The organism is Pseudomonas sp. ES4 (assembly GCF_050586665.1).
In the GTDB taxonomy this organism is placed as follows: domain Bacteria; phylum Pseudomonadota; class Gammaproteobacteria; order Pseudomonadales; family Pseudomonadaceae; genus Aquipseudomonas; species Aquipseudomonas frederiksbergensis.
In genome coordinates, this window is sequence record NZ_JBOBDO010000012.1 from 1 (window position 1) to 57671 (window position 57671).

General features: G+C 59.5%; 49 protein-coding genes. 21 read left to right on the forward strand and 28 right to left on the reverse strand.

Annotated elements, in window-relative coordinates; genetic code table 11:
- Nucleotides 1-71 precede the first annotated feature (71 nt).
- A complete protein-coding gene (metK, locus tag ACQ4OB_RS15040; protein ID WP_076029463.1) occupies nucleotides 72-1262 on the reverse strand; it encodes a methionine adenosyltransferase in 1191 nt (396 codons plus the stop codon).
- Between the two features lie 18 nt (nucleotides 1263-1280).
- Nucleotides 1281-2276 carry an ArsR/SmtB family transcription factor gene (locus tag ACQ4OB_RS15045; protein WP_102614915.1) on the reverse strand — a complete coding sequence of 332 codons (996 nt, stop codon included), beginning with the start codon at nucleotides 2274-2276 and terminating at the stop codon, nucleotides 1281-1283.
- 273 nt (nucleotides 2277-2549) lie between these two features.
- Between ACQ4OB_RS15045 and tkt the strand changes: the two genes are divergently transcribed.
- The 6 genes from tkt (at nucleotide 2550) to fba (ending at nucleotide 8766) form a co-directional block, all read left to right on the forward strand.
- Nucleotides 2550-4547 carry a transketolase gene (gene tkt, locus ACQ4OB_RS15050; RefSeq protein ID WP_076029465.1) on the forward strand — a complete coding sequence of 666 codons (1998 nt, stop codon included), beginning with the start codon at nucleotides 2550-2552 and terminating at the stop codon, nucleotides 4545-4547.
- Nucleotides 4548-4698: 151 nt separating this feature from the next.
- A complete protein-coding gene (gene epd / locus ACQ4OB_RS15055) occupies nucleotides 4699-5751 on the forward strand; it encodes an erythrose-4-phosphate dehydrogenase (protein WP_076029466.1) in 1053 nt (350 codons plus the stop codon).
- A 12-nt stretch (nucleotides 5752-5763) separates the two neighbouring features.
- Entirely contained in the window at nucleotides 5764-6927 is a 1164-nt protein-coding gene (locus ACQ4OB_RS15060; RefSeq protein WP_430955962.1) for a phosphoglycerate kinase, read from the forward strand.
- Nucleotides 6928-6961: 34 nt separating this feature from the next.
- The gene (locus ACQ4OB_RS15065; RefSeq protein WP_430955963.1) at nucleotides 6962-7183 is read left to right on the forward strand and encodes a hypothetical protein; all 222 of its coding nucleotides are present in this window, start codon (nucleotides 6962-6964) and stop codon (nucleotides 7181-7183) included.
- Between the two features lie 56 nt (nucleotides 7184-7239).
- Complete coding sequence (locus ACQ4OB_RS15070; RefSeq protein WP_074871566.1) at nucleotides 7240-7572, forward strand: MliC family protein; 333 nt, start codon at nucleotides 7240-7242, stop codon at nucleotides 7570-7572.
- A 129-nt stretch (nucleotides 7573-7701) separates the two neighbouring features.
- Nucleotides 7702-8766 (forward strand): class II fructose-bisphosphate aldolase, encoded by a 1065-nt coding sequence (gene fba, locus ACQ4OB_RS15075; RefSeq protein ID WP_007975467.1) that lies wholly within the window; start codon nucleotides 7702-7704, stop codon nucleotides 8764-8766.
- A gap of 208 nt (nucleotides 8767-8974) precedes the next feature.
- Here the strand turns inward: fba and ACQ4OB_RS15080 are convergent, their stop codons facing one another.
- The 3 genes from ACQ4OB_RS15080 to ACQ4OB_RS15090 all read right to left on the reverse strand — a co-directional run bounded on the left by ACQ4OB_RS15080 (nucleotide 8975) and on the right by ACQ4OB_RS15090 (nucleotide 11080).
- Complete coding sequence (locus ACQ4OB_RS15080) at nucleotides 8975-9289, reverse strand: hypothetical protein (protein ID WP_430955964.1); 315 nt, start codon at nucleotides 9287-9289, stop codon at nucleotides 8975-8977.
- Nucleotides 9290-9528: 239 nt separating this feature from the next.
- Nucleotides 9529-9786 (reverse strand): fructose-bisphosphate aldolase, encoded by a 258-nt coding sequence (locus ACQ4OB_RS15085; RefSeq protein ID WP_139273351.1) that lies wholly within the window; start codon nucleotides 9784-9786, stop codon nucleotides 9529-9531.
- A gap of 625 nt (nucleotides 9787-10411) precedes the next feature.
- The gene (locus tag ACQ4OB_RS15090) at nucleotides 10412-11080 is read right to left on the reverse strand and encodes a polysaccharide lyase family 7 protein (RefSeq protein WP_074871564.1); all 669 of its coding nucleotides are present in this window, start codon (nucleotides 11078-11080) and stop codon (nucleotides 10412-10414) included.
- 323 nt (nucleotides 11081-11403) lie between these two features.
- On the opposite strand from ACQ4OB_RS15090, the gene ACQ4OB_RS15095 reads away from it, so the two are divergent.
- Genes ACQ4OB_RS15095 through ACQ4OB_RS15105 form a run of 3 tightly spaced genes read left to right on the forward strand, consistent with a single transcriptional unit; the run spans nucleotide 11404 to nucleotide 14392 of the window.
- A complete protein-coding gene (locus ACQ4OB_RS15095; RefSeq protein WP_430955965.1) occupies nucleotides 11404-13527 on the forward strand; it encodes a putative bifunctional diguanylate cyclase/phosphodiesterase in 2124 nt (707 codons plus the stop codon).
- Between the two features lie 45 nt (nucleotides 13528-13572).
- Nucleotides 13573-14064, forward strand: coding sequence for a M48 metallopeptidase family protein (locus ACQ4OB_RS15100; protein WP_430955966.1), 492 nt, complete (start codon nucleotides 13573-13575; stop codon nucleotides 14062-14064).
- 31 nt (nucleotides 14065-14095) lie between these two features.
- Nucleotides 14096-14392, forward strand: coding sequence for a winged helix-turn-helix domain-containing protein (locus ACQ4OB_RS15105; RefSeq protein ID WP_008151963.1), 297 nt, complete (start codon nucleotides 14096-14098; stop codon nucleotides 14390-14392).
- Nucleotides 14393-14515: 123 nt separating this feature from the next.
- Here the strand turns inward: ACQ4OB_RS15105 and ACQ4OB_RS15110 are convergent, their stop codons facing one another.
- The gene (locus ACQ4OB_RS15110) at nucleotides 14516-14968 is read right to left on the reverse strand and encodes a GNAT family N-acetyltransferase (protein ID WP_074871556.1); all 453 of its coding nucleotides are present in this window, start codon (nucleotides 14966-14968) and stop codon (nucleotides 14516-14518) included.
- Nucleotides 14969-15139: 171 nt separating this feature from the next.
- Between ACQ4OB_RS15110 and ACQ4OB_RS15115 the strand changes: the two genes are divergently transcribed.
- Nucleotides 15140-15877 carry a substrate-binding periplasmic protein gene (locus ACQ4OB_RS15115; protein ID WP_074871553.1) on the forward strand — a complete coding sequence of 246 codons (738 nt, stop codon included), beginning with the start codon at nucleotides 15140-15142 and terminating at the stop codon, nucleotides 15875-15877.
- A 143-nt stretch (nucleotides 15878-16020) separates the two neighbouring features.
- On the opposite strand, the gene yccS is transcribed toward ACQ4OB_RS15115, so the two are convergent.
- From yccS to betI, 9 genes are all read right to left on the reverse strand, one after another.
- Nucleotides 16021-18204 (reverse strand): YccS family putative transporter, encoded by a 2184-nt coding sequence (gene yccS, locus ACQ4OB_RS15120; protein ID WP_430955967.1) that lies wholly within the window; start codon nucleotides 18202-18204, stop codon nucleotides 16021-16023.
- 287 nt (nucleotides 18205-18491) lie between these two features.
- Nucleotides 18492-19670, reverse strand: coding sequence for an NAD(P)/FAD-dependent oxidoreductase (locus ACQ4OB_RS15125; RefSeq protein WP_074871549.1), 1179 nt, complete (start codon nucleotides 19668-19670; stop codon nucleotides 18492-18494).
- 132 nt (nucleotides 19671-19802) lie between these two features.
- Complete coding sequence (gene dbpA, locus ACQ4OB_RS15130; RefSeq protein ID WP_232252256.1) at nucleotides 19803-21140, reverse strand: ATP-dependent RNA helicase DbpA; 1338 nt, start codon at nucleotides 21138-21140, stop codon at nucleotides 19803-19805.
- A 230-nt stretch (nucleotides 21141-21370) separates the two neighbouring features.
- Nucleotides 21371-22798, reverse strand: a complete 1428-nt coding sequence (mdtD, locus tag ACQ4OB_RS15135) for a multidrug transporter subunit MdtD (protein ID WP_102614910.1) — start codon at nucleotides 22796-22798, stop codon at nucleotides 21371-21373.
- Nucleotides 22799-22863: 65 nt separating this feature from the next.
- The gene (locus ACQ4OB_RS15140) at nucleotides 22864-24213 is read right to left on the reverse strand and encodes a TldD/PmbA family protein (protein ID WP_430955968.1); all 1350 of its coding nucleotides are present in this window, start codon (nucleotides 24211-24213) and stop codon (nucleotides 22864-22866) included.
- A complete protein-coding gene (locus tag ACQ4OB_RS15145) occupies nucleotides 24213-25655 on the reverse strand; it encodes a TldD/PmbA family protein (protein ID WP_430955969.1) in 1443 nt (480 codons plus the stop codon). Before ACQ4OB_RS15145 ends, ACQ4OB_RS15140 begins: the two co-directional genes overlap by 1 nt.
- A gap of 266 nt (nucleotides 25656-25921) precedes the next feature.
- Nucleotides 25922-27625: a choline dehydrogenase gene (gene betA / locus ACQ4OB_RS15150; RefSeq protein WP_430955970.1), complete on the reverse strand. Its 1704-nt coding sequence runs from the start codon at nucleotides 27623-27625 to the stop codon at nucleotides 25922-25924.
- 170 nt (nucleotides 27626-27795) lie between these two features.
- Complete coding sequence (gene betB, locus ACQ4OB_RS15155; protein WP_430955971.1) at nucleotides 27796-29268, reverse strand: betaine-aldehyde dehydrogenase; 1473 nt, start codon at nucleotides 29266-29268, stop codon at nucleotides 27796-27798.
- Nucleotides 29269-29375: 107 nt separating this feature from the next.
- Nucleotides 29376-29969 carry a transcriptional regulator BetI gene (betI, locus tag ACQ4OB_RS15160; protein ID WP_033060362.1) on the reverse strand — a complete coding sequence of 198 codons (594 nt, stop codon included), beginning with the start codon at nucleotides 29967-29969 and terminating at the stop codon, nucleotides 29376-29378.
- Nucleotides 29970-30348: 379 nt separating this feature from the next.
- On the opposite strand from betI, the gene ACQ4OB_RS15165 reads away from it, so the two are divergent.
- Nucleotides 30349-32298, forward strand: a complete 1950-nt coding sequence (locus ACQ4OB_RS15165; protein ID WP_229768770.1) for a BCCT family transporter — start codon at nucleotides 30349-30351, stop codon at nucleotides 32296-32298.
- 187 nt (nucleotides 32299-32485) lie between these two features.
- Here ACQ4OB_RS15165 and choV read toward each other — a convergent pair whose 3' ends face one another.
- From choV to ACQ4OB_RS15180, 3 genes are all read right to left on the reverse strand, one after another.
- Nucleotides 32486-33664 carry a choline ABC transporter ATP-binding protein gene (choV, locus tag ACQ4OB_RS15170; protein WP_074871534.1) on the reverse strand — a complete coding sequence of 393 codons (1179 nt, stop codon included), beginning with the start codon at nucleotides 33662-33664 and terminating at the stop codon, nucleotides 32486-32488.
- On the reverse strand, nucleotides 33661-34506 hold the full coding sequence (gene choW, locus ACQ4OB_RS15175) for a choline ABC transporter permease subunit (protein WP_074871533.1): 846 nt from the start codon (nucleotides 34504-34506) through the stop codon (nucleotides 33661-33663). The genes choV and choW overlap by 4 nt, the downstream gene beginning before the upstream one ends.
- Before the next feature lie 77 nt (nucleotides 34507-34583).
- Entirely contained in the window at nucleotides 34584-35534 is a 951-nt protein-coding gene (locus tag ACQ4OB_RS15180) for a choline ABC transporter substrate-binding protein (RefSeq protein WP_076029477.1), read from the reverse strand.
- Between the two features lie 438 nt (nucleotides 35535-35972).
- Between ACQ4OB_RS15180 and ACQ4OB_RS15185 the strand changes: the two genes are divergently transcribed.
- A complete protein-coding gene (locus tag ACQ4OB_RS15185; RefSeq protein WP_076029478.1) occupies nucleotides 35973-37349 on the forward strand; it encodes an L-serine ammonia-lyase in 1377 nt (458 codons plus the stop codon).
- A 571-nt stretch (nucleotides 37350-37920) separates the two neighbouring features.
- On the forward strand, nucleotides 37921-39024 hold the full coding sequence (locus tag ACQ4OB_RS15190; protein WP_074871528.1) for a GlxA family transcriptional regulator: 1104 nt from the start codon (nucleotides 37921-37923) through the stop codon (nucleotides 39022-39024).
- Nucleotides 39025-39153: 129 nt separating this feature from the next.
- Here ACQ4OB_RS15190 and ACQ4OB_RS15195 read toward each other — a convergent pair whose 3' ends face one another.
- From ACQ4OB_RS15195 to ACQ4OB_RS15220, 6 genes are all read right to left on the reverse strand, one after another.
- Nucleotides 39154-39417 (reverse strand): hypothetical protein, encoded by a 264-nt coding sequence (locus tag ACQ4OB_RS15195; protein ID WP_074871527.1) that lies wholly within the window; start codon nucleotides 39415-39417, stop codon nucleotides 39154-39156.
- 372 nt (nucleotides 39418-39789) lie between these two features.
- Nucleotides 39790-40953: a gamma-butyrobetaine dioxygenase gene (locus tag ACQ4OB_RS15200; RefSeq protein ID WP_430955972.1), complete on the reverse strand. Its 1164-nt coding sequence runs from the start codon at nucleotides 40951-40953 to the stop codon at nucleotides 39790-39792.
- Nucleotides 40954-40967: 14 nt separating this feature from the next.
- Entirely contained in the window at nucleotides 40968-41444 is a 477-nt protein-coding gene (locus ACQ4OB_RS15205; RefSeq protein WP_076029480.1) for a thioesterase family protein, read from the reverse strand.
- Between the two features lie 144 nt (nucleotides 41445-41588).
- Nucleotides 41589-42554 (reverse strand): L-carnitine dehydrogenase, encoded by a 966-nt coding sequence (locus tag ACQ4OB_RS15210; protein ID WP_076029481.1) that lies wholly within the window; start codon nucleotides 42552-42554, stop codon nucleotides 41589-41591.
- 142 nt (nucleotides 42555-42696) lie between these two features.
- The gene (locus ACQ4OB_RS15215) at nucleotides 42697-43584 is read right to left on the reverse strand and encodes a 3-keto-5-aminohexanoate cleavage protein (RefSeq protein ID WP_008151915.1); all 888 of its coding nucleotides are present in this window, start codon (nucleotides 43582-43584) and stop codon (nucleotides 42697-42699) included.
- A gap of 74 nt (nucleotides 43585-43658) precedes the next feature.
- Nucleotides 43659-44603, reverse strand: a complete 945-nt coding sequence (locus ACQ4OB_RS15220) for a choline ABC transporter substrate-binding protein (RefSeq protein ID WP_007907536.1) — start codon at nucleotides 44601-44603, stop codon at nucleotides 43659-43661.
- A gap of 222 nt (nucleotides 44604-44825) precedes the next feature.
- Here ACQ4OB_RS15220 and ACQ4OB_RS15225 point away from each other — a divergent pair, with 222 nt between their 5' ends.
- On the forward strand, nucleotides 44826-45785 hold the full coding sequence (locus ACQ4OB_RS15225) for a GlxA family transcriptional regulator (RefSeq protein WP_430955973.1): 960 nt from the start codon (nucleotides 44826-44828) through the stop codon (nucleotides 45783-45785).
- Nucleotides 45786-45862: 77 nt separating this feature from the next.
- Here the strand turns inward: ACQ4OB_RS15225 and ACQ4OB_RS15230 are convergent, their stop codons facing one another.
- The 4 genes from ACQ4OB_RS15230 to ACQ4OB_RS15245 form a co-directional block, all read right to left on the reverse strand.
- Nucleotides 45863-46819, reverse strand: a complete 957-nt coding sequence (locus ACQ4OB_RS15230; RefSeq protein ID WP_430955974.1) for an FRG domain-containing protein — start codon at nucleotides 46817-46819, stop codon at nucleotides 45863-45865.
- Between the two features lie 44 nt (nucleotides 46820-46863).
- Nucleotides 46864-47283, reverse strand: coding sequence for a DUF3010 family protein (locus ACQ4OB_RS15235; protein WP_430955975.1), 420 nt, complete (start codon nucleotides 47281-47283; stop codon nucleotides 46864-46866).
- A gap of 62 nt (nucleotides 47284-47345) precedes the next feature.
- Complete coding sequence (locus ACQ4OB_RS15240; RefSeq protein WP_430955976.1) at nucleotides 47346-48239, reverse strand: hypothetical protein; 894 nt, start codon at nucleotides 48237-48239, stop codon at nucleotides 47346-47348.
- A 66-nt stretch (nucleotides 48240-48305) separates the two neighbouring features.
- Complete coding sequence (locus tag ACQ4OB_RS15245; protein WP_430955977.1) at nucleotides 48306-48707, reverse strand: lysozyme inhibitor LprI family protein; 402 nt, start codon at nucleotides 48705-48707, stop codon at nucleotides 48306-48308.
- A 236-nt stretch (nucleotides 48708-48943) separates the two neighbouring features.
- On the opposite strand from ACQ4OB_RS15245, the gene ACQ4OB_RS15250 reads away from it, so the two are divergent.
- The 7 genes from ACQ4OB_RS15250 (at nucleotide 48944) to ACQ4OB_RS15280 (ending at nucleotide 57517) form a co-directional block, all read left to right on the forward strand.
- On the forward strand, nucleotides 48944-49921 hold the full coding sequence (locus ACQ4OB_RS15250) for a dipeptidase (protein WP_007907542.1): 978 nt from the start codon (nucleotides 48944-48946) through the stop codon (nucleotides 49919-49921).
- A gap of 162 nt (nucleotides 49922-50083) precedes the next feature.
- The gene (locus tag ACQ4OB_RS15255; protein WP_008033249.1) at nucleotides 50084-50614 is read left to right on the forward strand and encodes a DUF5943 domain-containing protein; all 531 of its coding nucleotides are present in this window, start codon (nucleotides 50084-50086) and stop codon (nucleotides 50612-50614) included.
- Nucleotides 50615-50629: 15 nt separating this feature from the next.
- Nucleotides 50630-52690 carry a dimethylglycine demethylation protein DgcA gene (gene dgcA / locus ACQ4OB_RS15260; protein ID WP_007907545.1) on the forward strand — a complete coding sequence of 687 codons (2061 nt, stop codon included), beginning with the start codon at nucleotides 50630-50632 and terminating at the stop codon, nucleotides 52688-52690.
- A gap of 161 nt (nucleotides 52691-52851) precedes the next feature.
- Nucleotides 52852-54801, forward strand: coding sequence for a dimethylglycine demethylation protein DgcB (gene dgcB / locus ACQ4OB_RS15265; protein WP_430955978.1), 1950 nt, complete (start codon nucleotides 52852-52854; stop codon nucleotides 54799-54801).
- Nucleotides 54801-56021: an electron transfer flavoprotein subunit alpha/FixB family protein gene (locus ACQ4OB_RS15270; RefSeq protein ID WP_430955979.1), complete on the forward strand. Its 1221-nt coding sequence runs from the start codon at nucleotides 54801-54803 to the stop codon at nucleotides 56019-56021. The genes dgcB and ACQ4OB_RS15270 overlap by 1 nt, the downstream gene beginning before the upstream one ends.
- Nucleotides 56022-56036: 15 nt before the next feature.
- Nucleotides 56037-56807, forward strand: coding sequence for an electron transfer flavoprotein subunit beta (locus ACQ4OB_RS15275; protein ID WP_030128552.1), 771 nt, complete (start codon nucleotides 56037-56039; stop codon nucleotides 56805-56807).
- Between the two features lie 143 nt (nucleotides 56808-56950).
- Nucleotides 56951-57517 carry a GNAT family N-acetyltransferase gene (locus ACQ4OB_RS15280; RefSeq protein WP_074871508.1) on the forward strand — a complete coding sequence of 189 codons (567 nt, stop codon included), beginning with the start codon at nucleotides 56951-56953 and terminating at the stop codon, nucleotides 57515-57517.
- Nucleotides 57518-57671 lie beyond the last annotated feature (154 nt).

Genomic DNA, 57671 nt, shown 5'->3' on the forward strand with positions numbered 1-57671 from the left:
TTCGATTTTCACGCAATAAAAAGCCCCGCACGGCGAACCGTGCAGGGCTTTTGGTACCGCCGGGGGAAGTCTTACAGGCCGGCAGCAGCGCGCAAGGATTCGGCGCGGTCGGTCTTTTCCCAGGTGAAGGTGGTGAAAGTGTCATCGCCCACAGTCTTGGTAGTCGGCGTGCGACCGAAGTGGCCGTACGCAGCGGTTTCCTGGTACATCGGGTGCAGCAGGTCGAGCATGGTGGTGATTGCGTATGGACGCAGGTCGAACACTTCGCGAACCAGCTTGACGATTTTTTCGTCGCTGATTTTGCCGGTGCCGAAGGTGTTCAGCGAGATCGACGTAGGCTGAGCAACACCGATGGCGTAGGAAACCTGAATCTCGCAGCGCTCGGCCAGGCCGGCCGCCACGATGTTCTTGGCCACGTAACGACCGGCGTAGGCGGCCGAACGGTCAACCTTTGATGGATCTTTACCGGAGAACGCGCCACCGCCGTGACGGGCCATGCCGCCGTAGCTGTCAACGATGATCTTGCGACCGGTCAGGCCGCAGTCGCCTACCGGGCCACCGATGATGAACTGGCCGGTCGGGTTGATGTGGAATTGGGTGTCCTTGGACAGCAGCTCGGCAGGCAGTACGTGCTTGACGATCAGCTCCATCACGCCTTCGCGCAGGTCTTTGTACGATACGTCAGGGTTGTGCTGGGTCGACAATACAACGGCGTCGATACCGACAACCTTGCCGCCTTCGTAACGGCAAGTCACTTGCGACTTGGCGTCCGGGCGCAGCCAAGGCAGCAGGCCGGATTTACGGGCTTCGGCCTGACGCTGAACCAGCTGGTGCGAGAAGGTGATCGGTGCTGGCATCAGCACGTCGGTTTCGTTGCTGGCGTAGCCGAACATCAGGCCCTGGTCGCCGGCGCCCTGATCTTCAGGCTTGGCGCGGTCGACACCCTGGTTGATGTCAGGAGACTGCTTGCCAATGATGTTCATCACGCCGCAAGTGGCGCCGTCGAAGCCGACATCGGAGCTGTTGTAGCCGATGTCCAGAATCACGTTGCGCACGATTTCTTCCAGGTCGACCCAGGCCGACGTGGTGACTTCACCTGCGATGATTGCCACGCCGGTTTTTACCAGAGTCTCGACCGCTACACGGGCGAACTTGTCTTCAGCAATGATGGCGTCCAGCACAGCATCGGAAATCTGGTCGGCGATTTTGTCCGGGTGCCCTTCGGACACGGACTCGGAGGTGAAGAGGGAGTATTCGCTCATCTCGATTTTTTCCTGAATTTACCGATGGTGAGTGTCGCCAGCCGGTCGCTGAAAATGGCGGACCTGGATCTGGAAACCATTACGTAAGCCGATATAGAGGCTTTCCCCGGGAGCGAGTCCCGCAGCGGTGGCCCAACGGGCCAAATCGTCCTGTTCAAACCCCAACCATAGATCACCGCAGGCCTCCCTGGCCCAACTCTGGTTGTGGCTACATAACTCTGTCACGAGCAGACTGCCGCCCGGTTGCAGCAAGTTGGCCATGTGCTTGAGTGCTTCGGCCGGCGCGGCGAAATGGTGCAGCACCATGTTCAGTACAACGCAATCGGCCTGAAGGCTTACGCCATTCAATGCATCGGCCAGTTGCAGGCTGACGTTAGCCAGCGTTTCACGTTCGCAAACCTGGCGCGCCAGTTCGAGCATCGCCGGGCTGTTGTCCAGCGCTGTGACCTGGGTGAAGCGGCGCGCCAGTTCCGGCAGAAACGCACCGTCGCCGGGGCCGACTTCGATGGCTGTGGCGCCATCGCCGAAACTCAGCTTGTCGAGCAATGCCACCACGCTTTCGCGGTATTGCGGCAGGCCGGCGATCAAGTCTTGCTGGGCGCGAAACTTCTCCGCGACCCGTGAGAAAAAGTCCTGGCTGGCCGCCGCGCGTTGCCCATGGACCTGACCGATCCGCGACTGCACTTCGGCAGGCAGGGTCAGGTTGTCCACTTCTTCCAGTAGCGCGGCATGCAGCTTGCCGCCCAACAGGTCGGTGTGGGGCAGGGCGCGGCGGTAGAAAATCGCGTTGCCTTCACGGCGCGTCGCCACCAGATCGGCCTGGGCCAATACCTTGAGGTGGTGACTCATGCCGGACTGGCCGATGCCGAAGATCTGCGCCAGCTCCAGTACGCCAAACGAATCGTTGGCCAGCGCGCGCAATACATTCAGCCGCAGAGGATCGCCGCCGGCCTTGCACAGGGCCGCCAGCTCATCGCAATCGTCATGTCGAATGGAAGGCGCAGGTAAATTCATAAGGCCAGCAGTCTAGTGACGGTCAGAAAACACCGCAAGAGCAATATCAAAAAGTTTTGATATTGCTCGATAGATGGCACTTCTCAGGGAAAGGGTCACTCTACAAATCGTCAGCGGAAAGGTTTCATCAGGCGAATGCGACTTTATCCACCGGAAAAACGCCTTCAGATGACTATCTGTCATTGCCCCGAGGCGGGTGGGTGAGGGAAAATGCTCGCCTTTTTTCCGTTTCGTTTTATTCACTCTCGATTCAATATCCGCAGGAGAACAGCGATGCCCAGCCGTCGTGAGCGTGCCAACGCCATTCGTGCCCTCAGCATGGATGCCGTGCAAAAAGCCAACAGCGGCCATCCCGGTGCCCCTATGGGTATGGCGGATATCGCCGAAGTACTTTGGCGTGACTACCTGAAGCACAATCCGAGCAATCCATCGTTCGCCGACCGTGACCGCTTCGTGCTGTCCAACGGTCACGGCTCGATGTTGATCTACTCGCTGCTGCACCTGACCGGCTACGATCTGTCGATCGAAGACCTGAAGAACTTCCGCCAACTGCACAGCCGTACCCCGGGTCACCCGGAATTCGGCTACACCCCAGGCGTTGAAACCACCACCGGTCCACTGGGCCAAGGCCTGGCCAACGCCGTGGGTTTTGCCCTGGCAGAAAAAGTCCTGGCGGCGCAGTTCAACCGTCCGGGCCACAACATTGTCGATCACCACACCTACGTGTTCCTGGGTGATGGCTGCATGATGGAAGGCATTTCCCACGAAGTCGGCTCCCTGGCCGGTACTTTGGGCTTGAACAAGCTGATCGCCTTCTACGACGACAACGGCATTTCCATCGACGGCGAAGTCGAAGGCTGGTTCACCGACGACACGCCCAAGCGTTTCGAAGCCTATAACTGGCTGGTGATCCGCAACGTCGACGGTCACGACCCTGAAGAGATCAAGATCGCGATCGAAACGGCGCGCAAAAGCGATCAGCCAACCCTGATCTGCTGCAAGACCACCATCGGTTTCGGTTCGCCGAACAAGCAAGGCAAGGAAGACTGCCACGGCGCCCCGTTGGGTGACGCGGAAATCGCTCTGACCCGTGCTGCGCTGAAATGGAATCACGGTCCGTTCGAAATCCCGGCCGACATCTACGCCGAGTGGGACGCCAAGGAAACCGGTCGCGCGGCCGAAGCCGAATGGGATCAGCGTTTCGCTGCCTACTCCGCAGCCTTCCCTGAATTGGCCAACGAGCTGATTCGTCGCCTGAGCGGCGAACTGCCGGAAGACTTCGCTGAAAAAGCCGATGCTTATATTGCTGAAGTCGCTGCCAAGGGCGAAACCATCGCCAGCCGTAAAGCCAGCCAGAACGCATTGAATGCCTACGGCCCGCTGTTGCCTGAACTGCTGGGCGGCTCCGCTGACCTGGCCGGTTCCAACCTGACCCTGTGGAAAGGTTGCAAAGGTGTTACGGCTGAAGACGCCAGCGGCAACTACATGTACTACGGCGTTCGCGAGTTCGGCATGAGCGCGATCATGAACGGCGTGACCCTGCACGGCGGCCTGGTGCCTTACGGCGCGACCTTCCTGATGTTCATGGAATACGCCCGCAACGCCGTGCGCATGGCCTCGCTGATGAAGCAGCGTGTCGTGTTCGTCTACACCCACGACTCCATCGGTCTGGGCGAAGACGGCCCGACTCACCAGCCGATCGAGCAACTGACCAGCTTGCGCAGCACGCCGAACCTCGACACCTGGCGTCCAGCCGATGCCGTTGAATCGGCGGTGTGCTGGAAAATGGCTCTGGAACGCAAGGACGGCCCTTCGGCGCTGATCTTCTCGCGTCAGAACCTGCAGCACCAAACCCGCAATGCATTCCAGATCGCTGACATCGCCCGTGGCGGTTACGTGTTGAAGGATTGCGAGGGCGAGCCTGAGCTGATCCTGATCTCCACCGGTTCGGAAGTCGGTCTGGCCGTTCAGGCCTACGACAAGCTGACCGAACAAGGTCGCAAAGTGCGGGTTGTTTCGATGCCTTGCACCAGCGTGTTCGATGCTCAGGACGCCGGTTACAAGCAAGCAGTCCTGCCGTTGCAAGTCAGCGCCCGTATCGCCATCGAAGCCGCCCACGCGGACTACTGGTACAAGTACGTGGGCCTGGAAGGTCGCGTGATCGGCATGACTACCTACGGCGAGTCGGCGCCTGCGCCAGCCTTGTTCGAAGAGTTCGGCTTCACCCTGGAAAACATCCTGGGTCAGGCTGAAGAGCTGCTGGAAGACTGATCCAGAAAATGTATCGTCTGATCTGACGCTATCGCGAGCAGGCTCGCTCCCACAGGGATCTACACCGTCCATGTGGGAGCGAGCCTGCTCGCGATGACGATGGAACATTCAACGCTGCAATGACGGATTCACCACGGTAATCGAGAACCCCATGCCTCAACCGCGTCCTTACAAAGTTGCACTCAACGGCTACGGCCGGATTGGTCGTTGCGTCTTGCGTGCGTTGTTTGAGCGAGGCGATAAGGCCGGGTTTGAAATTGTTGCGATCAACGATCTGGCGGACATGGCCAGCATCGAATACCTGACACGTTTCGACTCCACTCACGGGCGGTTTCCCGGGGAAGTGAGGGTCGAGGGCGATTGTCTGCATATTAATGGCGACTGCGTGAAGGTCCTGCGCAGTGCCACCCCTGAAGGCATCGATTGGGCGTCGCTGGGCGTCGATCTGGTGCTGGAATGCTCCGGCGCTTACCACACTCGCGAAGATGGCCAGCGTTTCCTCGACGCCGGTGCGCCGCGGGTGCTGTTTTCCCAGCCGATGGCCAGCGAAGCGGATGTCGACGCCACCATCGTCTACGGCGTGAACCAGGATTGCCTGACCGGCGACGAGTTGCTGGTGTCCAACGCGTCCTGCACCACCAACTGCGGTGTGCCGCTGTTGCGCCTGCTGGATCAGGCCATTGGTCTGGAATACGTGTCGATCACCACCATTCACTCGGCGATGAACGATCAGCCGGTGATCGATGCCTATCACCACGAAGACTTGCGCCGCACCCGTTCGGCGTTTCAGTCAGTGATTCCGGTGTCCACTGGTCTGGCGCGTGGCATCGAGCGCCTGTTGCCGGAACTTGCCGGCAGAATTCAGGCCAAAGCCGTGCGGGTGCCGACGGTTAACGTGTCCTGCCTCGACATTACGATGCAGACCGTGAGCGACACCGACGCCACCGAGGTCAACCGGATTCTGCGCGAGGCCGCCACCCATGGCCCGCTCAAAGGCCTTCTGGCCTATACCGAGTTGCCTCACGCCAGTTGTGATTTCAACCATGACCCACATTCGGCCATCGTCGATGCCAGTCAGACTCGAGTTTCCGGCCCACGGCTGGTGAACATCCTGGCCTGGTTCGACAACGAATGGGGTTTTGCCAACCGAATGCTGGATGTTGCGGAACACTATCTGCATATATCTGCCTCTCCAAAACAGTAGGAAATGCGACCCATGACCGTGTTGAAGATGACCGACCTCGATCTGCAAGGTAAGCGCGTACTGATCCGCGAAGACCTCAACGTCCCAGTCAAGGACGGTGTAGTCACCAGCGATGCGCGAATCCTGGCTTCGCTGCCGACCATCAAGCTGGCCTTGGAAAAAGGCGCGGCCGTGATGGTCTGCTCGCACCTTGGCCGTCCGACCGAAGGCGAGTTCTCGGCCGAGAACAGCCTCAAGCCAGTCGCTGACTACCTGAGCAAGGCTCTGGGGCGTGAAGTGCCGCTGGTGGCCGATTACCTGGGCGGCGTTGACGTGAAGGCCGGCGACATCGTGCTGTTCGAAAACGTGCGCTTCAACAAAGGCGAGAAAAAGAACGCTGACGAACTGGCCCAGCAATACGCCGCCCTGTGCGACGTGTTCGTGATGGATGCCTTCGGCACCGCTCACCGCGCCGAGGGTTCGACCCATGGCGTGGCCAAGTTCGCCAAAGTCGCCGCTGCTGGCCCATTGCTGGCTGCCGAACTGGACGCACTGGGCAAAGCCCTCGGCGCTCCGGCCCAACCAATGGCGGCGATTGTTGCCGGCTCCAAGGTCTCGACCAAACTCGACGTGCTGAACAGCCTGAGCCAGATCTGCAACCAGCTGATCGTCGGCGGCGGCATTGCCAACACCTTCCTGGCCGCTGCCGGTCACCCGGTCGGCAAATCCCTGTACGAGCCGGACCTGCTGGACACCGCTCGCGCCATCGCCGCCAAGGTCAGCGTGCCGCTGCCGGTCGATGTCGTGGTTGCCAAGGAATTTGCTGAAACCGCCACCGCGACCGTCAAGCTGATTGCCGACGTGGCCGCAGACGACATGATCCTGGACATCGGCCCGCAGACCGCGGCGAATTTCGCCGAGTTGCTGAAGTCGTCCAAGACCATCCTGTGGAACGGCCCGGTGGGCGTGTTCGAATTCGACCAGTTCGGTAACGGCACCAAAGTCCTGGCCCAGGCCATCGCAGAAAGCTCGGCGTTCTCCATCGCTGGCGGCGGCGACACCCTGGCCGCCATCGATAAATATGGCGTTGCCGATCAGATCTCCTACATTTCTACCGGTGGCGGCGCGTTCCTCGAGTTCGTCGAAGGCAAGGTGCTGCCGGCCGTTGAAGTCCTGGAAAGCCGGGCCAAGGCCTGAGGCCGCCCATTTGACCAGGCAAAGGAGTGTTCAGATGGTCAAAACATTAGCGCTGTTGATGATCGTCGGGGCGCTGGCGGCTTGCGGGAGTAACCCGAAAGCCCCGAAGGTGCCCGAGACGCCTGAACAGGACAAAGGCTGCTACCAGGCCGACTGGCAGGCCGAAACCAATCCGGTGATCAACAAGCGTTCCGGGCCTGATGGCCTGGACAAATACGAGACACAGACCCCGGCCAAGGAACATGGCTGCCCTTGACGGGTCTGACACTTTACTCAGGGCTGGCGGCGTGCGCCGTCAGTCGAGGAACATGGATGAAAGGTTTTATCGCCGTTACGGCGCTGGCGCTGCTGGCAGGTTGCTCGAATTTCAATCTGTTCAAGCCTGCCGAATCGACGGACAGCTGGACCACCTGGACCTGCGACAGTCAGGCCAAAGTGCTCTGGCGCTACACCGACGAAAGCCGCAAGGAAGTCGACGTTCGCCTGGGCGGTGCCGATCAGGTCTACCGCTTGAAGCATGAGCCGGGCGCCGACGGTTCGCTGTACAGCAACGACATGCTGGCGTTTCACATAAAAGGTGAGGAAGGCCTGGTGTACTGGGTCGCCACCAATGATTTGATCGGCCGCGGTTGTAAAGCGCAGTAACGCCGCAAGATTGAGGCAACACCGAATTGGCAGACCGGGGCAACCCCCGATCTGCAATAACTTGAATAGCCGCCGCCGCTACGGCAGGCTGGCACGATTAACGACCCTCAACCGGGAGATACACACACAATGGCACTTATCAGCATGCGCCAGATGCTGGACCACGCAGCCGAGTTCGGCTACGGCGTTCCAGCCTTCAACGTCAACAACCTTGAGCAGATGCGCGCCATCATGGAAGCCGCTGACAAGACTGACTCCCCGGTGATCGTCCAGGCTTCGGCCGGTGCTCGCAAATACGCCGGCGCACCGTTCCTGCGTCACCTGATCCTCGCGGCAATCGAAGAATTCCCGCACATCCCGGTGTGCATGCACCAGGACCACGGCACCAGCCCTGACGTCTGCCAGCGCTCCATTCAACTGGGCTTCAGCTCGGTGATGATGGACGGTTCCCTGGGCGAAGACGGCAAGACCCCGACCGACTACGACTACAACGTGCGTGTTACCCAACAAACCGTCGCCATGGCTCACGCCTGCGGCGTTTCGGTAGAAGGCGAGCTGGGCTGCCTGGGTTCGCTGGAAACCGGCATGGCCGGTGAAGAAGACGGCATTGGCGCCGAAGGCGTTCTGGATCACAGCCAAATGCTGACCGACCCGGAAGAAGCCGCTGACTTCGTCAAGCGCACCCAGGTCGACGCCTTGGCCATCGCCATCGGCACCAGCCACGGCGCGTACAAGTTCACCAAGCCGCCTACCGGCGACGTACTGGCCATCGACCGCATCAAAGAAATCCACAAACGCATCCCGAACACCCACCTGGTGATGCACGGTTCGTCTTCGGTTCCGCAAGAGTGGCTGGCGATCATCAACCAGTACGGCGGCGACATCAAAGAAACCTACGGCGTACCGGTTGAAGAAATCGTCGAAGGCATCAAGCACGGCGTACGCAAGGTCAACATCGACACCGACCTGCGCCTGGCATCCACCGGTGCGATGCGTCGCCTGATGGCCACCAACCCGAGCGAGTTTGATCCGCGTAAATTCTTCGGCGCGACTGTGACTGCCATGCGTGATGTGTGTATCGCACGTTATGAAGCGTTTGGTACGGCGGGTAATGCTTCGAAGATCAAGCCGATCTCGTTGGAAGGGATGTATCAGCGTTATTTGAAGGGTGAGTTGAACGCTAAGGTTAACTAAGCCGTAAGCGTTTGAGTTGCATTAAAAACCCGCCGTGAGGCGGGTTTTTTGTGGGTGGGACGTTTTGCATGAAATGCGCCGACATAAGGCGGATGGAATGTAACCTATAGCGGACATGTTTCTACTCAATCTGGAAAAAGTCCGTAATAGGTGACATCTTTATCCTGAGTGTTTATGGCTGATATTCCCTGTTTTATATGTTTTGCGCTCACCCAATCCGACCAAGCCCTACTTGTTGAGAGTGCGAAATGCCGGTAGCTTCAGTGAAACTTCGGGTCCCATTCAGAGTGTTAAAGTCGGAAGTTGTAAGTGTCCAGTTTTCTGTGTTTCCACCCACCATCCCGCTGAGCGTAATAGTTGTGTAGTTTGCCCAGATGCTCTGCGTCCCGTTGATTGTTCCGGTTTGTCCATTAACATTCGCGGTCGCGTTAACCGGGCCTGCATAGTCATCACTGCTATGGACTGTCAGATAGACGTGATTTTCCGCAAGCGCACCATAAAAAGTTCCTACTAAAGCGCCCATACTTTATATCCTTATGATGTTGAAGATAAAAAATTAAAAAAGAACAGGGGGTATTTGTTTATGTGTCCTGTTCTTGTTTTTTTGTGTTTCGTCGATAAGGCTAGTTCTGTGAGGGTGCGCGGTCACCTGTAATAAGTGACAGTTTTTAATATCTTTTTGCTATAGGAAGACAGGTTTATTGCGGGGGACGTGAGGGGAAGGGGCAGATTTATTTAATCGTCCCCTTTTTCTCAAAGAACTTAGCTATTTGTTGGTTTATCAAACCCGCGCTGCTCAATCACCCGAAACACATCGCTTACATCCTGGGCCATGATCCGGGCGATGTTGGTGACGGTGTTGATGTCGTTCTCGGCATAGTCCGGCAGGCTGGTGCAGGCCATGAGGTGCAGGTATTTGAGGACGGCGCTGAGGCGTTCGCTGACGCAGTTGTGGAGTTCTTGGAGTGGGGCGTCGCTGTCGATGAGCAGGACGGGGTAGTCGGTGGCGAATTGGGACATGGGGGTGAAGCGGCGAGGCGGTTGTTAATTGCTCATGGAAATCCTTAACTCAAGAAAGGATTCGCCACCGTTTGCTGCGAAACAAATGGGGTGGCAGCTGTGCGCGGGTTCGCAGACCGAGGAGTTAAGACCCGGCAGACCCGAAGGTCTCCCACGCACAGCCGCCATAAAGAACGAGTACGGGCATGCGCTGCCCGTGTCGTATTTTGACGGTTGTGGTTCTAACTCGGTAGGGCTGCGAAACCCTATCGCCGACTGCTGTCAGCGACGGGGCGAACTATAAGCGGCGACTTTGGTGGCTGCAACCGGGGTGTAGGATCGCGCTCGGTCATTGTGGCGAGGGGGCTTGCCCCCGTTCTGCGGCGCAGCCGTCGTAAAACCGGGCGCTATGGTGTGTCTGAGGAAATTGCGTAGCAGGGTTTGGGGCTGCTTCGCATCCCAACGGGGGCAAGCCCCCTCGCCACAGAGGGAGTGGTCCTACGAATTTTGCGGACGCTGGGATTTGTAGCCGCTGCCGGGCTTGCGAGGACGTTGTCCTCGGACGCAGCCTCGCAGGCTCGGCAGCTGCTACAGAGGTCAAGTTGTTCTTGGTGAGCGTCCCCGGCTGTATTCCCGGGTGAGAAAGTTACCTTTCGTGATCAATATCCAGCTTGCTGAACGTCACTTTTCCGCCTTCGGTGGTGTACCCGGTGTTGTCCTGTACATACGCCCCGGCCTTGAAGTACAGCGGCTTGACGCTCCAGGTCCTGCTGATGTCGGTGTCCCACTGGTAGCCTGCCGCACTGATGCCCAACGCTCCGCCCGGGCTCAGGTGGATGAGGTAGGAAAACTCCCGATCCAGTTTCACCCCGGTAGCGATGGTGATTATCCGGGCGGTATCGTCATCAGGGCGCATACGGACCTTGGCGACGAGGTTGCCCGACTGTGTGCTGGTCGAGTACTGATACTCGAGCTTCACCATCGGTTTCTGGCTTTCATAGGCGTGGATCTGGCCAATGACGATCTTGCCCGAGGTCGGTACCTGATTTACCGCCAGGGTGGCGCGCAGGAAGTTGTCGGCGTCCGGGTAGAACCAGTTTTTCAGTGTGCCGTTGCTGTAGGTTTCGCGAAGCTCGGTGCGCGGATACTTGGCGTTTTCAGTGGTAGAACCGGTGACCGGCGTCCAGAAAAACAAAGTGCCGGTGTCGGAGTGGAAGTATTGGTCCTTGAAGCCATCCACCAGTTTTGACGTTTCAACGGTGTACGGCGGACTGCCGACGGGAACGCTGAGGTTCCAGGTTGCGAGATCGATCATAGACAAAAGCTTCCACGGTTTTTTTACTGCACGTACGTTCCAGAAGCTCTGGCGCGCGCCTTGGGGGCAGTCCTTATAATCGTAGAAGTTCAATTTGTTAATGCGTAAATGACAAACGGGTGGCGTCAAAATCCTGTTAAAAGGCCATCTTTCCCGGTTTTAGCGGGCTGTGGCGCCGACCGTTAGTCGGTAAATGGACGCATTGGTTAAATGATGGCGTACTGATAGCTTCTGCTTTTGCGGAACCCGGTCTAGAGTGAAGGCTTAGTATTTGTCCGGTTTTCACGAGAAACCGGCCTGACGTCCCGCATAAGAGAAGCAGCATGGAATGCGCGCAACCCACGCCAGCTGAAGGCAATTCAATTCTTTTAATCGTTGATGATTACCCTGAAAACCTGATCAGCATGCGCGCGTTGTTGCAGCGCCAGGACTGGCAGGTCATGACCGCCGCCTCGGGCTTCGAGGCGCTCAGCCTGTTACTCGAACACGATATCGACCTGGTGCTGCTGGATGTGCAGATGCCGGGCATGGACGGTTTTGAAGTGGCACGCCTGATGCGCGGCAGCCAACGAACCCGCCTCACGCCAATCATTTTCCTTACCGCCAACGAACAGTCCCAGGACGCCGTGATCAAGGGCTATGCCAGCGGTGCGGTGGATTACCTGTTCAAACCGTTCGACCCACAAATTCTCAAGCCCAAAGTCCAGGCGCTGCTCGAGCACCAACGCAATCGCCGTGCGTTGCAGCGCCTGAGTCGCGATCTGGAGGTCGCACGCGCGTTTAATGCCTCGGTGCTCGACAATGCCGCCGAAGGCATCCTGGTGGTCGGTGAGGAGGGTCTGATCCGCTATGCCAATCCGGCGATGTCGCGGTTGCTCAATGCCACGGTGCAAGACCTGCAAGGCAAAGAGTTCCTGGATTTCCTGCAAAAACCGCACATCCCGGTCTGGACCGACTCCGAATTTTTCACGGGTTACAAACGTGGTGAAACCTTGCGCCTGCACGATGCCTTGCTGCGTACGGCGCCCGGCCAGCAGGTGCCCGTGGCGCTGTCCTGCGCACCGTTGCCCAGCGAACAAAACGCGATGGTGGTGACGGTGCTGGACATGTCGGTGGTGCGCCATCTGCATCAGCAACTGGAGTTTCAGGCCGTCACCGATCCATTGACCGGGCTGCTCAATCGTCGTGGCTTTTACCAGACGGCGGAAAACCTGCTGTTGCGTGGCGACCGTTCCGACAGTGCCTGGGTGCTGCTGTATCTGGACCTCGACGGCTTCAAGCGGGTCAACGATTCCCTCGGTCACGATGCCGGCGACCGGGTGCTGCGGTGGGTGTCCGAGCAGTTGAAGGCCTGCCTGCGGCCCTTCGACATTCTGGCGCGCATGGGCGGTGATGAGTTCACCGCGTTGCTGGATCTGGAGTTCCCCGAGCAAGCGGCAAAGATTGCCGAGAAGCTGATCGAGCGGGTGTCGGTCTGTCAGCAGATCGATGGTCTGGATATCGCCTTGGGCGCCAGCATCGGCATTGCGACGTACCCGGATTGCGGTTCCAATCTTGACGGTTTGTTGCGTGCATCGGACATCGCGATGTACGAAGCCAAGCGCGCCGGTCGTCAGCAATATCGTTTCTACGATCATGAAATGAACGGCCGGGCACGCTCGCGGTTGATGCTCGAAGAAAGTGTGCACGCGGCGATCGAGAACCGTGATTTCAATTTGGTGTATCAACCCCAGGTGGCCATTGCCAGCGGGCAGATTCGTGGGTTCGAAGCGCTGATCCGCTGGCAGCACCCGAGCGTCGGCGATGTACCGCCGGGGCTGTTTTTGCCATTGCTGGAAGAAGCACGGTTGATCAGTCGCCTGGGCAGCTGGATCTATCAACAAGGGGCGAGCCAGCGAAAAGCCTGGGAAACCCTGTTCGCCGACAACCTCGTGCTGGGCGTGAGTTTGAGCAGTACGCAATTCGGCATGCCCAATCTGGTCACCGAGTTGCGCCAGGTGCTCGAGCGCCATGGCTTGCAGGCGCACCATCTGGAAGTCGAGGTCACCGAAGAGGCCTTGATGCAAAACCCTGAGGAAACCCGTAAACAGCTGCGCCTGCTGCGAAACCTGGGTGTGCGGGTGGCCCTGGATGACTTTGGTTGCGGGCCGTGTTCGCTGTCTCATCTGCGGGATCTGGAGTTGGACACGCTCAAGTTCGACCGGCATTTGATTGCCCGGCTTCTGGAGTCCTCACGCGATGCGGCGCTGGTGCGCAATGTGATCGAGTTGTGCAAGGAGTACGGGATGCTGGTGATTGCCGAGGGGGTGGAAACCGTTGCGCAATATCGGTGGCTGCAAGCCAATGGTTGCGAGTACGTGCAAGGATTTCTGGTGGCACGGCCGATGATGGCCGAGGACGTCGGCGACTTTGTGCGGCCGTTCGACTGGAACACGCTGACCGGCTGAATTCGCTACACTGGCGACCTTTTGGTGAATCGTGTTGCCGCCCCAATGACCGCGTTGAAATACCTCCAGGCCTATCCTGCTGCTCTGCAGGACCAAGTGCGCCAGCTGATCGCCGACGGTCGGCTGGGCGATTACCTGAGCCAGCGTTACCCGGAAAAACACCGGATCCAGAGCGACAAGGCGTTGTACACCTATACGCTGGACCTTAAGCAGGAATACCTGCGTAACGCCCCGGCCATCGATAAGGTGTTGTTCGACAACCGCCTGGACCTGACCCACCGCGCCCTCGGATTGCACACCGCGATCTCCCGGGTACAGGGCGGCAAGCTCAAGGCCAAGAAAGAAATTCGTGTGGCTTCATTGTTCAAGGAAGCACCGGCCGAGTTTTTGAAGATGATCGTGGTGCATGAACTGGCGCACTTCAAAGAGTCGGATCACAACAAGGCGTTCTACAAGCTTTGCGGTCACATGTTGCCGGGGTATCACCAGGTTGAGTTCGATGTGCGGGTGTACCTGACGTGGCGGGACATGCAATAAAAATCAAGATATCGCAGCCGGGAGTGTTTCGATGGATGTAAGCAAGACCAAAAGCAGCTTCTATCGTCGGTTGTACGTGGCGTACCTGATCGATAGCGGGTTGGCCAGTAGCGTCCCGGCGCTGACCGAAGTGACCGGCATGCCCCGGCGCACGGCTCAGGACACCATCGCGGCATTGGCGGATCTGGACATTGTTTGCGAGTTCCAGCAGGAAGAAGGCGCGCGCAATCATGCCGGGCGTTATCGGATTCGCGAGTGGGGGGCGATAGATCGGGGGTGGATCGAGCGCAATCTTCGGCAGATCAAAGCGGTGCTGGAATATCCCTGAACGCTCGACTCTGATCGTTCCCACGCTCTGCGTGGGAATGCCTCAATGGACGCTCTGCGTCCGCTTCGGCAGGGACGCGGAGCGTCCCGGGCTGCGTTCCCATGCAGAGCGTGGGAGCGCTCATTACGGGCGGCGCATCCCGATATGCGGAATGCCATCCTCAAGAAATTCCTCGCCCGCCACCACAAATCCGTATTTAGCGTAGTACCCCTGCAAATGCGCCTGGGCCGAGAGATAGATCGGTACTTCAGGCCAGCGCTTTTCAGCCTGCTTCAACGCCTGTGCCATCAACTCATGCCCAAGCCCGGTACCGCGCGCTTGAGGGGCAATGATCACTCGCCCGATGACCACGTCACCCCCCTGTAACTCTGGGTCGAGCAGCCGCAGGTACGCCACCAGCCGATCCCCGTCCCAGGCCATCAGATGGCAAGTGTCACCTTCCAGATCCTGGCCGTCGATGTCCTGATAGACGCATTTCTGCTCAACGACAAACACTTCTGCACGTAGCTGCAGAATGGCGTACAGCTGCTCTTTGCCCAGATCGCTGTGGTGTTTGCAGACCCAATCGATTGTCATCTTCACACTCCCTTTGAACATCGTCGCTCCGATACTAAGCGTCCAGGCGAAAGATGTCTGTATGGCAAAGAAATCTGTGACATAGGCCAAAATGCCATCATTCATTTCGCGCGGCGTTGTCTTGTTTGTGTAATCTGGGCTGGAGTGCCCCGCCCGCTAAGGATTTCTAGCATGCCGCAATTGCATCGAGCCTTTGCTTTGATTGGATTGCTGTTGCTGACTCAAGGCGCAGCAGCGGAAAAGCTGCGATTGGTCGCCGATGCCTGGCCACCCTTTACCGACGCCACGCTGGTCAACGGTGGGTTGGCCACGGACATCGTCAGCACAGCCCTGGCCCGGGCCGGTTATGCCAGCGACTTTGAACAAGTGCCTTGGGCGCGTGCCTTGATGGGGGTTGGCGAGGGGCGGTACGACGTGTTGGTCAACGCCTGGTACACCGACGATCGTACGAAGCTTGGCCAGTTTTCCGGCGAATACCTGCTCAATCGAGTGCGCTTTCTCAAGCGCAAAGACACGCCGATCGAATACAACAACCTGCATCAACTGCATACCTACCCAATAGCGGTGGTGCGCGGTTACGCCTATTCGTCGGCATTCGATGACGACGTATCACTGCAGAAAGTCCCGGTGCACAGCTTTTCCATGGCTGTGCGCATGGTCGCCGCCGACCGGGTCAAGTTGACGCTGGAAGACGAGTACGTTGCGCGTTATTACCTGGCCAGGGAATCAGCCAAGGTGCGCAATGCGGTGGAGTTTTTGCCCAAGCCATTGAGCGAGAACAGCCTGCACATCCTGGTCAGCCTGAAGAACCCCAGGCATGAACAGATCGTCGCCGGTTTCGACCGCGAGATCGCGGCGATGAAAGTGGATGGGAGTTATCAGCGGTTGATGAAGCAGCATGGGATGTGAGGTTTGTGGTGGGGCTGATGGCCTCATCGCGAGCAGGCTCGCTCCCACATTAGATCTCTGCCGTACACAAAATCTGCACCCACAGCAGATCCACTGTGGGAGCGAGCCTGCTCGCGAAGAGGCCGGCCCAGCCGCCACACCTCTCAATCCTTACTCGTTTCCTTGATAAGGTGCGCCGCCAACGTGCGCAATGGCCCAAGCTGACGGCAGATCAAGGCCAACTGCGTCTGCACCAGTCGCTGCCCTTCATCGATTTCGTCCGGCATCTGTTCAAGCTCATTGGCCAGCGCCTCTTCCTCATCGCTCTGAATCGCAATCGGCAGTTTGCTTGCCAGCCCTTGGGCAATTTCATCGATGCTGGCGGCCAGTCTCACGCCCGCACCGTCGATCAAATGCTCGCGTACATCGGGTGGTAGCTGGGTTTCCCGGTGTGCGCCCAGTCCGGACAAATAACTGAGCAAGGTGTGCGAGAGCACCAGAAAGCGGAACCCGACATCCGCTTCCTTACGGAAATGCCCCGGTTCCATCAGCATGTTGGCGAGCGTCGTCGACAGTGCCGCGTCGGCGTTGTGCGCATTGCGTCGGGCCAGGCGATACGCCAGGTCGTCGCTTTTGCCGGCGGCGTATTGCTGCATGATCTGTCGCAGGTAAATGCTGTTGCACGTGAGGGTGTTGGCCAGCACTTTGTTCAGGCGTCGACCCTGCCAGTCCGGCAGGAAGAGGAACACGGCGAGCCCGGCGATCAGGCTGCCGAGCAAGGTATCGAACAGCCGTGGCAGGAACAGCCCGTAACCATCTCCGACCTGGTTGAAGCAGAACAGCACCATCAAGGTGATCGCGGCCGTCGCCAGGGTGTAGCGGGTGGTGCGGTTGATAAAGAACACCACCCCGGCGGCGATCGCGAAGCACGATTGGACCAAGGGATTCGGAAACAGATCGAACAGCGCCCAGGCCACGGTCAGGCCGATGGCCGTGCCGATGATCCGCTGGCCGAGTTTGCGGCGGGTGGCGCCGTAGTTCGGTTGGCAGACAAACAGCGTGGTGAGGATGATCCAGTAACCTTGAGACGGGTGGATCAAATGCACCATCCCGTAGCCGATGCTCAAGGCCAGGGGCAAACGCAGTGCGTGACGGAACAGCAATGACGTGGGTGTCAGCTGCGTGCGCAAGCGAATCCACACATCCTTGAGATTGCGTGGCGAACGGTCGAGCAGGCTGCTGTCGGTGGCGTCCGCCAGGGCATCGGGGTTGCTGGCGTCGCTGAGCAAACGGTCGAGCGTGCCGAGGTTGGCCGCCAGTGCCCGCAACGACCGCAACAGTCCGCGCCAGGCCGGGTTGCTCTGGATGCGCAGGTGTTCGAGGGAGGCGTGCAGGTCGCTCAGGGCTTCGGCGAAGTTGGCGTCATAGACGAACGGCTGGCGCATCTGGATCGACTCGGCCAGCGCCCGGCAGGCTTTGCCTTGCTGGCGCAGCAAGCGTTGGCAGCGGAACATCACGTCGCTATGAAAGAAGGCATCGGCGAGGGCGTTGTAAGGGTAGTGCGAGGAACTGGCGCGTTCGTGGATGTCCTGGGCGAGGAAGTACAGCTTCAGGTAACGGCTGAGTTTCGAGCCCGGCCGGCTGTTGCCGACCCGGTGCAGGATGATTTCCTTGGCAGCGTTCAGTGCGGCCACGACACGGCCGTTTTGCTGCGCCAGTTCCAGTCGGCGCGCTTCCACGTCCAATTGCCGGATCGGCTCGAACAGCGACGATTTCAGCTTCAGGTAGAAACCCAGTTCGCGGAACAATCGCGCCAGGCTTTGCTGCACCGGCTGATTGGAAAACATCGCCTGCCACAGCACCGAGAGCAAACCGTACCAGGCGGCGCCGGCCACCAGCAGCACCGGTTCGTGCCAGAAATCGATGACTTCGCCGCCGCGCTGGTCCACGCCGATCATGGTGTAGACCGACAGGATCAACGTCGCCGAGGCAATCGCGCCATAGCGTTCGCCCAAGGCGCCGAGCATGGTCAGGCCGAAACTGGCCAGGGCCAGGGCGATGACAAAAACGACGGGGTAGGGGAAGAGCAGTTCAACGGAGAGGGCGGCGACGCTGAAGCACACCAGCGTCACGGCCAGTGCGTTCAGGCGGCCTTGCCAACTGTCGTCGGTCTCGGCCAGGGCGCTGGCGATGATCCCGAGGAACAGCGGGATCAGCAGCCCCATTTCATCCTTGTACCAACACAGCGCCATGCTGCCGGTCAGGGCGATGAACACCCGCACGCTGTAGCTGAATTTATCCAGCGCCCAGAGGCGACGCAGAGACTGATTGAAGGGGGTCGATGACATGAAGTGCGAGGGCCTTCCGAGGCAATGACGCTAAATTGAGCCAGTAATGACGTCGACGCAATGGCGCCGATCACATCTGACAGCAAAATCTGTTCCTTACTGCTGGAGGTGTCAGGTCTGCATTGAATCCTGTGGCGAGGGAGCTTGCTCCCGCTCGGCGGCGCAGCCGTCGTAAATCCAGTGCATGGGTGTGTCAGACAAACGGTGATGGCAGGTTTTTGGCCTGCTGCGCAGGCCCGCGGGAGCAAGCTCCCTCGCCACAAAAGCTAGTCCCACATCGAGAAATGTCAGACGTACTGCGCAGCCGCGTAACCGGAGGCCCACGCCCACTGGAAGTTGAAACCGCCCAGATGCCCGGTGACGTCGAGCACTTCGCCAATGAAATACAGGCCGGGGCTTTTCAGCGATTCCATAGTCTTGGATGACACCTCGTTGGTATCGACGCCGCCCAATGTCACTTCAGCGGTGCGATAACCTTCAGTGCCGGCCGGCACCACTTTCCAACTCGCCAGTTTTTCGGCGATGTCGGCAATTTCCGCGTGAGTGTATTGCTTCATCGGTTTGGAGACGAACCAGTTGTCCGCCAGCAGGTTGGCCATCTTCTTGGTGAAGATTTCCCCCAGAAGGGTTTTCAGCTCGCTGTTCGGCCGTTCGGCTTGCTGCTGTTGCAGCCAGGTCGGCACGTCGTGGTCCGGCATCAGGTTGATCTCAACCGTGTCGCCGGATTCCCAGAACGATGAAATCTGCAAAATCGCCGGACCACTGAGGCCGCGGTGAGTGAACAGGATGTTCTCGCGAAAACTCTGGTCGTTGCAGCTCACCAGGCAATCCACCGACGTACCGGAGAGCTCGGTGCAAAGCTCCTTGAGCTGATCGGTGATGGTGAACGGCACCAGCCCGGCGCGGGTCGGCAGCAAGTCGTGGCCGAATTGTTTGGCCACCTGATAGCCGAAACCAGTGGCGCCCAGCGTCGGGATCGACAAGCCTCCCGTGGCGATCACCAGCGATTCGCAGGTGATCTGATCGAGGGTGGTTTGCAGCAGGTAGCCGCTTTCCATTTTCTCGATGTGCTGGATCGAGGTGTCCAGGTGCAGGCTGACGCCGACCTGATCGCACTCGTTGAGGAGCATGTCGAGGATGTCGCTGGATTTGTTATCGCAGAACAGTTGGCCGAGTTTCTTCTCGTGGTACGGCACGCCGTGCTTGGCGACCATGCCGATGAAATCCCACTGGGTATAGCGCGCCAGGGCGGATTTGCAGAAGTGTTCGTTTTGCGAGAGGAAATTGCCCGGTTCGGTGTACATGTTGGTGAAATTGCAGCGGCCACCGCCCGACATCAGGATTTTCTTGCCGGCCTTGTTGGCATGGTCGAGCAACATCACCTTGCGCCCGCGCCCGGCGGCGGTCAGCGCACACATCAAACCTGCGGCGCCAGCGCCAATGATCACGACTTCGGTAGAGCGCAAAACGGTGTCCTCACACAATGATCGTTCCCACGCTCTGCGTGGGAATGCCGCCATGGACGCTCTGCGTCCGCCGTTATGTGACGCGGAGCGTCACGGGATGCATTCCCACGCAGAGCGTGGGAACGATCATGATCAGAGGATACGAACGCGCAGCGAACGGCCTTTGATCTTGCCGTCATTCAGGCGCTGCAAGGCTTGCTTGGCGATCCCGCGTTCCACCGCCACATAGGCCTGGAAGTCGAAAATCGCGATCTTGCCAACCTGAGCGCCCGGAATACCGGCATCACCGGTCAGTGCGCCCAGAATGTCGCCCGGACGCACCTTGTCTTTACGGCCAGCGCCGATGACCAGCGTGCTCATCACCGGCAGCAGCGGTGCGCCGCCCTGGGATTTGAGGTTGTCCAGTTGATCCCAGCTCAACGGCGACTTCTGCAGTAGCTCGATGGCTTGGGCGCGGTGCGCTTCGGACGGTGCGACCAGGCTGATCGCAATCCCTTTCTCACCGGCACGACCGGTACGGCCAACACGGTGGATGTGGATTTCCGAATCACGGGCCAGTTCGACGTTGATCACCATGTCCAGCGCATCGATGTCCAGGCCGCGAGCGGCGACGTCGGTAGCGACCAGCACCGAGGTGCTGCGGTTGGCGAACATGGCCAGTACCTGGTCGCGGTCACGCTGTTCCAGATCGCCATGCAGGCCGACGGCAGAGATGCCTTTGGAGGTCAGGTGATCGACGGTTTCCTGAACCTGCTGCTTGGTGAAGCAGAAGGCGACACACGATGCCGGACGATGATGCGCGAGGACTTTGACCACGGCGTCCATGCGCTCTTCCGGGGAAATCTCGTAGAAACGCTGTTCGATCTGCGTGTCGTCGTGGAACGCCTCGGCCTTCACGATCTGAGGGGTGCGCATGAATTTCGCCGCCAACTGCTTGATACCCGTCGGGTACGTGGCGGAGAACAGCAGGGTCTGGCGACGCGCCGGGGTCTGGGCAATGATTTCTTCGATGGAGTCGTAGAAACCCATGTCGAGCATGCGGTCGGCTTCGTCGAGGATCAGCGTGTTCAGGCCATGGAGCACCAGCGAACCTTTGCGCAAATGCTGCTGAAGGCGACCCGGGGTGCCGACGATGATGTGCGCGCCATGCTCCAGGGAGCCGATCTGCGGGCCGAAGGACACGCCGCCACACAGGGTCAGGACCTTGATGTTGTCTTCGGCACGGGCCAGGCGACGGATTTCCTTGGCGACCTGGTCAGCCAACTCGCGAGTCGGGCAGATGACCAGCGCCTGGCAACCGAAGAAGCGCGGATTGATCGGGTTCAACAGGCCGATACCGAAGGCGGCAGTCTTGCCGCTGCCGGTCTTGGCCTGGGCGATCAGGTCCATCCCCTTGAGGATCACCGGCAAGCTTTGCGCCTGGATCGGCGTCATCTCGGCATAACCCAAAGAGTCGAGGTTAGCCAGCATGGCGGCGGACAGCGGCAAAGTATTAAAAGCGGTGGCGATGGTGGTCACGGGACTGGCCTGCAAAACAAAATGTCGCGCAGTGTATCAGTCTCCGGCTCTGCACCTGCAATTTCTGGACGAGTAGCCGTAGCAGCTGCCGAGGCACGAGGCTGCGTTGCGTGTCCGCAGGACCGCCCCAAGGGGTCGCTGCGCAGCCCAACGCAGCCTCGTGCCTCGGCAGCTGCTACAAGTCAGTGCTCTATATCGTGCTCGCGACTGACCGTCCGTCGGCCATCCTTGGGTGAAAGCTGGGAGAAGATGGTTGCCGCCAGCATCGCCATGATCCCGACCGTCACAAAGGTCAGCTGGAAGGCGACCAATACCGTGTCCGCGCCATCGTTGCCGACTTCTGCGGTGAAGCCGCCGAGCAAGGCGCCGGCACAGGCAACACCAAGGCTCAGGGACAATTGCGCGACCACCGACAGCAGGCTGTTGCCGCTACTGGCGCTGGCGTCGTCGAGGTCGATCAGGGTGACGGTGTTCATTGCGGTGAACTGCAAGGAGTTGATCGCCCCCAGAATCGACAGCATCACCAACAGCAGCCAGTACGGCGTTTGTTCGCTGACCAGCCCCATGCTCGCCAGCATCAGCCCCAGCGCCAATGTGTTGCCGGTCAGCACGATGCGATAGCCCAGGCGTTCGATCAGCGGTCGCGCCACTGACTTGGCGACCATCGCAGCCGCCGCCAGCGGCAGCATGCTCATCCCGGCCTGGGACGGCGAATAGCCCAGCGCCACTTGCAACAGTAATGGCACGAGAAACGGCAGGGCGCCGCTGCCCAGGCGGGCGAACAGGTTGCCGAGGATGCCCACGGCAAACGTCCGGGTCTTGAACAGTGACGGCGCGAACAGCGGATTATCGATGTGCCCGGCCCGCAACCAATATGCCGCCAGACAGGCCATGCCGCCGAACAGCAGCAACATCACCCGCAAGTGCGGCAGGTGCAATTCGCCCAGACCTTCCATGGCAACGGTGATCAGCACCATCGCCGCGCCGAACAGCAAAAAGCCCAGGCTGTCAAAGCGGGTGCGTTCGGTGCCGCGCAGGTCGGGGATGAATTTCCACACGGCGTAACAACCGACAGCGCCGACTGGCAGGTTGATCAGGAAGATCCAGTGCCAGGTCAGGTATTCGACCATCCAGCCGCCCATGGTCGGGCCGATCAGCGGGCCGAGCAATCCGGGGATGGTGATGAAGCCCATGATCCGCACCAGTTCCGAGCGCGGGTAGGCGCGCAACACCACCAGTCGTCCGACAGGCAACATCAGCGCACCGCCCAGACCCTGAATCACCCGCGCGCCAATCAGCTGGCTCAGGGTGCTCGACAGGGCGCAGAGCAACGAGCCGAGGCTGAACAGCAGGATCGCGCTGAAGAAGATTTTCCGGGTGCCGAAACGGTCGGCGATCCAGCCCGAGGCGGGGATCAGCAAGGCGACGGTGAGCATGTAGGCGATGATCACGCCTTGCATGCGCAGCGGGTCTTCGGCCAGGTCTCGGGCCATGGCGGGCAGGGCGGTATTGAGGATGGTCCCGTCGAGGGACTGCATGAAGAACGCGATGGCGACAACCCACGGCACCCAGCGGGCGGTGACAGCGTCGAGAGGCGGGCGGTTGGGCATGGGACCTCATTTGATTTAAACGACGACGATGATCGTTCCCACGCAGAGCGTGGGAACGATCAGGGTCAGAGGGTCAAGGTCAATTTGCTGATCAGCGCCCCCGGCAACAACGCCGACGCCGTGGCCCGCTGGCTGTAGGTACTGGCCGACAACATCAGCTCGCGCTCCTCGGTCAATGCTTCCAGCTGCGATCCCAGCAAACTGTAGGCGCTGTCATCAAAACGCATGGTGCTCACCGGCGCCTGAATCTCGCCGTTCTCGACCCAGAAGGTCGCAAACCGTGTCATGCCGGTCAGGCGTGCCGCCGGCTGATCGGAGTAGTTCAGGTACCACAGGTTGCTGATGTACAAGCCCGTGCCCAATTGCTGGAGAATCTCTGCATCAGGCAACGTACCGGCGGCCATGTTCACTGCGCTTGGCATTTCACCGCCGCTGGCGCCGTTGGCGGTCAGGCCGTACTCGGCCGCACTGCGTGAACTGACCATCTGTGCGCCGGCCTTGCCGTTGACAATCAACCCCAGATCGCTGCGCGGATACCCTTCGCCGGAGAACGCCGGGCTCAACGAACCGCTGACCTTTTCATCCACCGACACCAACGGACTGAACGCACTGTCGCCCGCGTAAAGTTTTTGCAGCGGGCTGTTTTTGCTGGCAATCGACTGCGCCGAGAAACCGCCCCAGCCCAGCATGTCCATGATTTCCCCCAGGGCTGCCGGTGCCAGATAGGCGCGATACTGACCCGGCGCCAGGGTGTGTTGCGGTCTGCCGAGAAACGCCAACTGCTCGCGTGCCTGCGCAAAGCGCTTGGCAAAACCTTCGCTGTTCCAGTCGTGCCCGGCGTAACTGGCTTTCACCGCTTGGCCGTTTTCATGGACCAGACTGAAATCAAAGTTGAAGCTGTTGGCCTGATGCCAGCCGAACGCGCCCGACGAACTGGCGAAACCACGGCTGATCGGGCCGGCGGCGTAGAAACCCACCAAATCCAGTCCTTCGGCGGCCTGAGTGATTTCAGAAACCACTTGCTCGGTGTCCGGCAGCGGATGCTCCTGCACATTCTTGCTCTGCCAGCCGTTGTGGTTGAGCAGCAGGTACGGATCCTGCGGCAACAGTGGCAAGGTTTCGCGCAACTGTTGCAGGCCTTCGGCCAGGCGCTGCACATCGACTTCGGCATCACCCGACAGCGTGATGTTCAGGTCGGCGTGGCGCCCCTCGTTGATCAGTTTGAAACCGACGCTCGCCTGCTGCACCTGCCCGGCCTGACGGACCTTGGCGTGGTTGAAGCGCACGAAGGCCGAGGACTCGGCGGCATAGCTGAGGGTGAATTGTTCCGGCTCGTGAATCGCATCGCGCAGCCAATCGACCAAGGCCTTGAATGCATCGGCCTGGTTTTTTGGGACGCTTTTAAAGTCAGTCATCAGGCAGCTCCCCCAAACACATCAACGTTGCTGAACACGCAGGCCGGCGAGGCATGGCCGACGCGGATCACCTGGTTCGGCTCGCCTTTGCCGCAGTTCGGCGTGCCCAGGACCTTGACGGAGTTGGCATCGCCGACGGCGCTGAGGTTTTTCCAGAACTGCGCGGAAATCGCCCGGTAGTTCGGGTTCTTGACCACGCCTTTGAGTTCGCCGTTTTCGATCAGCTGGCCCCATTCACAGCCGAACTGGAACTTGTTGCGGGCATCGTCGATAGACCACGAGCGGTTGGTGCTCATCAAGATGCCGTGCTCGATGTTGCCGATCATCTGCTCCAACGGTTGATCGCCGGCCTCGATGTTCAGGTTGGCCATGCGATCGATCGGCGGACGGTTCCAGCTGCAGGCGCGGCTGTTGGCCACGCCTTCCATACCCGCGCGAAACTGCGACAGCGCGCCGCCCAATGGACGCAGCAGCAAGCCTTCTTTAATCAGGAATTGTTTGCTCGCGGCCGTGCCGTCGTCGTCATGCCCGTAGCTGGCGAGCTGCTCGGGGATGTCCGGGTCGAAGGTTACGTTGAGCAGTTTGGAGCCGTATTGCAGGCGGCCAAAGTCTTCGGCCTTGACGAAACTGGTGCCGGCGTAATTGCGCTCGTCACCGAGGATGCGGTCCAGTTCCAGCGGGTGACCGATGGACTCGTGGATCTGCAGCATCATCTGGTCCGGCATCAACAGCAGGTCACGCGGGCCTTTCGGGGTGTTTGGCGCCAACAACAATTGCAGCGCCTGATCGGCGATTTTCGGACCGGCGCCGACCAGGCCACAGCGGCTGATCACATCAAAACCGCCCTGTTGACCGAAGTTCTCGCGGCCCAGGGTTCGGGTCTGGCTGTCGTTGCCGTCGTAGGCGGTGACTTCCAGGCTCGGGTAGACGAACCGCTGGGCCTGGCGCAGTTCGGCGCCGGCGTTGCTGAGGTAGATCTGCTCGACGTTAGTGATGCCGATGCTCACTTCCCAGTTCACCAGTCGCTCGTCCTTGGGCACGGCGGCGGACTCGGCGCCGAGCAGTTGGTAGCAATCGCTCAGGGACGGGAAGGGCTGGTCGAGGTTCGGCGAAAAGTAGTCGGCGCGGTCGCTGGAGACCACTTGCGCGCTCAGGTCGAGCAGGGCGTGGGGCTTGAGTCGGCGGGCTTGTTGCTCGGCCTTCTCCAGTGCGGCTTGCAGGCCGGATTGCGACAGGTCGTTGGTCGCGGCGTAGGCTTCGACGCCGTTGACCCGAACGGTCAGCATCGCGCCTTCGTCACGGCTCAGGCTCGGAGGTTCGGCGACATTCTTGCGCACCGACAGGTACTGGCCGGACTCGCGCACATAACGCAGCGAAAAGAATTCAGCGCCCGTGCGCAAGGCAGCAAAACGCTGCTTGAGCTGGGGATGGAAATCGAACATTCGGGAACCTCCTTGGTATGGAGTGGCGGTGTATCGATGTCGCGAGGGGGGTGAAACGTTTGCGTGGCGCTAGATTAGGCCGGTGCGGGGGGTAGGATCAAGCGCGGAGCGGTGTAGGAAAGGATTACCGAGAGATGTGTGGTGTTTGTCAGGGCCCCATCGCGAGCAGGCTCGCTCCCACATGGGTTTTTGGTTTGATCGCACATTTGCAATCCAACCCGGAACCTGTGGGAGCGAGCCTGCTCGCGATTGGCCGTGACGCGGTTTTACTGAGCAGTCAGGCTCACATCCCGCAACGGCTTGCCACGCACCGGCGCATCGCCGGCCACGAAGTAGGCAGCCTTGCTACGTGGCAGCGGCTTGCGACCACGGATCTTGTCGGCGATTTTCTCGGCGATCATGATCGTCGGCGCGTTCAGGTTGCCGGTGGTGATGATCGGCATGATCGAGGCATCGACCACGCGCAGGGCTTGCATGCCATGCACACGACCTTCGCCATCGACCACGGCCATTTCGTCGGTGCCCATCTTGCACGAGCAGGACGGGTGGAACGCGGTTTCGGCGTGTTCGCGGATGAACTTGTCGAGCTGTTCATCGGTTTGCACGTCGATGCCCGGGCTGATTTCGCGGCCACGGAAAGCGTCCAGTGCAGGCTGTTGCATGATTTCACGGGTCAGGCGGATGCCGTCGCGGAATTCCTGCCAGTCCTGCTCGGTGGCCATGTAGTTGAACAGGATGCTCGGGTACTCGCGCGGATCCTTCGACTTGGCCTGAATCCGACCACGGCTCGGCGAACGCATGGAACCCATGTGCGCCTGGAAACCGTGCTCTTTCACACCGTTGCTGCCGTTGTAGTTAATCGCGACCGGCAGGAAGTGGTACTGGATGTTCGGCCAATCGAATTCCGGACGGGTACGGATGAAACCGCCGGCTTCGAACTGGTTGCTGGCGCCGATGCCGGTGCCGTTGAACAGCCACTCGGCACCGATGGCCGGCTGGTTGTACCAGAGCAGCGACGGGTACAGCGAGACCGGTTGGGTGCAGGCGTATTGCAGGTACAACTCGAGGTGATCCTGCAGGTTCTCACCCACGCCCGGCAGGTCGTGGACCACCGGGATGTCGAGTTTTTTCAGCAGTTCGGCCGGGCCGACGCCGGAGCGTTGCAGGATCTGCGGCGAAGCGATGGCGCCGGAGCACAGCAGCACTTCTTTGCGGGCACGGGCTTCAACGCGCTCTTCAGCGGCGCCGATCAGGTAACGCACGCCGACCGCACGCTTGCCTTCGAACAGGATCTTGTCGGTCAGGGCGTGGGTGACGATGGTCAGGGTCGAGCGCTTCTTGGCGATGTCCAGGTAACCGCGAGCGGTGCTGGCGCGACGGCCGTTCGGCGTCACGGTGCGGTCCATCGGGCCGAAGCCTTCTTGCTGGTAGCCGTTCAGGTCTTCGGTACGCGGGTAACCGGCCTGCACGCCTGCTTCAACCATCGCATGGAACAGCGGGTTGTTGCCGGCTTTGGGCGTGGTCACGCTGACCGGACCGTCGCCACCGTGGTAGTCGTTCGGGCCGATGTCGCGGGTTTCGGCCTTGCGGAAATACGGCAGGCAGTTCAGGTAGTCCCAGTCTTCCAGGCCTGGCAGTTTGGCCCAGTTGTCGTAGTCCATCGCGTTGCCGCGGATGTAGCACATGCCGTTGATCAGCGAAGAACCACCCAGGCCCTTGCCGCGACCGCATTCCATCCGGCGACCGTCCATGTGTGGCTCTGGATCGGTTTCGTAGGCCCAGTTGTAGCGACGGCCTTGCAGCGGGAACGCCAGGGCGGCCGGCATTTGCGTGCGGAAATCCATGCGGTAGTCAGGGCCGCCTGCTTCGAGCAACAGGACGGTGACGCCTTCGTCTTCAGTCAGACGGGTCGCCAGGGTGTTACCGGCCGAGCCGGCACCGATGATGATGTAATCGAATTCTTGGGACATTGAATGCACCCTCTTTGAAAGTGGTCAGGTCGGCGAGTGCTTCGCACTCGATCGCGGGCAAGCCACGCTCCCACAGGGATCGGGGGCACCGCAGATTTGGCGAACGGCGCCAAACCTGTGGGAGCTGGCTTGCCTGCGATAGCGATCTCGCAGGCGAAGCAAATACCGCCTTAGAAAACCGAGGCGTAATCGCCCAGTTCGACCTGTACCGATTTGATGCGTGTGAAGTTGTTCAGCGAGCTGATGCCGTTCTCACGGCCCACGCCCGACTGCTTGTAGCCGCCGACCGGCATCTTGGCGTCGGACTCGCCCCAGGCGTTGATCCAGCAGATACCGGCTTCCAGTTGATGAATCACGCGGTGAGCGCGGTTCAGGTCCTTGGTGACGACGCCAGCGGCCAGGCCGAACTCGGTGTCGTTGGCGCGACGGATCACTTCTTCTTCGGTTTCGTAAGTCAGGATCGCCATGACCGGGCCGAAGATTTCTTCGCGAACGATGGTCATCTCGTCGGTGCAGTCGGTGAACACGGTCGGAGCCACGAACGCGCCTTTGGCGAACTCGCCTTCGGTCAGACGGCTGCCGCCGCACAGGACGCGAGCGCCTTCTTCCTTACCTTTGGCGATGTAACCCAGCACGCTTTCCATGTGGGCGAAGCTGACCAGCGGGCCGAAGTTGGTGTTCTCGTCTTCCGGGTTGCCGACACGAATGCGCGCAACGCGCTCAACGATCTTGGCTTCGAACGCAGCTTTCAGGTGGCTCGGCACGAACACGCGAGTGCCGTTGGTGCAAACCTGACCGGAGCTGTAGAAGTTGGCCATCATGGCGGTGTCGGCGGCGCGATCGAGGTCGGCGTCGTCGAAAATGATCAGCGGGGATTTGCCGCCCAGTTCCATGGTCACGTCTTTGAGCGACGAGGCGGAAGCGCTGGCCATGACCTTCTTGCCGGTGTCGGTGCCGCCGGTGAAGGAGATCTTTTCGATGCGTGGGTGTTCGGTCAACCAGGTGCCGACTTCACGGCCGCTGCCGGTCAGTACGTTGAACACGCCAGCCGGAACGCCGGCTTCGGTGTAGATCTCGGCCAGTTTCAGCGTGGTCAGGGAAGTGACTTCGCTTGGCTTGAAAATCATCGCGTTACCGGCCGCCAGGGCAGGTGCGGATTTCCACAGGGCGATCTGGATCGGGTAGTTCCACGCGCCGATACCGGCGACAACACCGAGCGGCTCGCGACGGGTGTAGACGAACGAAGTGGTGCGCAGCGGGATTTGTTCGCCTTCGATAGCCGGCACCAGACCTGCGTAGTACTCCAGCACGTCAGCGCCGGTGACGATGTCGACGTACTTGGTTTCGGAGAACGCCTTGCCGGTGTCCAGGGTTTCCAGGGCGGCCAGTTCATCGTTGCGCTCACGCAGGATGTCGACGGCACGACGCAGGATGCGCGAACGCTCCATGGCGGTCATCGCAGCCCAGATTTTCTGGCCCTTTTCGGCGCTGACTACAGCGCGTTCAACGTCTGACTGGGTCGCACGCTGTACGGTTGCGAGGACTTCACCGTTAGCCGGGTTGATGGCTTCGAAAGTGGCGTCGCTGCTGGCGTCACTGTAGCCGCCATCGATGTAGAGTTTTTGCAGTTCGAAACGGGCCATAAAGTCCTCGCAAGTGCATAAGTGGTTGGCGTTGGTCTCCGGGCGTGCCGTGTCGCATTGGCGGCGCTGGTCGGTGACGGTTCAGGTGCCGAGCGGTTCTGTGTGCTCTAACTCACCTGCTTGGCCAGTTGGAAATCCATGTATTCGTAAGCGATCTGGTGCGCCTGCCCGGTGTCGAAAGCATCTCCCGACAGCGCGCCGCGCAACCACAAACCGTCAATGAGGGCTGCCAGGCCGCGGGCTGCACTGCGCGCATCATCGAGCGGCAATACACGGCGGAACTGGCAGCACAGGTTGGAATACAGACGGTGATCGTTGATCCGCTGCAACCTGTGCAAAGACGGGTGGTGCATGCTGGTGGCCCAGAAGGCCAGCCAGGTTTTCATTGCCGGGCCATTGACCTGGCTGGCGTCGAAGTTGCCTTCGATAATCACCTGAAGGTGCGCCCGCGGGCTGCTGTCTTCCAGCGCCTGGCGACGCGCGGTGACGTTCTCGCTGAGGACACTCATCAGATACTGCGCGGTGGCCGCGATCAGGCCGTTCTTGTCCTGAAAATAGTGACTGATGATGCCATTCGAGACACCGGCCAAACGGGCGATCAGCGCAATGCTGGCGTCCCCCATGCCGACCTGATCGACCGCCTGTAGCGTGGCTTCGATCAACTGCTGGCGGCGGATGGGTTGCATACCGACCTTGGGCATCTTGCACATCTCCTTAGGCCTTCCGGCAGACGCGAAACGTCTATCGGTTTGAAGGCCAGTCTATTTTGTTTTGATTGAACGTTCAATCAACAAAGAATAAGATCTGCGACAATTCGTCGCTACCTACAGGTTTTTCCTACATGTAGTTGGCGGAAAAACGACATCTGAAAATGCTCGAAACCCACACGCTCAGGCGTTCAGGGGTTTCGGGCTTTTTTCGGGCTGTCTTTATATCACCCGCTGGTCGGCTGCCAACTAACCGAATGGTCGGGTAACGCGTTGCCTTGTGTTTTTCTCTCGCACTGCCTGGAGCATCTGTGCCATGAGTTCCGCCTCTCTAATAAAGACCCCACCCGAGAAGGTGACGGTCAACGGTTGGGTGTTCTACACCTCTACCGCGTTGATCCTGTTGTTGACCGCCATTCTGATCATCGCCCCGCAAGAGGCCGGCAGAATGCTCGGCATTGCCCAGGCCTGGTTGTCCCGCAGCTTCGGCTGGTACTACATGGTGGTGATCGCCGCGTACCTGGTTTTTGTGGTCGGCCTGGCGTTTTCGTCCTACGGCAAGCTCAAGCTGGGCAGCAAGGACGATACCCCGGATTTCAGCTACGGCGCCTGGGCGGGGATGCTGTTCTCGTCGGGTATCGGCATCTCGCTGCTGTACTTCGGCGCTTCCGAGCCGCTGGACCACTACTTCAATCCGCCGGAAGGCGTGGCCGGTAGCAACTTGGCTGCACGTCAGGCCGTTCAGCTGACGTTCCTGCACTGGGGCCTGCACGGCTGGGCGATCTATGCATTGGTCGGCCTGGCCGTTGCTTACTTTGCTTACCGTCACAACCAGCCGCTGGCATTGCGTTCGGCGCTGTATCCGCTGGTGGGCGAGCGTTGGGTCAAAGGCGCCGCCGGTCACGCGGTGGACGGCTTCGGCATGTTCGTGACCCTGCTGGGTCTGGTGACGAACCTGGGGATTGGTTCGCTGCAAGTGTCGTCGGGGCTTGAAAACCTGTTCGGCATGGAACACAGCAACACCAACCTGCTGATCGTGATCATCGTGATGAGCACCGTAGCGACCATCGCGGCGGTGTCTGGCGTGGAAAACGGCATTCGCCGCCTGTCTAACCTGAACATCGTGCTGTTCAGCGGTCTGCTGATTTTCGTGCTGTTGTTCGGCCCGACCCTGCACCTGCTCAACGGCTTCGTGCAAAACATCGGCGACTACCTGAACGGCGTGGTGCTGAAGACCTTCGACCTCTATGTGTACGAAGGCGACAGCGAGAAGTCTGACCGCTGGTTGGGCCTGTGGACTTTGTTCTACTGGGCCTGGTGGATTTCCTGGGCCCCATTCGTGGGTATGTTCATCGCGCGTATTTCCCGTGGGCGCACGGTGCGTGAACTGGTCGCCGGTGTGTTGCTGATTCCTCTGGGTTTCACCCTGGCATGGCTGTCGATCTTCGGTAACTCGGCCCTGGACCTGGTGATGAACCATGGGGCGGTGGAACTCGGCAAGACGGCGCTGGAACAGCCGTCGATGGCGATTTACCAACTGCTTGAGCATTACCCGGCGTCGAAGATTGTGATCGGCGTGTCGATCTTTGTCGGCTTCGTGCTGTTCCTGACCCCGGCGGATTCCGGTGCGGTGATGATGGCCAATCTTTCGTGCAAGGGCGGTAACGTCGACGAAGATGCGCCGCATTGGCTGCGGATCTTCTGGTCGGCGGTGATCACGCTGGTGACCATCGGCCTGCTGTTCGCCGGTAACTTCGAAGCCATGCAAACCATGGTGGTGCTGGCGGGGCTGCCGTTCTCGGTAGTGCTGGTGTTCTTCATGTTCGGCTTGCACAAGGCCATGCGCCAGGACGTGCAGATCGAACAGGAACAAGCGGAACTGGCGGCGCGTGGTCGTCGTGGTTTCAGCGAGCGTCTGACCCAGCTGGATCTGCAACCGAACCAGTCGATCGTTCAGCGTTTCATGGACAAGCGCGTCAGCCCGGCGCTGGAAGACGCGGCTGTGCAATTGCGTGCTCAGGGCCTGGATGTGCAGACGTTGCTTGGCAAGGCCAAGCGCTGCATGGGCGTGCGGATCGAGATGGAAGAGGGCAACCCTTTTGTCTACGAAGTAAGCCTGGACGGCTATCTGGCGGCGGCGAGTGACACGGTGTCGGCTGAAAGTGCCGATGAACCGCGCGCACGTTACTACCGCGCCGAGGTGTACCTGCACAACGGCAGCCAGGATTACGATCTGATGGGCTTCACTCAGGATCAGATCACCCGCGACGTGCTCGACCAGTTTGAAAGCCATCGGCAGCTGCTTGGCCGGGTTTATAGCTGAGGTGTGATTCAAGATCGTTCCCACGCTCTGCGTGGGAATGCCTCCTGTGTCGCTCCGCGTCACGCGGCTAGGGACGCAGAGCGTCCCGGGCTGCATTCCCACGCAGAGCGTGGGAACGATCAATACCCCAATATCCCGCAAACAAAAACGCCGCGATCTCTCGCGGCGTTTTTGTGTCTGCTGTTTCTTACCCCAGGTTCTTGCCGAGCAGTGCGTGATACAGCTCGCTGTCGCCAAGAATCCCGACAACCTTGTTGTTGTCGTGCAGCACCAGCTTGTTACCCGTCTGATAACGAATCTGCAGCGCGTCGCGCATGCCGATGTTCGAATCCACCAGCGTCGGCCGACGGCCCAGCCCTTCAACGGCTTGCCCAGGGATCCAGTTCTGCAGGTCCAGACTCGCGCCGTTCTGGCGTGCGCCTTTGATGGTGTTGCCTTCAGCCAGGTCCAGCCAGGAATCGCCACCCGGATCCAGGCATACCGAACCGTTGATACGTTTGCAGTTGTCCAGGGTGCGCATCAGGCTGCGACCGCACAGTACGTTCAGCGGATTGGTGTGGGCGACGAAGGTGCGCACGTAATCGTCCGCAGGGTTCAGCACGATCTCTTCCGGCTTGCTGTACTGAATGATCCGACCGTCTTTCATGATCGCGATACGGCTGCCGAGCTTCAGGGCTTCATCGAGGTCGTGACTCACGAAAACGATGGTCTTGCTCAGCTTGCGTTGCAGTTCCAGCAGTTCGTCTTGCAGGCCTTGGCGGATCAGTGGGTCGAGTGCCGAGAACGGTTCGTCCATCAGCAGGATGTCGGCGTCCATCGCCAGGGCACGGGCCAGGCCCACGCGTTGTTGCATACCACCTGACAGCTCGTTGGGTTTCTTGTTACGCCATTGGGTCAGGCCCACCAGCTCAAGTTTTTCATCGACCAGTTTTTTCCGCTCTTTCTCCGGACGACCCTGCATTTCCAGACCGAAGCTGATGTTCTCGCGAACGGTCAGCCAAGGCATCAGGGCGAACTTCTGGAACACCATCGCAATGCGCTTGGTGCGCATCATTTTCAGTTCTGCCGGGGTGCAGGACGCGATGTCGATCTGCTTGCCTTCGTGCTCGACGAACAACTTGCCGCGGCTGACGGTGTTGAGGCCGTTGATGCAACGCAGCAAGCTGGACTTGCCGGAGCCGGACAGGCCCATCAGTACGCAGATTTCACCTTTTTCGACATCCAGGCTGGCCTTTTCGACGCCAACGATCTGCCCGGTCTTTTTCAGGATCTCGTTACGGGTCATGCCTTGGTCGAGGAGTTTCAAGGCCTCGCGCGGGTCTTTGGAGAAGATTACGTCGACGTCTTCGAAGCGAATAATGCTCATGCGTCACCCCCTACTTTGGCTTCGGGTTGTTTGCAGATACGGTCGAGCATGATCGCCAGCAGTACGATCGCCAGGCCTGCTTCGAAGCCCAGAGCGATATCAGCAGTGTTCAGTGCGTTGACCACGGGTTTGCCCAGGCCATCGGCGCCCACCAGTGCCGCAATCACCACCATCGACAACGACAGCATGATGCACTGGGTGATACCGGCCGCGATGCTTGGCATGGCGTGGGGCAGTTCGATTCGCGAGAGCAGCTGACGTCGCGAGCAGCCAAAGGCCTTGCCAGCGTCCATCAATTCTTCCGGGACATCGCGAATACCCAGGTAAGTCAGGCGGATAGGTGCGGCAATCGCGAACACCACCGTAGAAATCAGACCCGGGACCACACCCAGACCGAAGAGGGTCAGGGTAGGAATGAGGTACACGAAGGTCGGCACGGTCTGCATCAGATCGAGCACCGGCCGCATCACTGTGTAGAACATCGGTTTGTGCGCAGCGACGATGCCCAACGGCACGCCGATCAATACGCACACCAGGGTGGCGAACAACACCTGGGCGAGGGTTTCCATGGTTTCCTGCCAGTACCCCAGATTGAGGATCAGCAGGAAGGAGGCGACGACAAAAACGGTCAGGCCCCATTTGCGTTGAATGAAGTGTGCCAGTAACGCGATAAGGCCGATCAATGCCAGCGGGTTGAACCAGGTCAGCGCGAAAGTCACGCCGTGGATCATCGTTTCCAGTGACACGGCGATTGCGTCGAAGGTGTTGGCGCCGTTTTGCGTCAACCATTCAACGAAGCCCGCAATGTACTGGCCTAAAGGTATTTTCTGATCAATCAGCATGGTAGTGAACGTCCGCATGCAAGGAAATAAACAGCCCGGGCGAGCGAACTCGCCCGGCGTAAGCGATGCTTCCTAATTCAAGGCTGCGCGAGCTTGGTTTTCACGGCCTCCAGGCCTGGTTTACCGTCAATGGTGGTTACGCCAGCGAGCCAGGTATCGAGCACCTGTGGATTCTTTTTCAGCCAGGCCTTGGCGGCCGCGTCAGGCTTCATTTTGTCGTCCAGGACGTTGCCCATTAGCGTGCTTTCCATGTCGAGGGTGAACACCAGGTTTTTCAGCAACTGTCCAACGTTGCTGCATTCCTGTGCGTAGCCCTTGCGGGTGTTGGTGAAGATGGTTGCCTGGCCGAAGTTCGGGCCGAAAAAGTCGTCGCCGCCGGTCAGGTACTTCATCTTGAAACGCGTGTTCATCGGGTGTGGTTCCCAGCCCAGGAACACCACGGCGGTGTTGCGGCGCTGGGCGCGATCGACTTGCGAGAGCATGCCTGCCTCGCTGGATTCGACCACCTTGAAGCCGGCGTCTTTCAAGCCGAAGGCGTTCTTGTCGATCATGCTCTGGATCAGGCGGTTACCGTCGTTGCCTGGTTCGATACCGTAGATCTTGCCGTCGAGTTCTTTCTTGAACTTGGCGATGTCGGCGAAATCTTTCAGACCTTTGTTATACAACTCTTCGGGGACGGCGAGTGTGTATTTTGCGTTTTCCAGATTAGCGCGCACTGTCTCCACGGTACCGGCATCGCGGTAGGCCTTGATGTCGTTTTCCATGGTCGGCATCCAGTTACCCAGGAACACGTCCATGTTCTTGCCATCGGCCAGGGACTTGTAGGTCACCGGAACGGAAATCATCGTGGTTTTGGTCTTGTAGCCAAGGGCCTCGAGAACGACGCTGGTAGTGGCGGTGGTGACGGTAATGTCAGTCCAGCCGACATCTGAGAAGTTTACGGTGCTGCATTGGGCCGGTTCTGCGGCTTGAGCCAGAAACGGCAGACTCAGCATGGCGGCCAACAACAACGACGGGGAACCTTTCATAAAGGGCGACTCCTTGGTGTTTTTTTTGGCAGTGTTCCGACTGGACCACCGCACTTATAGGTTGCGGTTGGATGGCGTTTTGGAGACATCTCTACCACGGCGCCTTGCAATCGAGTCGATACGATCATGTACCAGTGAAAATCTGACGCCTACAGGGTGCGTCGTAACCAGTACAGGGATGGTCGCATCCAGTGTCGGTGACGTCGTTTACAGCTTTTTTCAGCCCACTTTGCCTCTCTGATCTGCAAAAAAACGGCGAAAACGTAGCGTCCGCGCCTCGCGGCGTTTGTGGGCATGAGTGCGTCGGTGTGAGACGTCGAACGACATGACAAAAGCCTGATGATGCGGCCATCTCGGCGGATTGCAGCTTGAGCGTAGCAGCTCCGTCACTGGGCGCTTTTGGCGTCTGGAGTTGGCACATCCAGGAGTTCGGCAGTAATGGCTATCAGTGTTTTCGACCTGTTCAAAATCGGCATCGGCCCTTCCAGTTCGCACACCGTGGGGCCAATGCGGGCCGCGGCGTTGTTCGTGCAAGGTTTGCGTGAGCAGGGGCTTTTGGAACAAGTACGGCGCGTCGAGGTTCAGCTTTATGGTTCGTTGTCGGCCACCGGCATCGGTCACGGCAGCGACAACGCGGTGATCATGGGCCTGATGGGCGAATGGCCGGACGCGATCGATCCGTCGCAAATCGGCATTCGCATCGAAACCCTGCGCGAAACCCAAACGCTGTTGCTCGACAGTCGTTTGCCGGTGCCGTTCATCTGGGCCCGCGACATGCGCCTCATCGACGAGAACCTGCCGTTCCACCCTAACGCCATGACGCTGATCGTCGAAGGTGATGACGGCGAACTGCATCGCGACACCTACTATTCCATCGGCGGCGGTTTTGTCGTCGATGAGGCACAGGCTTCCAGCGGCGTGGTCGATCTGGATCGCACCGTGTTGCCGTACGACTTCTCCAGTGCCGTCGAGCTGCTCAGTCTCTGCAAGCAGCACAACCTGCGCGTTGCAGAGTTGATGCTGGCCAACGAGAAAGTCTGGCGCAGCGAGGAAGAAATTCGCGCTGGCCTGATGACACTCTGGCGCGCCATGCAAGATTGCGTCGAACAAGGCCTCAAACACGAAGGCATCTTGCCCGGTGGCCTGAATGTGCGTCGTCGCGCGGCCAAACTGCACCGCAGCCTGCAAGAGTTGAACAAGCCCAACGTGATCGGCTCGACCTTGAGCGCCATGGAATGGGTGAATTTGTTCGCCTTGGCCGTCAACGAGGAAAACGCCGCCGGCGGGCGCATGGTCACGGCGCCGACCAATGGCGCGGCGGGGATCATTCCGGCGGTGCTGCACTACTTTATGAAGTTCAGCGAAGTGGTGACCGAGGCCAACGTAGTCGACTATTTCCTCAGTGCGGCGGCGGTCGGGATTCTGTGCAAGAAGAACGCTTCGATTTCCGGTGCCGAAGTCGGTTGCCAGGGCGAAGTCGGTTCGGCCTGCGCCATGGCGGCAGCTGGGCTGGCGGAGATTCTGGGGGCGACACCGGAGCAGCTGTGCAACGCGGCGGAAATCGGTCTGGAACACAACCTCGGCCTGACCTGCGACCCGGTGGGCGGGCTGGTGCAAGTGCCGTGCATCGAGCGCAATGCGATTGCCGCGGTGAAGGCCATCAACGCAGCGCAGATGGCGCTGCGTGGCGACGGTCAGCACTTTATCTCGCTGGATCGGGTGATCCGCACGATGCGTGATACCGGTGCCGACATGCATGACAAATACAAAGAGACATCGCGCGGTGGGTTGGCGGTTAGCGCGGTTGAGTGCTGAGACCCTTTAACTCTCTGGTGGAATGAGTATCTGTGGCGAGGGAGCTTGCTCCCGCTGGGGCGCGAAGCGGCCCTAAAATCTTTACGACTGCTACGCAGCCGAGCGGGAGCAAGCTCCCTCGCCACAGAAAGCTAATTACCCATGAAGACCAGTCAAAACTGCGCACAAAGTGAACACCCGATTCAAAACGCGCCACGTTTTGGAGCGTCGCTTACAGATAAGCCCCTTGCCCGATCCGGGATCCAAGTTGGCCATTACCGCCTGTCACCTGTGCTTGCGGTGACACTCTTCTCCAGGTCGCTGTAGCCCTGTTCCCACAAGTGCTACCGATTTGCTCACGCCCAACGGGGCAGAGCCTCTCCCGCCGATAATGGCACTTATAACCCCTACTCGCGACGCGGCTTATATAGACGCGGTGCGACGTCGTTTTCAGGAGTTATTGAACAGCCATTCAATTTTAGGCATGGCAATTGCTCTGTCATTACAAAGCCCGTCTCCCACGCGAGAACGATGGCAATAAAAAGAGCCTCCGCCTGAGGCCATCACCCGCTTTGTGTGAGGAGATACCGCGATGACGACGTTCAACTCCGGGGCCCAACCCCAGAACCGTGCGCCTCAATCCATCGGCTTTCTGCTGCTGGACAATTTCACGCTTATTTCTCTGGCCTCCGCAGTAGAACCCCTGCGCATGGCCAACCAACTGTCCGGCCGCGAGCTGTATCGCTGGACCACACTGACCGTCGACGGTGGCCAGGTCTGGGCCAGTGACGGTCTGCAGATCACTCCCGACTGCTCCATGCACAAAGCGCCTCCGATGGACACCATCATTGTCTGTGGCGGTATCGGCATCCAGCGCACTGTCACCCGTGAACACGTGTCATGGCTGCAAAGCCAGGCGCGTCAGTCCAAGCGTCTGGGCGCAGTCTGCACCGGTAGCTGGGCCCTGGCCTGCGCCGGCTTGCTGGACGGTTTTGATTGCAGCGTGCACTGGGAATGCCTGGCCGCCATGCAGGAAGCGTTTCCGCGTGTGGCCATGAGCACCCGGTTGTTCACCCTCGACCGTAACCGTTTCACCAGCTCCGGCGGTACTGCGCCGCTGGACATGATGCTGCACCTGATCAGCCGCGATCACGGCCGTGAACTGTCCGCCGCGATTTCGGAGATGTTTGTCTACGAACGCATCCGCAACGAGCAGGATCACCAGCGTGTGCCGCTCAAGCACATGCTCGGCACCAACCAGCCGAAGTTGCAGGAAATCGTCGCGCTGATGGAGGCCAACCTCGAAGAGCCGATCGACCTCGACGAATTGGCGGTGTATGTCGCCGTGTCGCGTCGTCAGCTGGAGCGGCTGTTCCAGAAATACCTGCACTGCTCGCCGTCGCGTTACTACCTCAAGCTGCGCTTGATCCGCGCACGGCAGTTGCTCAAGCAAACGCCGATGTCGATCATCGAAGTGGCGTCGGTGTGTGGCTTCGTGTCCACGCCGCACTTCTCCAAGTGCTACCGCGAATACTTCGGCATTCCGCCACGTGACGAGCGCGTGGGTTCCAACACCACGCAACAAGTGGCGATGATGCCGCTGCCGCAAGCACTGGTGCTGTCGCCGTTGTCCGGGCCGTTGTCGGCGCTGAGCCAGGCGCGTAACGAGTCGACGTTCGCCAGCGTAAGGCTTTGATGCTCTGATCGTTCCCACGCTCTGCGTGGGAATGCCTCAATGGACGCTCTGCGTCCGCTTCGGCAGGGACGCGGAGCGTCCCGGGCTGCATTCCCACGCAGAGCGTGGGAACGATCACTACCCTGGAAATCAGGCGCTACGGCTTTGCTGATACTCCGCCAACGCCGGCAGCAGTTGTTTGTCGATGGCCTGTCGCACGGCCGGCAGGATGGTCGCGCTGCTGGTGTACATCTGCTTGACCATGGTCCGCAGCGTCATCGCCCGTTCATCGTTCAAACCTCGCACTGCGCATTCACAAGCTTGCGCAGCTGTAGAGCCACTCGGTACTTGAAAACCCAACGATTTCAGCTGGCCCAACAGGTCTTCCTGGTCAATCAAATCGGCGTGCATCATGACGCAATCCTTCTTCAGGGAACGGTGTCGTGGTTCGATTCTCATAGGGGTACGGAGTGGCGGCAAGGACGATTTGTCGCAATGGCCGCAATACCTATGAACAGGTCGTTTTCGGCTAACTTGCTATGGCTGGGAGTGGGCACACTGGGATCAGCTGGCTTCACGAAGGTTTGGTCACCCTCGCGCAAACGGCTCCTCAACAGTACCCACCTCTGCCCCGATCCTGTCACGGCTTGATCGGGGTTTTTTTTGCCTGTGAATCAGGAAGGAATGTGGTGTCTGGGCTGATGCCATCGCGAGCAGGCTCACTCCCACAGGAATTGCGAATAACCTGTGGGAGCGTGGCTTGCCCGCGATGAACGATAACGCGGTCTACCGTTGCAGCACCAAAATCCGCGACAACAACTCATCCCGATCCACATAACAACCCTGAAAATGCCGGGCGCCAGTAGCAGGGTCGAAGGCGTTGCGGGCGTGGAGGGTGCGGCGGTTGTCGAAACACCACATTTCGCCTGGGTTTAACCGCGTCATCACGCGGAATCGCGCTTCCCGGGTCATCGCAATAAAGCGGCGGTAGGCGTGATAGAGCGCGGGCATCTGCTCGACCGACGCATCGAACGGACCGCGCAGAAAGTTCGCCATGCGAATTTCCGAAACCTGCCCAAAGGCATCCAGCGCGATGATCGGCGCGAGACAGCGGTAGTCGCTGTGACGGTCTTTGTTGCGAAACTCCACCGGGATTTCGCAAAGGCTTTTGAACGCCTCGGGATCTTCATCGCGCAAGGCTTCGGCAATGGCAAAACCGTCGACGAAAATACTCTCGCCCCCTTCGGCGTCATTCACCAGGCAATGCAGAAATTGCAGCCCCGGTTGCAACTCCCGGGTCGGCAGGTCGCTGTGCAGCGGCAGGTTGAAAGCGGTGTAGGCATTGCTGTCGGCATCGGCCCTGGATTGCACGTTGAACAGCACGCCAAAATTGCTCTCGCGAATGAAGGAAATCCGCTGGGCAATCAACTTCAACGAGCCCGGCTCGGTGGGCACGCCGCGGACCTGAGTCAGGCCGCTATCGCGCACCGCCAGCAGCCATTGCAGCAAGGCGTCGTTGTCGTTCATCAACGCCTGATAGTCGAACACCGGCAGCGTCAGGTTGCTGTGCCAGAGCTGGCTTTTGGGCTTCGCGGCCCGGCGCTCGGCACGGGACTCGTCGTCGTAGGCGTGGGCCCGTAGCCAGCCAGGATCGAAGCGGCTGAGATGGCCGTCCTGCCAATCGACACGCAGACAGCCTTCGGCATCAATGCTGACATTCGAGGGCTTCAGGTTCTCGGCGACATCGACGATTTCCAGCACTTGCTCGCGGGTTACGGTGTAGACGCACAGCGGGCACGGACAGTTGTCCCGCAGCCACTGATGATGAAACGGGCTGACACGGTCATCGGCCCACTTCACTTGAATTCGGTCCGCCAGGGTGTCTACGGCGGTCAACGCGCTGATCAACGGGTAGGTACGGAAGTCGGCAAAAGCGGCGGCGGTGTTCAATGGCGATCTCCTTGTTATTTTTTAGGGGGTAACGCGATCACTCGGCCAATGTAGTCGGGGGCGGGAAGGTCGGTTTGCTCGGCGACGATGGCTTGCAGCTTGCTCAAGGTGTCTTCGCTGAACGGTGCGGAGCGCGGCCCGGCAAGATCGACGTGCAGCAGCATTTGTTCATTGCCCGCCAGCTCCTTGTCGTCGCCCACCCGATGCAGGCTGTGATAGAGGTGCAGGCGTTTGCTGTCGTGGCCGATGATTTGGGTGTGCACTTCGACGTCGGCGTCGAGCTTCACTTCGTGCAGGTAATTGAGGTGCAGTTCGAGGGTGAACAGCGAGTTGCCGCTGGCTTCGCGGTTGGTGCTGTCCATGCCCAGACGATCCATCAGCGCATCGGTGGCATAGCTGAAAATCAGCAGGTAGAAAGCGTCGCGCAAGTGGCCGTTGTAGTCGACCCAGTCGGGGATGATTTTGGTTTGGTAGGTGGTGAGGGTGGACATGATTCTCTCCAGGCATGATCGGGGTTGATCGTTCCCAGGCTCCGCGTGGGAATGCCTCAATGGACGCTCTGCGTCCGCTTTTGGGACGCGGAGCGTCCCGGGCTGCATTCCCACGCAGAGCGTGGGAACGATCAGTGGGGAGGCTTATTCGCTGAAGGCCATCCCATGCTTCTCTTTGGTGGTCTTCACCGCCTCCAGCACTGCCAGCAAGCAATCATCACGATAGCGCTCCAGCGCGGAAATGCTGTGCGTGCCCAACTGATCGCTGGTGCCATCCACCACATCATCAATCAACTTGTCGGTCAGCTCCGGCGCCGGCAGATACGTCCACGGCAACTGCAATGCCGGCCCGAATTGCGCCATGAAGTGCCGCATGCCCGCATCGCCACCCGCCAGGGTGTACGTCAAGAACGTGCCCATGAACGACCAGCGCAGCCCCGCGCCAAAGCGAATCGCATCATCGATTTCGCCGGTGGTCGCCACACCGTCGTTGACCAGGTGCAGCGCCTCACGCCAGAGCGCTTCGAGCAAGCGGTCAGCGATAAAACCGGGTACTTCCTTGCGCACGTGCAGCGGACGCATGCCCAAGGATTCATAGACTTTCATGGCCGCTTGAACCGCTTGCGGCGCGGTGTTTTTTCCGCCCACCACTTCCACCAGCGGCAGCAGGTAAACCGGGTTGAACGGGTGGCCGACGACGCAGCGTTCCGGGTGCGTCGAGCTCTCGTAGAACTCGCTCGGCAACAGGCCGGAAGTACTGGAACCGATCAAGGCATTGGGCTTGGCCGCCGCGCTGATTTTGGCGTGCAGTTCCAGTTTCAGGTCCAGACGCTCGGGGGCGCTTTCCTGAATAAAATCCGCATCGCGAACGCATTCTTCGATAGTGGCGACAAAGCGCAACCGATCCTGCGATGCGCCTGGCGCAAGGCCCTGTTTCTCCAACGCGCCCCAGGCATTGGCGACGCGTTTGCGCAGCGCGGCTTCAGCGCCGGGCGCCGGGTCCCAGGCCACCACGTCGAGGCCGTGGGCGAGGGCGCGGGATACCCAACCGCTGCCGATGACACCGCTGCCCAGGGCGGCGAAGGTTTTGATTTCAGTGATAAAGCTCATGGTCACTTCCTGAATTTGGCTCGGAAAAAACTGTGGGAGCGAGCCTGCTCGCGATGGCGTCGGTACATCCGATGCATCAATTGAGGCAGGTAAACCGCTATCGCGAGCAGGCTCACTCCCACAGGGGGAAAGTGTGTAAGGGTCAACCGCGCTTGGTCAGGCCCATTTTTGCCCGGCCTTCCGCCGGGGTCAGAACACGGGCGCCGAGGCGGCTGAGGATTTCCGAGGCGCGTTCGACCAGTTGGCCGTTGGTCGCCAGGACGCCCTTGTCCAGCCAGATGTTGTCTTCCAGGCCGACCCGCACGTTGCCGCCGAGTAGCACCGCTTGGGCCGCCATCGGCATCTGCATGCGACCGATGCCGAAGCCGGCCCAGACCGCATTGGCGGGCAGGTTGTCGACCATGGCTTTCATGGTGGTGGTATCAGCCGGCGCACCCCACGGAATGCCCAGGCAGAGCTGGAACAGCGGATCGTCGAGCAGGCCTTCCTTGATCAACTGTTTGGCGAACCACAGGTGACCGGTATCGAAAATTTCCAGCTCGGCCTTTACTCCCAGCTCTTGAATGCGTTTGGCGCCAGCCCGCAGCTGCGCCGGGGTGGACACGTAAATGGTGTCGCCGTCGCCGAAGTTCAGGGTGCCGCAATCGAGGGTGCAGATTTCCGGCAGCAGTGCTTCAACGTGGGCCAGACGGGTCAGCGGGCCGACCAGGTCGGTGTTCGGGCCGAACTCCATCGGGTTCTCGCCCGCACCGATTTCCAGGTCGCCGCCCATGCCGGCGGTGAGGTTGACGATGATGTCCACGTCCGCCTCGCGGATGCGCTCCATCACTTCGCGATACAGCGCGACATCACGGCTGAATTTTCCGGTTTCGGGGTTACGAACGTGGCAGTGAACGACCGTGGCGCCAGCCTTGGCGGCTTCCACGGCGGCTGCGGCGATTTGTTTCGGGGTGACCGGCACGTGTGGGCTCTTGCTGGTCGTGTCGCCAGCACCGGTGAGTGCGCAGGTGATGATGACGTCGTGGTTCATGAGGCGGGTTCCTTGCAGGCGTGATGATTCCGTTCGCAGCCCGGTCGGGCTGCGAGTCGGTGGTTCAATCGGGTTTATTTACTGGTCAGTTTCAGGTTTTCAGCGGCGGGTTTGCCATCGAAGGTGGTTACGCCTTCGAGCCAGCGTTGCTTGTCTTGCGGGTGATCCTTGAGCCATTGCTTGGCCGACTCGAAAGCGTCCTTGTGATCCAGCAATGGCTGCATCATCCGGCTCTCGTCTTCGGCGGTGTAGGTCAGGTTGCTCAGCAAACGACCGATGTTCGGGCATTGTTCGGCGTATTTCGGCGCGGTGACGGTCCAGACCGTGGCCATGCCTTCGTTCGGGCCGAGGGCGTCTTCGCTGCCAGTGAGGTAAGTCATTTGCACGTTGACGTTCATCGGGTGCGGCGCCCAGCCGAAGAACACCACGGCCTCCTTGCGTCGCACGGCGCGATCCACCGCCGCGAGCATGCCGGCCTCACTGGACTCGACCAACTGGAACTTGCCAAGGCCAAACTGGTTCTTGGCGATCATTGCCTTGATCTGGGTATTGGCGCCCGAGCCAGGCTCGATGCCGTAGATTTTGCCGCCCAGTTCCTTTTCAAACTTGGCGATGTCGGCAAAGGTTTTCAGGCCTTTGTCGGCGAGGTAAGTCGGCACGGCGAGGGTGGCGCGAGCATCCTTGAGGCTCGGTGCTTCCAGCACTTCGACTTGCTTGGCATCGACGAACGGGGTGATGGTCTGGGTCATTAGCGGGTTCCAGTAACCGAGGAACAAGTCCAGGCGCTGGTCGCGGATCCCGGCGAAGATGATTTGCTGGGATGCGCTGGTTTGTTTGGTGTTGTAGCCGAGGCCATCGAGCAGGACTTGGGTCATGGCACTGGTGGCGATCACGTCGGTCCAGTTCACCACGCCCATGCGCACGTTCTGGCATGAAGCAGGTTCGGCCGCCATGACGCTGGCGCTCAGGAAAGCGGTACCGCTGAGTGCAAGAACACAGCTGCTGATCAGTCGTTTCATGTCGGGTTCCTCGGCAGACGTTATTGTGGGTTCCGGCATCTTTGTGTGCCGGTGATGCCAAGTTACGCAGCTAAGGCCCTGTGAAAACGCACTGCGGCGACCAGCTCTTGCACTGCGGCGACCTGCGCTCTTGAATGGCGCGTGCAAGTGGCGTATCAACGTCCACACGGTACCCGCCTCTCGTTACCTGGCCTCTTTTTACCTGCTAAGCGAGTGCGCTCCATGTCCCAGGATTTCTACTTCTTGTTGATGCCGGGTTTCTCGGCGATTGGATTTATCTCGGCCATCGAGCCGTTGCGGGTCGCCAATCGTTTTCGTGGCGAGCTCTACCGCTGGCATGTACTCAGCGCGGACGGCGGGGCGGTATTGGCCAGCAACGGCATGTCGGTCAACGCCGATGCGGCGCTGGAACCGCTGAAGAAAGGCGCAACCTTGCTGGTAATCGCCGGATTCGAACCGCTGAAGTTCACCACCCCGGCCCTGGAGCACTGGCTGCGCCGCCTGGATAACGAAGGTGTGACCCTCGGCGCCATCGACACCGGCAGTTTCATCCTCGCCGAAGCGGGCCTTCTCGACGGCCATCGCCTGACCCTGCACTGGGAAGCCATCGACGCCTTCAAGGAGTCCTACCCGCAGCTGAGCGTCACCCAGGAGCTGTTCGAGATCGACCGCCGGCGCATTACCTCCGCCGGCGGCACCGCGTCCATCGACCTGATGCTCGACCTTATCGCCCAGGCCCACGGCCCGGAACTGGCGATCCAGGTCAGCGAACAATTCGTACTCGGCCGTATCCGCCCGCGCAAAGACCACCAGCGCATGGAAGTCGCCACGCGGTATGGCATCAGCAACAAGAAACTTGTTCACGTGATTGGGGAGATGGAACAGCACAGCGAGCCGCCGCTCAGTACGCTGGAGCTGGCGGAATCGATCAAGGTCACCCGACGGCAACTGGAGCGATTGTTTCGCCTGCACCTGAACGACACACCGAGCAACTTCTACCTGCGCTTGCGGCTGGAGAAGGCCCAACAGTTACTGCGCCAAACGGACATGAGCGTGCTGGAAGTGAGTATCGCGTGCGGGTTTGAATCGCCGTCGTATTTCACCCGCAGCTATCGGGCGCGGTTTGAGCGGTGTCCGCGGGAAGACCGCCGGCGGCTCGGGGATGGGCGGGAGGTCGTTTAAACAGATCCCACCCGAACGTCTCGATTAAGAAAATCATATGTTTTCGGTGCGAGCGCTACCGAGGAAGTATATGCCACTCACTCTTTTACATCATTGTCCGTACGTTGAGCTAACCAATGTTTGAATTTGGCGGTCTCTATACGAACGATATCCCGAACTATCGCATCCAGTTCGGGATAGATGAAACTTTCGGTAATGCCGACCTGAGCCAAGCTGTTTCTAATTGCGGTAGTCGCTGTAAATGGAATGAATATTTTGGTGATGTGGGGTCTCAACGCGGTGTAATAATCTAGAGGATGAGTGAATCTACCATGCAGCGTGAATGCCCCGGATTGAGCTCTAATTCTGTTTGTCATGTGTGGCGCAGAAATACATACCGGAAAATCGATAGATTTGTTCGATTCCATCGGATTGATCCAGTCAGCCCAGCGTGTGGCGTTAGCAGCCATATCAATTGGGCCTGTGGCTCTATAAGCCTCGCGGTTTATTTTTTCAGGGTCAATGATGAATACTGCAAACCCGTCTTCATTAAGATGGTCATCAAGGAAGTTATTACACTGTTCGAATCCATCTCCCTCATGAGCTTTAGCTTGCTGCACGGCAAAAAAAAGTGCGACCAGGGCATTAGTCGACCAGTCTAGGAGTCGTGTCGGCAAACCATGATGCTGGGCAATGAACATCCACTCGAAATCGTTGGCGGGGGCATGATCCAGAAACGGTCTTGCTTGGCGCTTAAATGTCTCCAGCAATCGTTCTGCGCTGAGACCGGAAACACCACCACCGGATGAAGTTTGAATTTGCCCTGGCTTAATATTCTGCCCCATCCAGTCCGTGGTGGTGATGGTCTCGCGAAGGACACCGGGCGTGAGACGATAACTGGCGTTCGACTGGCCACGAAACCAGAGTGTCCCAGGGATTTCTGGTTTGATCTCGTCGATTAAATCAAGAAACTCTGTAAGTGATCGCGCCGTCCGTAGATTCAGCTCACCGGGTGTAGCAATTGCACCCTTATTGGTTGGCGTGGAATTCGACATTGTTTTCTTCCTTGCTATGGAGTTTGCTTTTCGGATTGAAGAGGTCAGCTGCCTTTAACCAAGGCAGAGCAAGCCGCCTTGTACGCCTCATGTTGATACTTGTTCAATGTCGCCGGCAGCTCAAAATCAAATTTCTTGTTCTGCGCATTGATCGTCTGCGGCGACAGCAGCGTGACCTCGCAACTCTCCAGCAACTGAAAAACTCCCTCGATCTTGAACGTCGTCGGCCCACCGGCGAATTCGCCTTTCTTGCTGCGTTTCTTGATCGCGATCCGGTCGATGGAATTTTCACGCACAAACGACGCAACCTGAGCGGCAAAGATTTTGACGTTCGCCGCCTCGTCGTCATCATCGAGAGCTATTTTCTTGGTGGTCAATGCGACGTGGCTCAGCACCTTATCGTCGAGGGAGGCCACGGCGATGATCGCTTCGCTGCCTTTTATTTCGATGCCGCAGATTTTCATGGGAGGCCTTGTAATTCTTAATGCTAATTGCGACGGAGAGTATAAATTGAGGTTTCTGGGTGTTATGAATTTTCAGTTTTCTTTGTGTTTTCTGGTTTGTAGTGCGTGGGGCGGCTATTGTTTTTTTGAGATATTTCTTTGAGGTGTTTAACGTATTTCCAATACTCTCTTATGTCTTCGGGTGGCATGTCGAGAATATATGTTGGGCGCTTTCCTATTCCGTCTCGAGAAGTGCCAAGCACTTTTGCTGATGTGTTACCCTTGCTGTCTTCACTTATCCAAATACGATCATGTAAGTCTGGCGCCACCCAAAATTTCGCTTTTAAGTTTTGTTTTGATATGCTGGTTTCGACAATATTGGCAATAGTCGGTGAGATTTTTGTATCGCCGCTAATTTTTGATTTGTAGATGAAGTCAACCTCCTTGTCTCTTCCTATTACATCGAGTAGATCTTCAATGTATTTGCGGTCGAGGACTAGCGATTCATCCTTGGTTTCTTTTTTGCTGTGCGACCGCTTGAAAATGTAAGGATCAATGATGTGGACTTTTGAGGAGTTTTCTAACCATTTTTTTAGTATGGTATCGGATTGTTTTCTGCCCTTTTCGATAGCGCTATTGGAACTTCCGCCTGCGACAATTAACTCAGTGGGGCTTGTGCTGCTTCCTCCGCCGTTTAGGGGGCAGTGAAATGGCTCTATATTTATAGTGCGAGATAGTTTCTTGTCTAGCTCTTCAAGTTGTAATGATAAGCGCCGATTAGTGTGGAAAACGTCGTAGATGTATCTTTCAAAATACTCTTCGATGTCTTTGGGGAAGTAGTGTTTCCAATTTAGATCTCTTAGGATTTCTGCTATTTTGCAGGTTAACTCTTCGTCATTGCTTCTGATTTCTGGGTTTTCGCGAATGTACTGTAATACACGTCGTGCTATTGCTTTGGTTTTTGTCGATTCAGTCATGGTTGTTTGACTCCTTGTCGAGTTGATTGCCGTTACGTTTGTATCTGTTAGTTAGGAGGACTGTACTTACTCCTGCCCAATCGACTCCAAAAACTCCGACCGCTCGTCACTCATCCGCGCCACACAGTCATTCTGCGCAATGGTGAACGCCTTGCTACCGCTCGTCGCCGGAAACGCTTCGACTGCGCAATCCGCATCCCGGGTCTTCAGCCACTGCTGTTGAGCAGCCTTGAGCTTGGCGGTGATGTCGGTCAGTTGCGCCGGGTTCTTTTCGTAGAGCATTTGCATGCGATCAGCCAGGCTCTTGTAGTTTTCGCTCAGCAGGTCTTCGGCGGCGCTTCTGCTGTAGACCGAGCATTCCAGGGTCTGGACCTCGTTTTCGACTTTGTCGCAGGGGTTATCGTCAGCTTCTTCAGCCGCGTGTACGCCGGTCGCTATCAGTGCCAAAGCCAGGAAGATCGATTTCATTGCGCCGCCGCCCCTTTTTCCAGTGAAGCATCCAGTAATGGCGCGAATTCTGGCTCATGCGCAGGCCCTTGAACAGGTGGCCCATGTCGTCTGTCGACGACCCTTTGTCGCGGATTGACGCTTTCGGCAAACCCCCTGTCGTTTTTGCACCCGGCTGCCCCCTCCCTCAGGCATATGCTGGCCCCAAAGCGCCGGCACACGATTCGGCGCATGAATCGCTAATAGGGGACAGCCTGATGAGCCCAGCCGAATTGCACGCCGACAGCATCGTTATCGACGGTCTGATTATTGCCAAGTGGAACCGTGAGCTGTTCGAAGACATGCGCAAGGGCGGTCTGACCGCGGCCAACTGCACCGTGTCGGTGTGGGAGGGCTTCCAGGCCACCGTCAACAATATCGCCGCCAGCCAGAAGCTGATCCGCGAAAACAGCGACCTGGTGATTCCAGTGCGCACCACCGCCGATATCCGCAAGGCTAAAGAGCAGGGCAAGACCGGCATCCTGTTCGGCTTCCAGAATGCTCACGCCTTTGAAGACCAGATCGGCTATGTCGAGGTGTTCAAGCAGCTGGGCGTCGGTATCGTGCAGATGTGCTACAACACCCAGAACCTGGTTGGCACCGGTTGCTACGAGCGTGATGGCGGGCTGTCGGGTTTCGGTCGTGAAATCGTCGCCGAGATGAACCGCGTCGGCGTCATGTGCGACCTGTCCCACGTCGGCTCGAAAACCTCCGAAGAAGTCATCCTCGAATCCAAGAAGCCGGTCTGCTACTCCCATTGCCTGCCGTCGGGCCTGAAAGTCCACCCGCGCAACAAGTCCGATGAAGAACTGAAGTTCATCGCCGATCACGGCGGTTTCGTCGGCGTGACCATGTTCGCGCCGTTCCTGGCCAAGGGCATCGATTCGACCATCGACGACTACGCCGAAGCCATCGAATACACCATGAACATCGTCGGCGAAGACGCCATCGGCATCGGCACCGACTTCACCCAGGGCCATGGCCAGGACTTCTTCGAATACCTGACCCATGACAAGGGCTACGCCCGCCGCCTGACCAGCTTCGGCAAGATCATCAACCCGCTGGGCATCCGCACCGTCGGCGAGTTCCCGAACCTGACCGAAACCCTGCTCAAGCGCGGCCATTCAGAGCGCGTGGTGCGCAAGATCATGGGCGAGAACTGGGTCAACGTCTTGAAGGACGTCTGGGGCGAGTAAGCCCACTTTGAACAACGATCCCTTGTAGCAGCCGCCGAGGAACGAGGCTGCGTCGGGCTGCGAAGCGGCCCCCGAGGGCGGTCCTACGGACACGCAACGCAGCCTCGTACCTCGGCAGCTGCTACGCAAAACACACAACGAATTTTCTGGAGTTAAGTTTCCATGGCCAAGATCGCCCCGCAATTGCCAATCGAAGTCGACAGCGAAACCGGTGTCTGGACCTCCGACGCCCTGCCAATGCTGTACGTACCGCGTCACTTCTTCGTTAACAACCACATGGGCATCGAGGAAGTGCTGGGCGCCGACGCCTACGCCGAAATCCTCTACAAGGCCGGCTACAAGTCCGCCTGGCACTGGTGTGAAAAAGAAGCTGAATGCCACGGCCTGGAAGGCGTTGCGGTATTCGAGCACTACATGAAGCGTCTGTCGCAGCGCGGCTGGGGCCTGTTCAAGATCCAGGACATCGACCTCGACAAAGGCACCGCCAGCGTCAAGCTCGAGCACTCCGCATTTGTTTATGTGTACGGCAAGGTCGGGCGCAAGGTCGACTACATGTTCACCGGTTGGTTTGCCGGTGCCATGGACCAGATCCTGCAAGCCCGTGGCAGCAAAATCCGCACCGTTGCCGAACAGGTTTACGGTGGCTCCGAAGAAGGCCACGACGACGGCCTGTTCACCGTCAAGCCGTTGTAAGTCGAGGAACCCGCCATGGCTTTCGAAGCAATGTTCCAGCCGATCCAGATCGGCAAACTGACCATCCGTAACCGCGTGCTCAGCACCGCGCACGCCGAGGTTTATGCCACCGACGGCGGCATGACCACCGACCGGTACGTCAAGTATTACGAAGAGAAAGCCAAGGGCGGGATCGGCCTGGCGATTTGCGGCGGTTCCTCCAGCGTGGCCATCGACAGCCCGCAAGGCTGGTGGAAGTCGGTCAACCTGGCCGACGACCGGATCATTCCGCACTTCCAGAACCTGGCCGATGCCATGCACAAGCATGGCGCCAAGATCATGATCCAGATTACCCACATGGGCCGTCGTTCCCGTTGGGACGGCGAGCATTGGCCAACCCTGCTGTCACCGTCGGGCATCCGTGAACCGGTACACCGTGCGACTTGCAAAACCATCGAGCCGGAAGAAATCTGGCGGGTGATCGGCAACTACGCAAGCGCAGCCGCGCGAGCCAAGGCCGGTGGCCTGGACGGCGTCGAGCTGTCCGCCGTGCACCAGCACATGATCGACCAGTTCTGGAGCCCGCGGGTCAACAAGCGTACCGACGAATGGGGCGGTAGCTTCGAAAATCGCATGCGTTTCGGCCTGGAAGTGATCAAGGCTGTGCGCAAGGAAGTCGGTCCGGATTTCTGCGTCGGCATTCGTCTGTGCGGTGATGAATTCCACCCGGACGGCTTGTCCCACGAAGACATGAAGCAGATCGCCAAGTACTACGACGACACCGGCATGATCGACTTCATCGGCGTGGTGGGTTCGGGTTGCGACACCCACAACACCCTGGCCAACGTTATTCCGAACATGAGTTATCCACCGGAGCCCTTCCTGCATTTGGCCGCCGGTATCAAGGAAGTGGTGAAGGCCCCGGTGCTGCACGCGCAGAACATCAAGGACCCGAACCAGGCGACCCGTATTCTGGAAGGCGGCTACGTGGACATGGTCGGCATGACCCGCGCCCACATCGCTGACCCGCACCTGATCGCCAAGATCAAAATGGGCCAGGTCGACCAGATCAAACAATGCGTCGGCGCCAACTACTGCATCGACCGTCAGTACCAGGGCCTGGACGTCTTGTGCATCCAGAACGCCGCGACCTCCCGTGAATACATGGGCGTGCCACACATCATCGAGAAGTCGACCGGTGTGAAGCGCAAAGTCGTGGTGGTCGGTGCCGGCCCTGCCGGGATGGAAGCGGCTCGCGTGTCGGCCGAACGTGGCCACGACGTGACCCTGTTCGAAAAGAAAGAATTCATCGGCGGGCAAATCACTACCGCGTCGAAAGCTCCACAACGGGACCAGATCGCCGGTATCACTCGTTGGTTCCAACTGGAACTGGCGCGTTTGAAAGTCGATCTGCGCCTGGGCGTGGCGGCGGATGCGGCGACTATTCTCGACCTGCGTCCGGACGTGGTGGTGCTCGCCGTCGGCGGCCATCCATTCCTGGAGCAGAACGAGCACTGGGGCGCGGCTGAAGGCCTGGTGGTCAGCAGCTGGGACATCCTTGATGGCAAGGTTGCACCGGGCAAGAACGTGCTGGTCTACGACACCATCTGCGAGTTCACCGGGATGTCGACCGCCGATTTCCTCGCCGACAAGGGCAGCCAGGTTGAGATCGTCACCGACGACATCAAACCGGGCGTGGCGATTGGCGGCACCTCGTTCCCGACGTACTACCGCAGCATGTACCCGAAAGAAGTGATCATGACCGGCGACATGATGCTGGAGAAGGTCTACCGCGAAGGCGACAAGCTGGTAGCGGTGCTGGAAAACGAATACACCGGCGCCAAAGAGGAGCGGGTGGTGGACCAGGTCGTCGTCGAAAACGGCGTGCGTCCGGACGAAGAAATCTACTACGCCATGAAGGAAGGCTCGCGCAACAAAGGCCAGATGGACATCGAAGCTTTGTTCGCAATCAAGCCACAACCTTCGTTGAGCCAGGCGGGCGACGGCTACTTGCTGTTCCGCATCGGCGACTGCGTGGCGCAGCGCAACACCCACGCGGCGATCTATGACGCGTTGCGGTTGTGCAAAGACTTCTAACGGCTTGCACATGACCTTGTGGGAGCGGGCTTGCCCGCGATAGCGGTGGGTCAGTCAATGCAGATGTGACTGACAAAATGCAATCGCGGGCAAGCCCGCTCCCACAGGAACCGAGTCAGGCATCTCGACCTGCAAGACCCTGCGGTCTTTGGGAGCTCCACATGTTGAACACCCTTCTTCCAATCCTGTTGTTCGCTGCCTTGGGCCTGGCTGTCCTGGGCGCGTTGCGGCGGGTGGCTATGTGGCGTCAGGGCCGGGCGTCGAAAGTCGACCTGATCGGCGGTCTGTTCGCCATGCCCAAACGCTACATGGTCGATTTGCACCATGTCGTCGCGCGGGACAAATACATCGCCAACACTCACGTCGCCACGGCTGGTGGTGCGGTGGCGTCCATTGTGCTGGCGATCCTGGTTCATGGTTTCGGCCTGCATAACCGCATCCTCGGTTATGCACTGCTGCTGATGTCGGCGGTGATGTTTGTCGGCGCGATCTTTATGTTCCTGCGCCGTCGCAATCCTCCAGCCCGCTTGTCCAAAGGCCCATGGATGCGCCTGCCGAAAAGCCTGATGGCGTTCTCGGCGTCGTTCTTCCTGTTGACCCTGCCGGTCGCTGGCATCCTCCCGGAAAACTTCGGTGGCTGGGTCGTGGCTGCGATCCTTGGCGTCGGTGTGCTGTGGGGCGTTAGCGAACTGTTCTTCGGCATGACTTGGGGCGGGCCGATGAAGCACGCCTTCGCCGGTGCCTTGCACCTGGCCTGGCACCGTCGCGCCGAGCGTTTTGGCGGCGGTCGTTCCACCGGTTTGAAACCGCTGGACCTGAACGACCCAACCGCGCCACTGGGCGTGGAAAAACCCAAGGATTTCACTTGGAACCAACTGCTCGGCTTTGACGCCTGCGTGCAGTGCGGCAAGTGCGAAGCCGCATGCCCGGCGTTCGCTGCCGGCCAGCCGCTGAACCCGAAAAAGCTGATTCAGGACATGGTCGTTGGCCTGGCCGGTGGCACCGACGCCAAATTCGCTGGCAGCCCTTATCCGGGCAAGGCCATCGGCGAACACGCCGGCAACCCGCATCAACCGATCGTCAACGGTCTGGTGGACGCCGAAACCTTGTGGTCCTGCACCACTTGCCGCGCCTGCGTCGAGGAGTGCCCGATGATGATCGAGCACGTCGACGCCATCGTCGACATGCGCCGCCATCTGACCCTGGAAAAAGGCGCGACCCCGAACAAGGGCGCCGAAGTCCTGGAAAACCTGATCGCCACCGACAACCCTGGCGGTTTCGCCCCGGGTGGGCGGATGAACTGGGCAGCGGATTTGAACCTCAATCTGATGAGCGAGAAGAAATCCGTCGACGTGCTGTTCTGGGTCGGCGACGGAGCCTTCGACATGCGCAACCAGCGCACCCTGCGCGCCTTCGTCAAAGTGCTGAAAGCGGCCAAGGTCGACTTCGCGGTACTGGGCCTCGAAGAGCGCGACAGCGGTGACGTAGCCCGACGCCTGGGCGACGAAGCGACCTTCCAGCTGTTGGCCAAACGCAACATCCAGACCCTGGCCAAGTACAATTTCAACCGCATCGTCACCTGCGACCCCCACAGCTTCCACGTGCTGAAAAACGAGTACGGCGCCTTCGACGGCAACTACCTCGTGCAGCACCACAGCACCTACATGGCGGAAATCATCGGCGCTGGCGCCCTGAACCTCGGCCAGCACAAAGGCAGCAGCGTGACCTATCACGACCCGTGCTACCTCGGCCGCTACAACGGCGAATACGAGGCGCCGCGTGAAGTGCTGCGCGCCCTGGGGATCGAGATCAAGGAAATGCAACGCTCCGGTTTCCGCTCACGCTGCTGCGGCGGCGGTGGCGGTGCGCCGATCACCGACATCCCGGGCAAGCAACGGATCCCCGACATGCGCATGGAAGACATCCGCGAAACCGGCGCCGAACTGGTGGCCGTGGGTTGTCCACAGTGCACCGCGATGCTCGAAGGCGTGGTCGAACCTCGGCCGCTGATCAAGGACATCGCCGAACTGGTGGCGGACGCGTTGCTCGAAGACGCGGCCCCGAGCAAGCCGACCAAACCGGCCCAACGTGAACCTGCGGAGGCCCACTGATGAGCGACATTATCCGCCGCGACCCACGCGCCGAATGGATCGCCCGTAACCGTCTGCACCCGCTGCACGCGGCCATGCAACCGGCCCAACACAGCTGGATGGGGCCTAACGGCGTCATCCGCAAGAATCCTCACGGGATCGGTTTTATCGGTCCCAACGGGATCAAACGGATCGACCGCAGCGGCGCGCAACAAGGCGGGGCGACCAAACGCTCGGCTGCGGTTGAAGTGCAATTGCCGCTGCATCAAGTGCCGCAACCGGCGTTCTACATCAGCGTGGTGCCGGATATGGTCGGTGGCCGCTTGAGTAGCCACGACCGCGACTTGCTCGGCCTGGCTCATCAGTTGGCCGGCAAAGACGGCGCGGTGTTGGCCGTGGTCTTCGGCGAGCACAAGGAAAATGCCTTCGCCACCGCTGGCGTCGATCGCTTGCTGGTGCTGGATGGCGAAGAATTCAGCGGTTATGCACCGGAACAACGGGTCCAGGGCCTGCGGGCTGTGGATAACCAGTTCAGCCCGCGTCATTGGCTGCTGCCGGACAGCCGTAGCGGCGGTGGTGAATTGGGTCGACGCTTTGCCGCCGCACTGGGCGAACGCCCGGCCACGCGGGTCTGGCAGGTCAAGGATCAGGAATGCATCGGCCGCGCCGGTGCCGGTTTGCAAGACCTTGCGCGCCCGGTGGCACGCTTGATTCTGGCTGCCGTCGAATGCGCAGAACCGGTCAGCGAAACCCGTCACGAAGCCTTGCCGGTGGAGTTATCCACAGCGGTGGCGCGCAGCTTGTCGCGCATCGAGGATTTGGGCGCGGTGGCGGTGGACCCGGCGGCGATTCCGATGGCCGAAGCGGAGTTCATCTTCTCCGGCGGCAACGGGGTCAAGGACTGGGGACTTTTCCACAGGACCGCCGAAGCGTTGGGTGCTACCGAAGGCGCGTCCCGCGTGGCGGTGGACGATGGCTTCATGGCGCGCGACCGTCAGGTCGGTGCGTCCGGCACCTGGGTCACCGCTCGGGTTTACGTGGCAGTGGGGATTTCCGGGGCGATCCAGCACCTGCAAGGCATCGGTGCCTGCGACAAGGTGGTGGCGATCAACCTCGATCCTGGTTGCGACATGATCAAACGGGCCGACTTGTCGGTGATCGGCGAGAGTGCCGAGATTCTTCAAGCCTTGATCGATGCGGTGGCGGCTTACCGCAACGAGGCCAAGCGCGATGCGGCTTAAGGGAAGGAAAGGGTTATGAGCACGAAAATCATCAGCCTGGTGTCCATCGGCGCCCACCCGACTTCCGGCCGGCCACGTCGCGCGGAGCAGGATGCGCGGGCGGTGGAGCTGGGCTTGCAACTGGCTGGGGATAACCTGCAAGTGCTGCATGCCGGCGACGTCGCGGAACCGGCGTTGCGCGCTTACTTGGGCATGGGCCTGGAACAGCTGCACGTGCTGGAGCAACCGGAAGGCGCCGATGCGCTGCCGGCATTGACCGCGTATTTGCGTGACGCCGGGGCGCAGGTCGTATTGACCGGCAGCCAGGCGGAAACCGGCGAAGGCTCGGGAATGTTGCCGTTTTTGCTGGCCGAAAGCCTGGGCTGGCCGCTGGTGGTGGGGTTGGCGCAGGTCGAATCCATTGATGGCGGTTCGGCGCTGGTGCTGCAAGCCTTGCCTCGTGGTCAGCGCCGTCGCTTGAAAGTACGGCTGCCGTTCCTCGCCACTGTGGATAACGCGGCGCCGAAACCTCGGCAGAGCGCCTACGGCCCGGCCCGACGCGGGGTGTTGCAGGCGGATGAAGTCGAAGTCATCGACGATGAACTGCTGGCGGTCGCCACCCTGCAACCGGCCAAGCCTCGGCCTAAACGGTTGAAGGTGATCAAGGCCAAGAGCGGCGCGGACCGGATGAAAGCCGCAACGGCCAAGGCCAGCGGTGGCGGTGGGCAAGTGCTTAAAGGCGTGACGGCGCAAGCCGGTGCCGAAGCGATCCTCAAGTTGCTGATCGAAGAAGGCGTGGTCCGCTAACAGCTATCAACACCCATCTAATGTGGGAGCGAGCCTGCTCGCGAAAGGGGCGCAGTCAACATCTCCGGCGACTGATCCACCGCATTTCGCGAGCAGGCTCGCTCCCACAGGGTGCTCGTGTCACCGACATTTATGGGGAAATAATGACCGTTGAATTTCGTTCGGCCCTGCGCGCGGATGCGCGGGAGATTGCTCGCTTGTTCCAGATTTCGTCGGAAGGTGCTGCGGATTACATCTGGAGCCAACTGGCGCAACCCGGTCAGGATCTACTGGACGTGGGCGCCAGTCGTTACGCCCGTGACGACGTCGATTTTTCTTATCAGAACTGCCTCATCGCCGAGGCGGATGGGGCTGTCATCGGCATGATGCACAGCTACGTGATGCGTCACGACCCGCTGGCGCCTCCAGTGACCGATCCAGTCCTGGCGCCGTACGCCAAGCTGGAAATCCCCGACACCCTCTATATTTCCAGCCTGGCGCTGCATGAAGGCTGGCGAAACCAGGGCCTGGGCAAGCAGTTCCTCGACTATGCCTACGACCGTGCCAATCAGCTGGGGCTCAATGGCTTGAGCCTGATCGACTACGCCATGAACACCGGCGCCTGTCGGTTTTACGAGCGACATGGCTTTCGTATTGTCGATACCTGCCAGATCACGCCGCATCCGATGATTCGGGTCACGGGCGAGGCCTATCTGATGTATCGGCCCTGATGAGAGCTACATGTTTCTGTGAGCTGGCTTCTGGAAATCGACTCGGGATGGTCGTGTTTCAACACGACCTGATCGTGGTTACCCACAATCCCTGTTAGCGCTTCTGTGGATAACGTGTTCGCCCATCGCTACAACCCATACAAATCAGGCCCTG

Coding starts and splice junctions, on each gene's coding strand:
- metK (WP_076029463.1), bottom strand. CDS start 1,262: ATGAGCGAATACTCCCTCTTCACCTCCGAGTCCGTGTCCGAAGGGCAC.
- ACQ4OB_RS15045 (WP_102614915.1), bottom strand. CDS start 2,276: ATGAATTTACCTGCGCCTTCCATTCGACATGACGATTGCGATGAGCTG.
- tkt (WP_076029465.1), top strand. CDS start 2,550: ATGCCCAGCCGTCGTGAGCGTGCCAACGCCATTCGTGCCCTCAGCATG.
- epd (WP_076029466.1), top strand. CDS start 4,699: ATGCCTCAACCGCGTCCTTACAAAGTTGCACTCAACGGCTACGGCCGG.
- ACQ4OB_RS15060 (WP_430955962.1), top strand. CDS start 5,764: ATGACCGTGTTGAAGATGACCGACCTCGATCTGCAAGGTAAGCGCGTA.
- ACQ4OB_RS15065 (WP_430955963.1), top strand. CDS start 6,962: ATGGTCAAAACATTAGCGCTGTTGATGATCGTCGGGGCGCTGGCGGCT.
- ACQ4OB_RS15070 (WP_074871566.1), top strand. CDS start 7,240: ATGAAAGGTTTTATCGCCGTTACGGCGCTGGCGCTGCTGGCAGGTTGC.
- fba (WP_007975467.1), top strand. CDS start 7,702: ATGGCACTTATCAGCATGCGCCAGATGCTGGACCACGCAGCCGAGTTC.
- ACQ4OB_RS15080 (WP_430955964.1), bottom strand. CDS start 9,289: ATGGGCGCTTTAGTAGGAACTTTTTATGGTGCGCTTGCGGAAAATCAC.
- ACQ4OB_RS15085 (WP_139273351.1), bottom strand. CDS start 9,786: ATGTCCCAATTCGCCACCGACTACCCCGTCCTGCTCATCGACAGCGAC.
- ACQ4OB_RS15090 (WP_074871564.1), bottom strand. CDS start 11,080: ATGATCGATCTCGCAACCTGGAACCTCAGCGTTCCCGTCGGCAGTCCG.
- ACQ4OB_RS15095 (WP_430955965.1), top strand. CDS start 11,404: ATGGAATGCGCGCAACCCACGCCAGCTGAAGGCAATTCAATTCTTTTA.
- ACQ4OB_RS15100 (WP_430955966.1), top strand. CDS start 13,573: ATGACCGCGTTGAAATACCTCCAGGCCTATCCTGCTGCTCTGCAGGAC.
- ACQ4OB_RS15105 (WP_008151963.1), top strand. CDS start 14,096: ATGGATGTAAGCAAGACCAAAAGCAGCTTCTATCGTCGGTTGTACGTG.
- ACQ4OB_RS15110 (WP_074871556.1), bottom strand. CDS start 14,968: ATGACAATCGATTGGGTCTGCAAACACCACAGCGATCTGGGCAAAGAG.
- ACQ4OB_RS15115 (WP_074871553.1), top strand. CDS start 15,140: ATGCCGCAATTGCATCGAGCCTTTGCTTTGATTGGATTGCTGTTGCTG.
- yccS (WP_430955967.1), bottom strand. CDS start 18,204: ATGTCATCGACCCCCTTCAATCAGTCTCTGCGTCGCCTCTGGGCGCTG.
- dbpA (WP_232252256.1), bottom strand. CDS start 21,140: ATGCTGGCTAACCTCGACTCTTTGGGTTATGCCGAGATGACGCCGATC.
- mdtD (WP_102614910.1), bottom strand. CDS start 22,798: ATGCCCAACCGCCCGCCTCTCGACGCTGTCACCGCCCGCTGGGTGCCG.
- ACQ4OB_RS15140 (WP_430955968.1), bottom strand. CDS start 24,213: ATGACTGACTTTAAAAGCGTCCCAAAAAACCAGGCCGATGCATTCAAG.
- ACQ4OB_RS15145 (WP_430955969.1), bottom strand. CDS start 25,655: ATGTTCGATTTCCATCCCCAGCTCAAGCAGCGTTTTGCTGCCTTGCGC.
- betA (WP_430955970.1), bottom strand. CDS start 27,625: ATGTCCCAAGAATTCGATTACATCATCATCGGTGCCGGCTCGGCCGGT.
- betB (WP_430955971.1), bottom strand. CDS start 29,268: ATGGCCCGTTTCGAACTGCAAAAACTCTACATCGATGGCGGCTACAGT.
- betI (WP_033060362.1), bottom strand. CDS start 29,969: ATGCCCAAGGTCGGTATGCAACCCATCCGCCGCCAGCAGTTGATCGAA.
- choV (WP_074871534.1), bottom strand. CDS start 33,664: ATGAGCATTATTCGCTTCGAAGACGTCGACGTAATCTTCTCCAAAGAC.
- choW (WP_074871533.1), bottom strand. CDS start 34,506: ATGCTGATTGATCAGAAAATACCTTTAGGCCAGTACATTGCGGGCTTC.
- ACQ4OB_RS15180 (WP_076029477.1), bottom strand. CDS start 35,534: ATGAAAGGTTCCCCGTCGTTGTTGTTGGCCGCCATGCTGAGTCTGCCG.
- ACQ4OB_RS15185 (WP_076029478.1), top strand. CDS start 35,973: ATGGCTATCAGTGTTTTCGACCTGTTCAAAATCGGCATCGGCCCTTCC.
- ACQ4OB_RS15190 (WP_074871528.1), top strand. CDS start 37,921: ATGACGACGTTCAACTCCGGGGCCCAACCCCAGAACCGTGCGCCTCAA.
- ACQ4OB_RS15195 (WP_074871527.1), bottom strand. CDS start 39,417: ATGATGCACGCCGATTTGATTGACCAGGAAGACCTGTTGGGCCAGCTG.
- ACQ4OB_RS15205 (WP_076029480.1), bottom strand. CDS start 41,444: ATGTCCACCCTCACCACCTACCAAACCAAAATCATCCCCGACTGGGTC.
- ACQ4OB_RS15210 (WP_076029481.1), bottom strand. CDS start 42,554: ATGAGCTTTATCACTGAAATCAAAACCTTCGCCGCCCTGGGCAGCGGT.
- ACQ4OB_RS15215 (WP_008151915.1), bottom strand. CDS start 43,584: ATGAACCACGACGTCATCATCACCTGCGCACTCACCGGTGCTGGCGAC.
- ACQ4OB_RS15220 (WP_007907536.1), bottom strand. CDS start 44,603: ATGAAACGACTGATCAGCAGCTGTGTTCTTGCACTCAGCGGTACCGCT.
- ACQ4OB_RS15225 (WP_430955973.1), top strand. CDS start 44,826: ATGTCCCAGGATTTCTACTTCTTGTTGATGCCGGGTTTCTCGGCGATT.
- ACQ4OB_RS15230 (WP_430955974.1), bottom strand. CDS start 46,819: ATGTCGAATTCCACGCCAACCAATAAGGGTGCAATTGCTACACCCGGT.
- ACQ4OB_RS15235 (WP_430955975.1), bottom strand. CDS start 47,283: ATGAAAATCTGCGGCATCGAAATAAAAGGCAGCGAAGCGATCATCGCC.
- ACQ4OB_RS15240 (WP_430955976.1), bottom strand. CDS start 48,239: ATGACTGAATCGACAAAAACCAAAGCAATAGCACGACGTGTATTACAG.
- ACQ4OB_RS15245 (WP_430955977.1), bottom strand. CDS start 48,707: ATGAAATCGATCTTCCTGGCTTTGGCACTGATAGCGACCGGCGTACAC.
- ACQ4OB_RS15250 (WP_007907542.1), top strand. CDS start 48,944: ATGAGCCCAGCCGAATTGCACGCCGACAGCATCGTTATCGACGGTCTG.
- ACQ4OB_RS15255 (WP_008033249.1), top strand. CDS start 50,084: ATGGCCAAGATCGCCCCGCAATTGCCAATCGAAGTCGACAGCGAAACC.
- dgcA (WP_007907545.1), top strand. CDS start 50,630: ATGGCTTTCGAAGCAATGTTCCAGCCGATCCAGATCGGCAAACTGACC.
- dgcB (WP_430955978.1), top strand. CDS start 52,852: ATGTTGAACACCCTTCTTCCAATCCTGTTGTTCGCTGCCTTGGGCCTG.
- ACQ4OB_RS15270 (WP_430955979.1), top strand. CDS start 54,801: ATGAGCGACATTATCCGCCGCGACCCACGCGCCGAATGGATCGCCCGT.
- ACQ4OB_RS15275 (WP_030128552.1), top strand. CDS start 56,037: ATGAGCACGAAAATCATCAGCCTGGTGTCCATCGGCGCCCACCCGACT.
- ACQ4OB_RS15280 (WP_074871508.1), top strand. CDS start 56,951: ATGACCGTTGAATTTCGTTCGGCCCTGCGCGCGGATGCGCGGGAGATT.